The organism is Tessaracoccus sp. MC1627 (assembly GCF_014164725.1).
Lineage (GTDB): Bacteria > Actinomycetota > Actinomycetes > Propionibacteriales > Propionibacteriaceae > Arachnia.
Genome location: NZ_JACJGA010000006.1, coordinates 57,228 through 114,898 on the forward strand (window position 1 = coordinate 57,228; position 57,671 = coordinate 114,898).

Here is a 57,671-nt window from a genome sequence, read left to right on the forward strand (position 1 = left end):
ACCGGGTCGGCGGTGGCGACTCCTTCGCCTCCGGTCTGATCTATGGTCTCCTCACCGGGGAGCCGCTCTCCACCTGCGTCGAGTTCGGCGCCGCCCACGGGGCGCTAGCCATGACCACTCCCGGCGACACCTCCATGGTGACCGCCGCCGAGGTCCTCAAGCTCGCCGGCGGCGGCAACGCCCGGGTTGACCGATAGCGGGATCGTTGGCTGAGGTGGCGCGGAGCGGGGCCCCCACCGTTGGCTGAGGCGCCGCGGAGCGGGCCCCCACCGTTGGCTGAGGTGCCGCGGAGCAGCCCACACCGCTGGCTGAGGCGCCGCGGAGCAGCCCACACCGCTGGCTGAGGCGCCGCGGAGCAGCCCACACCGCTGGCTGAGGCGCCGCGAAGCGGCCTCGAAGCCTAAGAGAGTGTCCTTGTCAGCTCGCCTTTCCCAGGCTTCGAGGCTCGTCGCTCCTCAGCCAGCGGGTGCGGTTCGTCACCCAAACTCTGATAACGATGGTCTACGGGACCCAGCGGGTGGGTGCGGTGGTCGCCCAGGGCGCGTCGACGCGCGAGAACGGGCGGCCCTGGCGCACGGCCCGGCCCAGATCGTCGGCGATCCCGTGGATCACGGGGACACGCGCGTCGCCGTCGCCGGACCAGGTCACGAACGCGGGGTCGACGGGCTGCGGCTCCGGAGCGGTCTGGCTGGCCTCCAGGACGCACATGAACGCGCCCGTCTCCACGAGCGGCACCAGGAGCGCGGCACCATGCTCGCGGTGGTCCAGCAGGTTGGCCAGCAGACCCTGCCGCGACACCTGCTCCGTGCGCTCCGGCTCGCCCTCCAGGCGCCACTCCACCTCGTCGTCGGTGTAGCGGAGGACCACGGAACCGCGATCCCCCACCACCGCGACACTCGGCGACGGATCACCCTTGGACTCCGCGCACAGCGTCAGCGCGGCCTGGACCGGGACGCCCACCGTGGTGCCGACCTCAACCCAGGCAGTGTCGTCGGTGTCGATGTCGTGCGCGCGGTACAGCTCGGAGTCCACCCATCGCACCTGGTCAGCGCGTTGTGCTCCAGCGACGGCAAGGGCCGCGGCCACGGCGTGAGCCAGCGGGTTGGTCACCACGCCGTCGGCCACCCGGGCGCCGTTGAAGACGCGATGCCCTGCCCATGGGCTTCGGCTGTAGTAACCGTCGTCGCGGCTCCACTCCCCCCAGGCCACGACGCGCGCATTGCCCCCGACCTTGCCGTCGGCGAGCACCACCTGCAGGATGTCGATCCCGTCCGAGCCGAGCGCCTGGAAGCCCACCTGCACGGCGCGGCCCGTCCGTTCGGCCGCGTCGAGCAGCGTGCGGAACTCGGCAAGCGAAGCGGTGGGCGGCTTCTCGAGCAGCACGTCGGCGCCGTGCTCCAGCGCCAGGACGGCCAGCGCGGCGTGGGCACCGATGGGCGCGGCGATACTCACCAGGTCGGCGGGATGCTCGGACAGCGCTTGCTGGAGGGTGTCGTAGACGGGCGCGGTGTCGAAGGCGCCGGGCTGCGGATCGACGGCGGCCACCAGCTGCGCCCTGCCAAGGGCCTCCATCTCGGCGATGGCCTCGAGGTGATGCCGGCCATATCCATTGACGCCGACCTGGATGATTCGCGCGGGGGTGCTCACGATTCAATCCTGTCACTACTGCCCTTCCGGCGGCCCCGTTCGCCACGCGGCGGCGCCAGCCCGCACGTGGGGCACCCGCCTAGACTTCCGGCGTGATCCTCCCTCAGCCCGCCCCGCTCGTCCTACGCGGCCTCCGCTTCGACGCCTCCCGGCCCGCCGTGATGGGCATCATCAACCGCACGCCCGACTCCTTCTACGCCTCCGCCCGCTACCTCGACGACGATGCAGCCCTCGCCCGCGCCGTCGAGATGGTGGACGAGGGCGTCGACCTCGTCGACGTCGGAGGCGTCCGCGCAGGCCAGGAGGGTGAGTGGATCGACGAGGCCACGGAGATCGCGCGCGTCCGCCCGTTCGTCCTCGCCCTCCGGGAGCGCTTCCCGCGACTCCCGATCAGCCTCGACACCTGGCGCGCCGAGGTCGCACAGGCCTGCGAGGGCGCCGTCGACCTCGTCAACGACACCTGGCAGGGCGCGGACCCGGATCTCGTCCACGTGGCCGCGACACTCGGCGCCGGCTACGTCGTCTCCCACACCGGCGGGCTCCCCCCGCGGACCGATCCCAGCGGAATCGACTACGGCCCCGGTGAGGCTGTCGTTGAAGATGTCCTCCGCGTCCTCCGCGCCGGCGCCCAGAGGGCACTCGACGCCGGGATCCGCCCCGACGGCGTCCTCGTCGACCCCACCCTGGACTTCGGCAAGACCACGCCCAACTCCCTCGCCTTGGTCGGGGCCACGGACCGCGTCGTCGCGCTGGGGTTCCCGGTGCTTCAGGCCATCAGCCGTAAGGACTTCGTCGGCGAGACCCTCGACCTGCCCGCCGACCAGCGGCTCGAGGGCAGCCTGGCCGCCACCGCCGTCGCTGCCTGGCTCGGGGCAACCGTTTTCCGCGCCCACGACGTGCGCGCTACCCGTCGCACCCTCGACATGGTGGCTTCCATCCGCGGCGACCGACCCCCGGCCATGGCCGAACGCGGGCGCTGAGAATACCAGGAGAGGTCGGTCTGACCTATCACCGCCCCAGCCTCGGAGGGGTACCCCGCTGGTTTAGTGTGGTGGCGTGGGTGTAAACCCCCCGAGACAAGACGGAGAGCGATGAGCGATCAAGCCACCAGTGCGGCCGACATCAGCCTGGCCGCAGACTTTGACACTCCCTCCCAGGCGGACTGGGAGAAAGAGGTCCTGAAGGTCCTGAACCGAAAGCGGCCCGAGGGCAAGGAGCTCACAGTCGAGCAGGCGTACAAGCGCCTGTCGAGCTCCACCGTCGACGGCCTCACCATCAAGCCCCTGTACGTGAAGAGCGACGGCGTGGAGGAGCTCGGCTACCCAGGCGTGGCCCCCTTCGTCCGCGGCACCACGGTGCGTGACGGCGAGATGGACGCGTGGCACATCGCCCAGTTGCATGAGGATCCCGACGCGGCCGAGACCCGGCGCGCCATCCTCACCGATCTCGAGCGTGGCGGCACCGCCGTCTACGTGCGCGTTGATCCCGATGCTGTCGCGGTGGCGGACCTGCCGACCGTCCTGGCCGACGTCCTGCTGGACCTCGCCCCGGTCTACCTGACCTCCAAGACGCAGCAGCTCGAGGCAGCCACGGCGCTGGTCGAGTTCCTCGCCGCCTCGGACAAGGACGCGGCCACGCTCACCGGCAACCTCGGCGTTGATCCCATCGGAGCGGCCGCCCTGGCCGGCACCGACGCGGACCTCAGCGTCCTGGCCCAGGCCGTCGAGCTGGCCAAGCCCTACCCGGGCGTGCGGCCGGTCGTCGTGGACGCCACCGTCTACCACAACGCCGGAGCCGGCGACGTGCACGAACTGGCCTACGCCGTGGCCGTGGGCGTCGAATACGTCCGCGCGCTCACCGAGGCGGGCCTCACCGTCGACGAGGCCTTCGACTCACTCATGTTCCGCGTCTCCTCCACCACCGACCAGTTCGCCACCATCGCCCGCCTGCGCGCGCTGCGCGGCCTGTGGTCGCGGGTGGGCGAAGTGCTGGGCGTCACCGAGTCCAAGCGGGGCGCCATCCAGCACGCCGTCACCTCCGAGCGCCAGATCGCGCGCGACGATGCCTACGTCAACATGCTGCGCGGCACCATCTCCTGCTTCGCGGCCTCCGCGGGTGGGGCCGAGATTCAGACCGTCCTTCCCTTCGACACCGCGGCGGGCCTCCCCACGGACTTCTCCCGCCGCACCGCACGCAACACGCAGGTGGTGCTGGCTGAGGAGTCCAACGTCGGGCGCGTCAACGACCCGGCCGGCGGCTCGTGGTTCGTCGAGTCGCTCACCAGGCAGCTCTCCGACAAGGCGTGGGCCGTGTTCCAAGGCCTCGACGGCGAAGGCTTCGCCGCGGCGCTGGCCGACGGCACCGTCAAGGCCCAGCTGGATGAGGTCAACGCCGCCCGCGCGGCCCAGCTGGCCACCCGCAAGATTCAGCTGACCGGCGTGTCGATGTTCCCCAACCACGAGGAGGCCGCGCTCGAGCGCAAGGCCCGCCCCGCGGCACCGGAGCTCGGCGGCCTGAAGGTGGTCCGCGACACCCAGGTGTTCGAGGACCTCCGCGACCGTTCGGCTGCCGCCCGCGAGGCCGGCAACGCGCCGTCGGTGCTGCTGGCCTGCCTCGGCGCCCGCCGCGACTTCGGCGGCCGCGAGGGCTTCACCTCGAACCTGCTCCATGTGGGCGGGCTCGACACCATCGTCGCCGAGGGCGAGACGCCGGAGGACTTCGCGCGGCAGCTCACCGAGTCGGGCGCGAAGGTCGCGGTGCTGTGCTCCAGCGCCAAGGTCTACGCCGCCCAGGGCGTGGCAGTGGCCGAGGCCCTGCGCGCCGCCGGGGCCGAGACCGTCCTGGTCGCCGGCCAGATCAAGGAGCTGGGCGAGGGCGCCGAGGGCGCCGTCGACGGCAACGTGTTCGACGGCATGAACGTGGTCGAACTGCTGACCACCACCCTGAACAAGATGGGAGCCTGAGCATGACCGTCCCCCGTTTCACAGACATCGAGCTGACCGAGGCGGTCTCGGCTGACGCCGCGGCCAAGTTCGAGGCCATCATCGAGTCCACCGGGCACTCCGCCGGGTGGCAGACCCCCGAGCGCATCCTGGTGCCGCCGCTGTACGGCGATACGGACCTCGCCGGGCTCGACTTCCTCGAGACCGCGCCCGGCATCCCGCCGTTCCTCCGCGGCCCCTACGCCACGATGTACGTCAACCAGCCGTGGACGGTCCGCCAGTACGCGGGCTTCTCCACCGCCGAGGAGTCCAACGCGTTCTACCGCCGCAACCTGGCCGCCGGCCAGAAGGGCCTGTCGATCGCGTTCGACCTCGCCACCCACCGCGGCTACGACTCGGACCACCCGCGCGTGGCCGGTGACGTGGGCATGGCCGGCGTCGCCGTCGATTCCATCCTGGACATGCGCCAGTTGTTCGACAAGATCCCGTTGGATCAGATGTCTGTGTCCATGACGATGAACGGCGCGGTGCTGCCGGTGCTGGCGCTGTATGTTGTCGCGGCCGAGGAGCAGGGCGTCAAGCCCGCGCAGCTCGCCGGAACCATTCAGAACGACATTCTGAAGGAGTTCATGGTCCGCAACACCTACATCTATCCGCCGGCTCCGTCGATGAAGATCATCGCCGACATCTTCGCCTACACCTCGGCGAACATGCCCCGGTTCAACTCGATCTCCATCTCCGGCTACCACATGCAGGAGGCCGGGGCGACGGCGGACATCGAGATGGCCTACACCTTGGCCGACGGCGTGGAGTACATCCGCGCCGGCGAGTCGGTGGGCCTCAACGTGGACCAGTTCGCGCCTCGCCTGTCCTTCTTCTGGGCCATCGGCATGAACTTCTACATGGAGGTCGCCAAGATGCGCGCCGCGCGCATCCTGTGGGCAAAGCTGGTGCGTCAGTTCGGGCCGAAGAACCCGAAGTCGATGTCGCTCCGCACCCACTCGCAGACCTCCGGCTGGTCGCTGACCGCGCAGGACGTGTACAACAACGTCGTGCGCACCTGCGTGGAGGCCATGGGCGCCACGCAGGGGCACACGCAGTCGCTGCACACCAACGCCCTCGACGAGGCCATCGCGCTGCCGACGGACTTCTCCGCCCGCATCGCCCGCAACACCCAGCTGTTCCTGCAGCAGGAGTCGGGCACCACCCGCACGGTGGACCCGTGGGCCGGTTCCGCGTATGTGGAGAAGCTCACCGAGCAGCTCGCCCGCAAGGCATGGGAGCGGATCCAGGAAGTGGAGCAGGCCGGCGGTATGGCCAAGGCCATCGAGCAGGGCATCCCGAAGATGCGCATCGAGGAGGCCGCGGCCCGCACTCAGGCCCGCATCGACTCCGGCCGCCAGCCGGTGATCGGCGTCAACAAGTACAACCTCGACAGCGAGGACCCGCTCGAGGTGCTGAAGGTGGACAACAAGTCCGTCCGTGCATCCCAGATCGCCAAGCTGGAGCAGCTCCGCGCCGAGCGCAACGAGGCCGAGACCCAGCAGATGCTGGAGCGCCTCACCTGGGTGGCAGCGAACCCCGACGCGACAGATCCTGACCGCAACCTGCTCAAGGTGGCCATCGACGCAGCCCGCGCGAAGGCCTCCCTCGGCGAAATCTCCGACGCGTTGGAGAAGGTTTACGGCCGCTACACCGCTCAGATCCGTACGATCTCAGGTGTGTACAACACCGAAGCCGGCTCCAACGAGGACATCGAGACAGCCCGCAAGCTCGTCGAGGAGTTCGAGAAGAAGGAGGGGCGCCGCCCGCGCATCCTCGTCGCGAAGATGGGCCAGGACGGTCACGACCGTGGGCAGAAGGTCATCTCCACCGCCTATGCCGATCTCGGCATGGACGTCGACGTCGGCCCGCTGTTCCAGACGCCGGAAGAGGTGGCCCGCCAGGCCGTCGAGTCCGACGTCCACGTGGTAGGTGTCTCCTCCCTGGCCGCCGGTCACCTCACGTTGGTGCCCGCGCTGCGTCAGGAGCTGGACAAGCTGGGCCGCGAAGATCTGATGATCGTCGTGGGTGGCGTGATTCCGGCCCAGGACTTCGACGAGCTCCGCGAGCACGGCGCAGACGCCATCTACCCGCCCGGCACCATCATTCCGGCGGCTGCGATCGATCTGCTGACCAAGCTGAACGAGCGCCTGGCCGACTGATACCCGGCGAACGACGAGTGGCCCGCCCCCTGAGGGGCGGGCCACTTGCCATTTCCGCTGATCGAGCCAACCGGCCCTACTCCGCTGATCGGGCCGGGCCTACACCGCTGGTTGAGTCAGGGTCGCCCCTCGCGGGGCGCCCGTTCAGCGCGGAAAATGCCGTATTCAGCTAATCGAGCTGACTAGGTGCGACGGGGCATTTTCGGATTAGCCAACCGGCGCGAAGCGCCAGCTGCGTCGAAACCGACCCGCGCTTGTTCATGGGGCTTGGACTGGAGCTTGGAAGGCAGCCCCCGCGGTAGGTGTTCCACCAGATCGGGTCTCGAGCTCCTCAGCGACCCGAGGCCCACTCTGGAGGAACACCCACCGCAGGCTGGCGGGGTGCCGCGGTCGTCAGCCGCCCGACTTCCTCCTGAATTCGCGCTTGCCGCCCACCTTGCCGTGGGTGTGGCCCTGGCCGCGGTCCGCCTCGACGCCCTGCGCGGCCGACAGGTGCTCTGCCGCCTTCTTGCGCTCGAGGGCCTGACGCATGGCCTCCTTGGGATCCAACTTCTCTGTGGGTTGTTCTGACTCTGACATGCGGCCCAGCCTACGCGGACGGCGATGGGGCCGCGGCCCAACCGTCGCTCGCTCCCCCGCCCCCTCGGAGGCCTGGCCTCCCCCCTCGTGCACGACACGCCGTCCGACCCGCTCTCCATGCGCACATGCGACGGCGAGAGGCAGGTGCGACGGCGTGTCGTGCACCCAGGTGCGGGCCGCATCAGGGCGGCACCCTGCTGGATGTATGGTTCACCACCTGCTGGATGTATGGATCGCCACCTGCTCGACTATGGTTCGCGACCGCGGATCGCCCCTCACCCCTCTCCCGAGACTCCTTCCGAGTGAGATTCCGGGGAGATAGGGCACATACGGGGCCATCTCCCCGGATTCTCACTCTCTTCGTCGCCGCCAGGACCGTGGGCCCCCGGCGGGGGCCTCGTGCCCGCCAAGTAGTCTCAGTCTCGTGACGCAGCTCTCCGATTCCCTCGATTTCTCGCACGGCCCCGCCTGGCGCAACCGCCTCGCACTGGCGCCGCTCACCAACAAGCAGTCCAACCCCGACGGCACGCTCTCGGACACCGAGATCAACTGGTTGCTCGCCCGCGCCCGCCACGGCTTCGGCATGGTGATGACCGCCGCCGCGTACGTGGCGCAGCCCGGCAAGGCCTGGAACGGGCAGCTCGGAATCAGCGACGAGTCACACCTGGCTGGTCTCGAGCGGCTGGCCGCGGGCATCCGCGAAGCTGGGGCCGCGTCGCTGGTCCAGATCCACCACGGCGGCGCGAAGGCAGACCCGGACGCATCCGGCGAGCCCGCCGTCGGTCCCTTCGACGACGCCAGCACGGGCGCGAGGGCGCTCAGCACGGCCGAGATCGAGGACGTGGTGGCCCGATTCGCGGCAGCCGCCGCCCTTGCCGAGCAGGCCGGATTCGACGGCGTCCAGCTGCATGGGGCCCACGGCTACCTGCTGTGCCAGTTCCTGGACGCGCACAACACCCGCGAGGACGGCTACGGTGGCGACCTCCACGGCAGGTCGCGGATCATCCGCGAGACCATCGCCGCCGTGCGCGCGGCCACCTCGTCGGACTTCCACCTCGGACTCCGGCTCTCGACGGAACGATTCGGCCTGAGTACCCCCGAGATCGCACAGCTCAGTGGCGAGCTGATGGCCGAGGGCGGCCTCGACCACCTCGACCTGTCCCTGTGGGACGTCACCAAGCTCCCCGAGGGGGCGGCCGACGGCGACGCCCCGCTGGTCAGCCACTTCGTCGACCTTCCCCGCGGAGGCACCAGGCTCGGGATCGCGGGCAAGGTGGGCAGCGGCCCCACCGCGACCGCCGCGCTGGTCACCGGCGTCGACTTCGTCGTGGTCGGGCGCGCCGCCATCGCAGACCAGCGGATCGCCGAACGGATCCTGGCCGACGCCCACTACCCCGGGCCGTCGTTCCCCGTCTCCAAGCAGGAGCTCCGCGACAACTGCGTGGGCGAGCCCTTCGTCGAGTACTTCTCGACCGGGTGGCCACAGCTCGTGGCCAGCTGACGGCCGTGCGCGCGCTGATCGCCAGCGGCACCGGCCGCTACGCGGACCCGTGGCACCCCTTCGACCGGACCACGCCCAGTATCGCCGGGGCGCTCGTCGAGGCCGGCTTCATCGTCGAGGTCGACCACGACGTCGACCACGCCATGACCAGCCTCGACGGTGTGGACCTAGTGGTGGTCAATGCCGGCGACCCGTGGGCGGACACCGACCACCGTCTCTCTCCCGATGCCCCGGGACCCGCCGGGCTGGCGGCCGCACTCGACCGGGGCATCGGTGTGCTGGCGGTTCACATCGCGGTGGCGAGCCTCCGCGACTACCCGGACTGGGCGGCCGCCGTCGGCGCGATCTGGGTGCCCGGGCAGTCCTGGCACCCACCGCTCGACACCGCGACAACCCGGCGCGTCCCGATCGAGGAGAGCGGCCGGCCCAGCGAGTTCCGGGTGGAGGACGAGCGCTACCTCAGCCTTCAGTTCGTGGGCTGGAGCCACGTGGTGGCCACTCACGCCGGCCCCGACGGCCCAGAGCCCACCGCCTGGATCCGCCGGCACGGCGCGGCGCGGATCGCCGTCGACCTCCTCGGGCACGACGAGCGCTCCTACGATTCGGCGGGCCACCGCGACCTCCTCCGGGACCTCGCCGTCTGGTCGGCCAGCGGCTCGGGTCCGCTGCACCACCCCTGACGCCTGCCCCTGCTCCTGGGCCCTGAAGGGTCGCGAACGACCTGACAAGGGTCTCGACATGCGTTGAGTCAGATGGCAGGCTGAACCATGGACTCTACCCAGGTGCTGGTCAGAGCGGCGGCGGACGTCCTGGAGGCGCCGGCAGCGGGTATCGCACGCACACGGCTGGCTGCGGCTCTCCGCGACGCGACCGGCACCGACATCGTGTCGCGGGTGAGTTTCACCCGCCGTTCGGTGAGCTTCTTCGTCGACGGCGCCCCGCCAGCGCCGCCGCCACACCTCCTGCCCACCCCAGCAGACCTCGCTCTGCATCCGCTCACGCGCTTCCACGCCGCCGTCGGCTCAGCCACCCCGGCTCTGATGGTGGACGCGCTGCGGTCCGGCCTCGGTCTTCTCCCCTCCACACGAGGCGTCATCGAACGCCTCGGGCTGAGCATCCACCAGCTGAGCGTGCCACTCGACCCGATGTCGACAGCGGCCCCATACACGGGGTGGGTCCTTGTCTCCGACGACCGGATCTCCGAGCGCGCCGTCGAGACGATGTCGGTGTTCCAGCCGCTGCTGCGAGCGCTTGACCGCCACATCGGCGCCCTCGCCACCGTCGGCGAGACCCCTGATGAGGTCAGCCTCACGCCCCGCGAGAAGGTGGTGCTTGAGCTCCTGGCCGATGGGCTCACCGCCCAGGCGATGGCCAGCCGTCTGGCGGTGTCGCGGCGGACGGTCCACAAACACCTCGAACATCTCTACAAGAAGCTCGGGGCCACAGACCGGCTCACCGCGGTGCTTTGGGCGCAGGGGCGGGGATGGCTCCCCGCCCCCATGCCGTCAGGTCAGTCCGGCAGCTCCGACGCGCACTCGGCCACGTAGCCAAGGAGCGATTCCGTCAGAGACCCGAATTGCGCCTCAGTGAGGTAGCTGAACGGCTTGGGCGCCTTGCCCTTGGCGTATGCGCCGCCGCCGGTGATCGCCTTGGAGTGGATGAGGGGCTCCTGCTCGAGGCCCTCTGCCTCCATGAACTCCTGAACCGCGGTGTCGGCGGCCCAGCCGCAGGCCTCCTTGAGGTGGTCGGGGATGAGGAACTCAGCGCCCATGTCGCTCAGCGACACCCACGCGGTCCCTCCCGCCAGGTGGTGCTGGTAGGCGGCGTCTGCCCATTGGTCCTTGTAGCAGTGGTGTGCGGAGGCCACCGTGGTGGTCCCCAGCAGGATGACGGCGCTGGCCGCCGCCGTCTTCAGCAAGATCCTCTTCGCGCTCATGGTGAGCTCCCCTCTCGTGTCGGGCCCGCTGTCCGGGCGTGGCACCACACTCCCCCAGCGGGGGCGCACGGGAAATACGCACAGGTGCGTATCCCGCTCAGGGCAGCACAGGCAGCTGGTCGTCGAGGCCGGGGTAGGAGTCCTGGGCTCCGGGCCGCGTGCAGGCGAAGGCGCCCACACGCGAGGCGAAGCGGGCCGCGTCGACCAGCGTCTCGCCCGCGGCGAGGCGGGAGACGAGTGCGCCCACGAACGCATCACCTGCTCCGGTGGAGTCGACGGCGGTGACCGGGGCCGACGGGACGGCGGTGAGTTCGGTGTCGCGGCCGACGACGAGCGAGCCCTGTGCGCCCAGCGTCATCACCACGGAGGCCACCCCTGCGCCGACCAGGGCACGCGCCGCCTCAGAGTGGGCGTCCTGCTGAGAGGCCTCGCGTTCAGGGCCCAGCATCGCGAGGACCAGCCCCGCCTCGTGCTCGTTGACCACGAGGGGATCGGCGCGACGGATGACCTCCAGCGGGAGGGCGGTCACGGGAGCCAGGTTCAGGACGAAGCGGCCGGCGGTCAGCTCCGCGGCCCGGACTGTGCCGGAGGCCGGGATCTCGCCCTGCGCGACGACGACGTCCGCGGCCCGGATCGTGTCGGCCGCCTCATCGACGAATGCCGTGTCGACGTGCCCGTTCGCACCCGGCACCACGATGATGGAGTTCTCGCCCACCGCGTCGACCACGACGATGGCCAGCCCCGTCGGTCCAGGAACGATCCCCAGGTGCGTCCGGTCGAGCCCGGCCGCGATGATCCCGGACAGCGCCACCTCGGCGTTCGCGTCGTCACCCACGGCGCCCACCATCGCGACGGTAGCCCCGAGCCGGGCGGCAGCGACCGCCTGATTGGCGCCCTTCCCGCCGGGGCGCATCGACGCGTCCCGGCCCGGCAGCGTCTCCCCCGGGGTGGGGTGCCTGGCCACCTCGACGGAGAGGTCCGCGTTGATCGACCCCACCACCACGACGGTGCCCGGCATGGTCTCGGCCAGGGGCTCCGAAGGCGAGGTCATGGGGGCGTCGGCCGGCCCAGCAGGGCCTGCGCCGTCGGCTCGTCGGTGACCAGCACGTCAAGGTAGCGGCCGGCGATGGCGCCGCGGATGGCCTCCACCTTCTCGGCCCCGGCGGCCACACCCACCACGTTCGGCAGGGCCCGCAGCTCGGCGAGGCTGAGCGAGACCGAGCGGTCCGAGGCGGACCCGGAGATCTCCTCGCCGCGCCGCCCGAACCAGTGCCCAAGCATGTCGCCCACCGCCCCGGCGGCGGCGTAGGCCGCGACGTCGTCGTCGGTCACCATCCCCGTCCGCACCGCGGATCCGCCCGGCCGCACCGCGCCGACGCCGGTGAGGGTGAGCGTGGCGCTCCGGGCGAGGTCGAACACCTGCGCGACGGCGTCCTCCGTCCTCAGCGACTCCGCCAGCTCCGCGCTGGAGACGAACATCGGCGACGGCACGGCGCGGAGGCGACGAACCGCCGCGGGGTTCTCGGAGACGAGTTCGGCGACGTTGTCGATGGTGCCGGCGGCCGAGGCCAGCGTCACGCCGTCGAGCGACTCTGCCGAGAGCATGGTGAGCGCGCGTGCGACGGTGTCGCTCCACCCGACCCCCACGACGACGCCGGGATGCAGGTAGCGCCTGGCGTAGGCCGCGAGCGCGGCCGCGACCCTCTCGTTGGTGCGCTCCCGGCTCATCGGCCCGCTGAGCATGGGCACGACGACCGCATCGGTCAGCGGCGTCCGCTCGCGCAGCTGGGTGGCCAGGCCGAGGGCGGCCAGGTAGTTGGCGTCCATCTCGATCCGCACGATGCCCTGCTGGCGCGCCGTCTCGAGCAGCCGTCCCACCGTCTGCCGCGACACATAGAGCCGCGCAGCCACCTGCGCCTGCGTCAGGCCGTCCTCGTAGTAGAGCCAGGCCGCGCGGACGGCGAGGTCGAGATCGCCTGCTTCCGGGGTCAGCATCGCGCCCGGCCTCCTTCGTCGACCACCCCGGCGGCAGCGCCGTGGGCGGATGCCCAATTGCCTGCCGATAGCTTCTCACGGGGGCGACGCTGGCATAGATTCGAGGGCAATACAGCACACAGTCATGCTCGACGAAGGAGTAGCAGTGACGGAGTTCCCGGCCACGCAGCACGCCATCCAGATCACCGGGGTGGATGAGTTCATCCACAATCCGGCCAAGCCGGTCGACCCCGTCGGCCCCACCCAGCTGCTGCTCAAGGTCGAGTCCTGCGGCATCTGCTTCAGCGACACCAAGCTCCTCCACGCCTTCGATTCCCACCCTCGCAAGGCCGAGGTGGTCTCCGGCATCGACCTCGACGCCCTTGCCGAGATCCCCAGCTACCACCCCGGCTCCGCGCCCGTCGTGCCCGGGCACGAGCCGGTGGCCCGCATCGTCGCCGTCGGCGACCAGGTGACCCACTTCGCCGTCGGCGATCGTGTGCTCGTCCAGGCCGACTGGAAGCACCTCAAGACCCCCGCCTCCAACGGCGCCTTCGGGTACAACTTCGACGGCGCCCTGCAGGAGTACGTCGTCGTCGACGAGCGCTGCGTGGTTGCGCCCGACGGCGAGAAGTTCCTCATCCACGTCACCGACGGCCCGTCCGCCGCGGCCGTGGGCCTCATCGAGCCTTGGGCCACCGTCGAGGGTTCGTACGCGTGGGCTGAGCGCAACCATCCAAAGGCCGGCGGCCGGATGCTCGTGGTGGCCGACGGTGAGGTCGAGGGTGTCGCGGCCCTGACCGCCCTGTACGCGCCCGAGGTGATCGTGCAGCAGGACCCTGCCGACGTGGAGACCCTTGCCGGGGAGGGCTTCGACGACATCATCTACCGCGGCCACGACGTCCGGGTCATCGAGCGTCTCGGCGGGCTGCTCGGCATGCGCGGGGTGCTGTGCGTGGTGCTCGACGGGGGCCGCATCGACGGCCCGGTCCAGCTCGACATCGGCCGCGTGCACTACGACTTCATCCGCTTCTGCGGCACCACCGGCTCCGACCCGGCCGACGGGTACGCCTGGATCCCCGCCAACGGCGAGATCCGCGAGGGCGACAAGGTGGCCATCATCGGCGCCGCCGGACCCATGGGGCAGATGCACACCATCCGCGCGCTGACGTCGGGGATCGCGGGGATCTCGGTGGCCGGCACCGACCTGAGCGACGACCGCCTGGCGCACCTCGAGTCGCTGACCCGGCCGGTCGCGGAGAAGGCGGGCATCGAGCTCACCATCATCAACACCGGCACCACCAAGCTCGAGCCCGGCTACACCCACCTCTCCTGCATGGTCCCCGTGCCGGCGCTGGTGGCCCAGGCCGTGGATCTGGCAGCCGAAGGCGCAATCATCAACGCATTCGCCGGCATCCCGGCCGGCACCACAGGTGAGTTCGACCTGCAGGGCATCATCGAGCGACGCATCTTCATGCTCGGCACCAGCGGATCGGACGTGTCCGACATGCGCACGGTGCTGCGGAAGATCGAGGAGGGGATCATCGACACCCACATCTCCCTCGACGCGGTCACCGGCATGGCCGGTTTCCGTGACGCCATCGAGTCGGTGATGAACCGCACCTCGGGCGGCAAGATCATGGTCTACCCGTCGCTGCACGACCTCCCTCTGACCCGCCTCGTGGACATGGCGGAGAAGCTGCCGCACGTCGCGGCGAAGCTGAACAACGGCGTGTGGACGAAGGAAGCGGAGGAGGAGCTGCTGAACTCCGCCGGCTGAGCCAGCCAGGGCGCGCAGCGCCCAGCTGCGTCGAAGCCCCTCGCACCTGGTTCACGCAACTGACATGATGACCCCGCCAGGGAGAGGAGACCGATGACCAACGTGTGCGTCATCCCCGTCCGCGGGGGTTCCAAGGGAATACCGCGCAAGAACCTGCTGCCGATCGCGGGCAAGCCCCTCGTGGTGTGGACTATCGAACAGGCCCTCGCCGTGCCAGGACTGAGGGTGATCGTCTCGACCGAGGACGCCGAGATCGCCGCCGTGTCCCGCGACGCCGGCGCCGAAGTGATCGATCGCCCCACCGAGCTCGCCCAGGACACGACGGCCTCCGAACCCGTGATCGGGCACGCCATCGCGACGCTGACCGAACGCGGCGAGCGGCCCGACGTGGTGATGTTCCTACAGGCCACCTCGCCGGTCAGGCTGCCCGGCACCCTGGCCCGGGCGCTGGCCGAGTTCGAGGCGTCCGGGGCCGACTCGCTCTTGTCTGTCGTGCCCGAGACGCCGTTCCTGTGGAATCCCGGCCACCCGGCGACGGCGGACTATGACTTCACCCGTCGCCCCCGCCGGCAGGACATCGCCCCTGCGGGCATGAAGTACCGCGAGAACGGCTCGCTCTACGTGACACGCACCGAGATTTACGAGACCCTGCACAACCGCTTGGGCGGTCACATCGAACTGTTCGTCCTCGACGAGGTCGAGGCAATCGACATCGACACCCCAGCGGATTTCGCCCGCGCCGAGCAGGTCCTCAGAAGCATCGATGCAGATGCAGCGAGACCAGTCACCGGCCACACATCAGGCATCTGATCCAAAGGTCGGGCCGATTATGGCCGAACGTCTATGCCCTCTAGGATCTGAACAAGATTGGAGCCTGCGAAGCCGGGGCCGCGAAGCGCAAGCGATTCATGTGCGAGACGAGCGAAACCGGGGGGAGTTCACCCTCACATCGCACCGTTCCATGTCGACTCCTATGGGGGGAGCGAAGTCCACATGACCATCCGCGAAGTCTCGGCAGCCCAAGCGCATGCCATTCCTTACCGCTTCGGCGCGACCAAGCTTGGGTCGCTCAGACTGCCCGGCAACATCGCCGTCCCAACCCAGGTCCTCGGCCTCCTGGTTCTCGACGCACTCCTCCTCGCATGTGCCACCGGCGTCGCGCTGTGGGGCAGGTCCCAACTGGGGTTCCTCCCCGACGCCGCCGATGTGGAAGCCAACGTCCGGCCGTGGGCCGTGGTTCTCACCCTGGGATGGCTGACTGCACTGGGCATCAGCGGGGCTTATCAGACCCGGTTCCTGGGTGCCGGAATGCTCGAGTACCGCCGCGTCCTGAACGCCTCCGTGGTGGTGGCCGCCGTCGTCGGCATCGGTGCCTACCTCCTGCAGTACCCCCTGTCGCGGGGCTTCTTCGTGCTGCTCTTCCTCGTGGGCATCCCACTGCTGCTGGTCGGCCGGCTGGGCATGCGTCGCGGCCTCCACACCGCCCGCATGAAGGGCCATCTGATGACGCCCACTCTGATCGCCGGGGATGAGGCCCACATCGACGACCTCGCCCGCGTCCTGCGGCGCGAAAGCTGGCTGGGATTCGAGATCGTCGGCGCACTCTCCAGCACCCCGCAGGGCGCTTACACCGCGGGTGGGATTCCTGTGGTGGGAAGTCCCGAGGAAGCCCCCGTCGTCCTGCGCACCATGGGCGCCGCGGCCGTCATCTTCGCCACTGGCTCCTTCCCGCGGGCTCACATGTTCAACCGCATGGCCCGTGAGCTGGAAGACCACGACGCCCAGATGATCGTGGTCCCGGCCCTGACTGACATTTCGGCCGAACGCCTGCAGGTGCGCCCAGTGGCCGGGATGCCTCTCGTTCACGTCGAGCAGCCGCGGGCTCAGCACGCATCTCGCTGGCTCAAGCGGATCTTCGACGTCGCCGGCTCGGGAGCGTTGCTGTTCCTCTCCCTTCCCCTCACCGTCGCAGTGGCCACCGCGGTCAAACTTGAGGACTCCGGCCCGGTGTTCTTCAAACAGACCCGGGTGGGCCTCAAGGGCGAGCCCTTCAGCTTCTACAAGTTCCGTTCCATGGCCACCGACGCCGAGGAGCGTCTCCAAGCGCTCTTGGCAGAGAACGGTTCGGACGGCGAGGTCCTGTTCAAGATGACCCACGACCCGCGGATCACCCGTGTGGGCAGATTCATCAGGCGCTACTCGATTGATGAGATCCCGCAGTTCTGGAACGTCCTGCGCGGCGAAATGAGTCTGGTCGGCCCCCGCCCCGCCCTCCCCCACGAGGTTGAGCGGTACGACGATCACGTCCTGCGCCGTCTGGACGTCCGCCCCGGCCTGACGGGCCTGTGGCAGGTGTCCGGCCGCTCAGACCTCCCGTGGGAGGATACGGTGCGCCTCGACCTGTACTACGTGGACAACTGGTCGATGCTGCAGGACCTGACGATCCTGGGCCGGACGGTGACCGCAGTGCTGGCCTCGCGCGGCGCCTACTGAGGGCTCAGGTCCGTCACTTTCCACGTGTCCCGTTTCGGATGTGCAGGTGGCCGGACGAAGTAGCTCAACCGCCCCTGCCATGGCTTAGGCTCTCGAGGACGGAGGCGGCAGGCGGCCGCGGGGGGCTTTGAGGGTGAGGCTTTGACAGGATCGGATGACTCAACCGGCACCGTAGTTCGGCGCGAGCCGGGCCCACGGGCGACGCGGGATCGCTCCCTCGACGTGGCGCGCGGGCTCGCGATCATCGGGGTGGTCGTCGGGCACGCGTTACGAGGGCTATTCGCCGCTGGGCTCGCTGACCCGGCGCAGCCGGTCTGGGCTTTCATGGATCGGGCGCTCTACCTTCTGCACCTCCCGGTCTTTGCCTTCGCGACGGGGCTCCTCATGCCGCGCCCCGTCGAGCGCGACGGGCAGGCGCGCTACCTCCGCGAACGACTCTCCTTGCTCCTATACCTGTTCCTGCTCTGGACCCTCATCGAGGGCACGGCAGAGGTCTTGACATCGTCGGTCAAGAACGTCCCCGTGACCTGGGTGGAGGTGCTGAGCATCTGGACACCCCTGGGCCCACTGTGGTTCCTGCCGCTCCTCATGTTGGCGACCGTTGTGGTCGTGGTCCTCGCGCCGTGGCGCGGCCCTGTCTGTCAGGGTTGGGTGAGGCCAGCGGTTCATAGCAAGTCCGCTCGACAGGGCTAGATCAAGGATCGTCCAACCATGAGCATTTCGACACTGTCTTCCCGACCGGCTGTCACCACCGATGATGGGGTGATGACCGATTCTGTACCCGGCCCTCGTGCGGGTGGCCCGACCCGGCGGCGGGTGTTCACCCCGGCCGAGAAGTTGTCCCATCTGGCCGCCTACGACGCCGCATCGCAGCAAGGCCAGGGTGGCGCCTACCTGCGTGCCGAGGGCCTGTACTCCTCACACATGACCGAGTGGCGACGGCTCCGTGACGCCGGGATCTTGGAAGGCAAAGCACCCGGCCAGAAGGTTGGACGGCCCAGCAAGGACCAGACCGAGATCGCCCGGCTCCGCCGCGAGCTCGACCTGGCGCAACGACGCCTGGCCCGCACCAAGACGGCCCTGGACATCATGGGAAAAGCACACGCGCTCTTGGAGGACATCTCCGAGAGCGCGGAGACCGAGAAGCCGCGCAGCACGTCCTGATGGGCGCCTACGACGACCTGATCGCTGCGGGGACCACGACCCGCGACGCAGCCACCCTCACCGGCGTCCCTCGTTCCACCGCCACCCGCCGCCACGACCATCCGACCCTGCTGATCCGGGAGCCGACAGCTCCGGTGAACGCGTTGAGCAAGGCAGAGCGGGAACATGTCCTGGAGGTCCTCAACACGGCAGAGTTCGTCGACCAATCCCCGACCGCGGTCTACGCCACCCTCCTGGCACGCGGCCAATACCTGTGTTCACCAGCCACGATGTACCGGATCCTGGCCGCGAACGCCCAGGTCAAGGAACGCCGCCGCCAAGCCCGCCACCCCGCCCGGGCCCGACCGGAGCTGACCGCAACCGGCCCAGCGCAGGTGTACTCGTGGGACATCACCAAGCTCCACGGGCCGGTCAAGGGCTCCTACTTCGACGCCTACGTGATGATCGACATCTACTCCCGCTACATCGTTGGCGCCCACGTCCACACCCACGAGTCCGGACCCCTGGCCGAGGAAATGATCAAAGAAGTCTTCGGCGTCCACGGCGTCCACGCCGACCGCGGCACCTCCAAGACCGTCGCGACCCTGCTCGCCGACCTGCACGTCACCCGCTCCCACTCCCGCCCCCACGTGTCCAACGACAACCCCTACTCCGAAGCCTGGTTCAAGACCCTCAAGTACGCCCCCGCGTTCCCCGACCGGTTCGGCACCCTCGGAGACGCCCGCGCCTTCCTCACCGAATTCGTCGACTGGTACAACCACGCCCACCAGCACGCCGGCATCGGCCTGCACACCCCCGCCGACGTCCACTACGGCCTCGCCAGCGCCACCCAAGCCCGACGATCCGCGACCCTGGCCGAGGCCCGCACCAGCCACCCCGAACGCTTCACCACCACCACCGACCCGAAGATCCTCAACCTCCCCCAGACCGTCTGGATCAACCAGCCCGAAGCCCCGCCCCCAGCAGCCGCCTAACTCCCACTGGCCCCACCCACCTTGACAAGTTCCGCGGTGGACGGCTTCGTCTAGTCGCCGTGACCCTCACAGTGCTTGCAAGTGTGGCGTTCTGGGGATGGGAAGGCCAGTACGCCTTCACGAGGGTGTTGCCGCTCGTTGCTTGGTTCGTTCTCGGAGCCTTGGTGACGTTCGAACGGTTCACCCAATGGGCGGCAACGTCCCGATCCTCGGCCTTGGTGGTGATCTTTGCGGCCGGCGGAGTGGTGTGGTTATCGGCGGCATCCGTGCCGTGGGTGACAGTCCCAACCATCATCGACCCCGACCGGGGACTCGTGTCGGTGTTGGCCGGCGTGGCCGGTGTGCTGGGCGCGTTAGCGGCCACGCTAGCCGCGTCTATCCTCCTGGCTCGGCTTCAGACGTCGGGGGGCGTCCTTGGCTATCCCGGGCGCCTTTCCCATCAGATCTACCTGTCCCACGTCATCTTCACGGCCGGCACCCGCGTCGCGCTGGTCCGCATCGGCATCGTCGACCCGGCAACCCATCTGGCCCTCGGCACTGCGGCAGGAATCGCCGGGCCTTTGGTGCTCGAACAGGTGACGCGCGGCTTGCCCTGGCTCTTCGCTCCCCCGTGTGCCACCAGGAGAGCGGCCACCACAGTCGCGGGCCCCCGCCATGGGTAGCACCCTGGCACAGCACTCCGAGCCCGTCCCGTTAGGATCAGGGACCATGTCGAGCCCACCCAACAGCCAGCCGACGCGTGCCCGCCTTCGGGACCTCCAAGGCCTGCGCGCAATCGCCGTGCTTGCGGTCATGGCCGGACACGCGGGGCTCGGGTTGAGCGGTGGCTTCATCGGCGTCGATGTCTTCTTCGTCCTCTCCGGTTTCATCATCACGCTGATGCTGCTGCGGGAGCATGCCACCACTGGAACCATCTCCTTCCGCCGCTTCTACATCCGCCGGATCAAACGGCTCGCACCGGCCTTGGCGGTCACCAGCATCGCCACGGTGCTCCTGGCCCTGCTGTTCCTGTCTCCACTGGGGCCGCAGGAGACAACGTTCAAGACCGCGCTGGGCGCCACGTTCGGAGTCGCGAACTGGGTGATCGCGGCCGGCACCGGTGACTACTTCGGGACCGCGGCAGAGCGAAACGCGATGCTGCATACCTGGTCGCTGGCGGTGGAGGAGCAGTTCTACCTGGTCCTACCAGCGCTCATGCTCTTCACGCTCGCCCTGGGCTCCAAGATCGGCAAGCGGTGTGGCTGGCTCGTCCCCTTCTCGATTCTGGGGCTTCTCGCAATAGGCTCCCTCGCCTCGATCCGCGTGGGCACCGTGTTTCCCCTCGGCTACTACGGCCCGGTGACCCGAGCCTGGGAGTTCCTCGCAGGCTGCCTTCTGGCTCTCGTCATCGCCCACGTTCGACAGCTGCCCCGGATTCTCTACCCGCTGTTAGGCCTTGTCGGTCTCGGGCTGATGCTGTGGGGCCTGATCGCGATCACCCCTGAAACGCCGTTCCCAGGCAAGTGGACTCTGGTTCCTGTCGTGGCGACCCTTCTGCTGATCGTTGCAGGCCAGGGAGGCCCGAACATCGTCTCCGGGGTCCTGTCCACGAAACCCATGGTTGCCATCGGCGACTGGTCGTACTCCCTCTACCTGTGGCATTGGCCGTTCATCGTGGTGGCGAAGGCCATCTGGCCCTTCTCCAGCATGGCGCCCATCGCGGCGGCCGCGGTGTCCGTCATTCCGGCGCACCTCAGTTACCGGTACGTGGAGGAACCGTTCCGGCACCTCCAGGTCAGGGGCGTCCGTCAGGTCAGCAGGGTGGTGGCAGCCATCCTGCTCCCACCCACGGCCGCCGCCATGGCGGCGTGGCTCGTTTTCGCGCAGATCCTGACGCCCGCTTTCGGTCTGGATGAGGCCAGCGCGAAGGACCCACTGACTCCAGCAGAGGCGACGGCGGATGCCGGGCTCATTCCGTGCCGCGACCCGCTCATGCTGCAGCTCGCGAACGGCCTCTGCGGGACCACGCGGACGGGTGCACCAACCGTCCTACTTGCCGGGGACAGCCATGCGGAGCACCTGCTACCCGCGTTGACCGACGCCTTTCCCGACCTCAACCTCGAGATCATCAGCGTGCGGTCCCCCAAGCCGTTCGGCTCCAGCGCTGGAGCGCAAGCCGTCGTCGACTACGTGGCGCGTCAGCCGAATATCCGGGCCGTCGTCTACAGCCGTAATCTGGGGCGAGACGGCCGGGGCCTCTCAGAGGACGAGGAGGCCGGGATGCGGTTGACCGTCGAAGGCATGTCGAAGCTTGGCCGCCCAGTGTTTGTTCTGGACGACAACCCATTGTGGCCCCTCGACATGTTCAGCTGCACCCACCGCTTCTCGCTGGCTGTCCCCGGGATTGTGTGTGAGTGGGACCGCGATTACTTCGCGCCGCGAGAGTCCGCGATCAGGGAGGACCTGAACGGCGTCCTCCGGGACATTGAGGGTGCGAAGGTGGTGGAGGTGCACGGGGCGCTCTGCGACGCAAACGTGTGTCGCCGTGCCCAAGACGGCGAGCCCCTCTACTCCGATGCGAACCACGTGACCGCGGTGGGTGCCGCCTTGATGGTGTCGTACGCCCTCGAGCGCCACCCCGACTTCCAGGCCGCATTGAGTCATCCCTCCTGACGCCGAGGGCAGTCGCCGTCCGGAAAGATCCTGACTAGGCAATATTCGTCGCGCCTGACTCCACCACCGGCATAGGTCCCCCGCTGGACGATCAGAGCCGAATAGGATCCACATGGAGATCAGAGCTGGCATGCGCACGCCATGACCTACGACAGCGCTGACAGAATAGGAGGAAGGGATGAGACGGAACTCGGGTACCTCCGGCCTTCGTGCGCTGTTCGTGGTCCCCCACCAAGACGACGAGATGCTCACACTCGGTGCCGCTATTAAGGCCGACGTCGCCGATGGCTTCACCGTCGACGTGATCCTCGTCACCGATGGCAAGGAGGACCCTGCACGCACTGGACTGACGGCCGAGTCCCTGGGACGGATCCCTGATCAGCAGGAGTTCTCGGCCGCACGGGACCGTGAGTTCGAGGCTGGCGTACGGCAACTCGGAGGGAACCCCATCCTTCCTCCCCTCCCTGAACGCCAGCCGGACGGGGGAAGCACCGTCTCAGGAGTCATGGAGCTGGTGGTGCGGTTCGCGATGCCTGATGCCACCACCCATCTCAGAGCGACTTCGACACACGACTACCACTCCGACCACCGGAACTGTGGTGCGGCTGTCTCGTTGCTCGTCGCCAGGGGCCAGGGAACCGATCCCCGCCTCTTCATCTCCCGCTACAAGAGCCATCTGTGGCCGCGAGGCATGACGAAGATGGGAAACCACGGCGGCGTCACCTTTGAGGACCAGTGGCCATACCGCCTCAAGGCCCCGGATGACGGTTGGTGGGGCATCGGCTACGACTCCGCACCTGACTGGTTCGACTACCTCACCACCATCGACGGCGCTTCCTACTGGCACAGGCCGAAATGGCGGTCCCGCATCAGGCAGTTCGTGGGTCCTTGGGCACGAAAGTCGGGGCTGACGACGGTCATCTGGCGCCTGCAGCGCCGAGGGCGGCTGGGCTGATGGCGACGTACTTCATGGCCCCCGATCGAGCATCCGCCACGGGCGGCATCAGGATCATGTACGGCATCGCACGGGCTCTCAGAGAGAGCGGCCTAGAGGCCCGTGTCTGGCACAGCGCAAGTGCGTCCCACCCGGAAGCGATATGTGCCAACCGACTGACGTTACAGCCGGGAGACAGGATCGTCGTAGCCGAAGTGGCGCCTCCCGAGACCCGAAAAGCGCTCGAAGGCCTGCCCGTCATCGTGATCAACCAGGGCCACTACTTCACGATCGGAATCCATGCCGATTACCCGGACATTCAGGCGCCCTACCCGGGATGGCCGGACGCGGTGGCGGTCATGGCTACTTCTGAAGCCATCCACGAATACCTTAAGATGATCAAAGTCCGCACCCCTCTGCTCCCCCTTCGCCTTTACGTGGATGAAGTCTTCCTGGAACAGGACATTCCTTTCACCGAACGTGATCGGATCATCGCGTACATGCCGAGGCGGCGGGGAACAGAGCTCAACGCTCTGATCAATGCGGCAAAGCGAGCTCCGGAGTTTGAGGGCTGGTCCTACCTCCCCATCGACGGCGTGTCTACCGAGGGGGTCGCGGCGGCCTTGGGCGCGTCCAAGGTCTTCTTGCATGGCGGCATGGCTGAGGGTCTTGGGCTCCCCGGCATCGAAGCGATGGCCGCCGGTACCTTGGTGATCGGGTTCCCGGGGGATGGCGGGCGCGAGTTCTTGACCGACGATTGGGGTGTGCCTCTGCCGGACGGTCACCTAACGGAAGCGACGCTCAAGTTCCTCGACACCCTGCGGGCGATCGAACGAGATGAGGCTTCGATCGCGTCCAAGGTGCAGGCGGCCACCAACTTCGTTGGCGAACGCTACGGATGGGATGGCTTCGTTGAGAGGGTGTCGCACACACATGAGCAACTTGGGAGCGAGACTGCCATTGATAAACGAGTCGTGATCGAGCACACGACCCACGTCGCCCGCAAAGCCCAGAGCCTCCCATTACGGAAGCGGCTGGGGATGATCCGCCGCGCAATCACGCCGTGAGAGGGATCCGATGACCACTGGTCACCCGATCAACTCCCCAACGCGCCGGCTGCTGATGATCACGCAGGCCGTACCGCGCACTCACACAGGCAACGCCGGCCAAAACTACCTGTCGGCGAGAGCGCAGCACTGGCAAGGCGAGTTCGAGGTGAAGTGCCTGCTGCTGCCGGGGAGGTCGGCGAGAGAGGATCTCCCTGCTGCTCTGTGCGAGACTCACGTGCTCCAGCCATCTCATCGGAGCAAGCTCGTCCAGATTGTGAGCAACCGTATCCGCCGTACTTTTCCTGGGCTCGCGGATCCCGCAATTGCCGCGGATCTCAAACGTGATCGGCGGGCCGTCGCTTGGCTCTCCGAAGCGGACGTGGTGGTCCTCGAATGGCAAGAGATGGCTGGCCAGGCGAGGACAATCAGGAGACTGGCACCTGATGCCAGGATCGTCAGCGTCTTCCATGATGTCGTCTCCCAGAGTGTCGAACGAAAGCTCTCGCAGGCCAAAGGGCTCCGTGAGAAACTCAAACTCCGTGCGGTCCGGTCGGTCGCGCGGCTGAGCGAGCGCTGGGCCGTCGCCACGAGTGACGTCGCCGTGGTGCTCAGCACGAAGGATGCCGCCCTGCTGCCCAGGGGCAAGGCTCGCATCGCTGTGGTTCCGCCCGCGATTACCGCCCCCACGCAGCCAGCACGAGACTGCGATGCCCTAAGGGTCCTCATGGTCGCCGGGTGGAGGCAAGAGGACATAAACGGGCTGGACTGGTTTCTGGACCGTGTGCTCCCCCTTGTGAACAGGGCTGGCTTCTACCCCACTGTCCACCTCGTGGGGCGCATGCCGGAAGAGCTTCGCACCCAGTGGGCGGGCCGGTCCGTCACCATTGATGGCTTCGTCCCCGACCTCACACCTTCCTACGCGCGAGCATCCGCCGCCATAGTCCCGCTTCTGCTAGGAGCAGGGGTGAAGTTCAAGACTGTGGAAGCGATCCTGCACCGAGTTCCCCTCGTGACCACGCCAGTAGGTGCCGAGGGTGTACAGGGACTCGAGCACACGAAGCTCGTGAGCCACGACTCAGCCGAGTTCGCCGATCGCTTGGTCAGAATCTTCAAAGATCCTGTCGCTGCTCAAGAAGAAGCCGACGCCTTGGCGCAGGAGGTGGCCCAGCACCACGGCATGGATGCGTTCCGCAGAGCGATGAATGAGTTGCTCTAGGAAAGGCTCACCTCGGCGGCCCCCACCAACCCACTGCACGTGAATTGGCTGACCGCACCCGAGTCAAGCGGCTCCATCCACTGCTCTCCTTCTCAGGGCTTCGCGATATGCAGCAATCCACTGCTCCACGACAACGGCGCCCGAGGTCGCGGCAGCGTTGCGAAGCGCAGCCACCGACAGCTCGGCCCTCAGGCTCCCATCATCCATCACCCTTCGCAGCGCTTCCGCCAACTGGTCCACGTCGCCCAACTCCACGAGGAGACCGCCCTCGCCCACTGCTTCCCGAATCCCTCCTGGGCAGTCATAGGAAACGGTCGGCACGCCGCAGGAGGCCGCCTCGAGAACCACCATTGGGTAGCCCTCGAACTTCGACGCCAGCGCAAGTATCCCCGCGGATTGCAGCACCGCTGTCGGATTGTCTGTTAGTCCCTCCAAGAAGATGTTGGGCTCATTGGTCACCAGGGCTTGCAGTTTCCGTCGCTCCGGGCCCGACCCATGGATGTGCAGTGACCAGTCTCGGCGCCCAGCGCGACGAAACGCCTCGACAATGTGCGGGATCTGCTTCTCCTCCGAGAGCCTGCCCAGATAGACGACGCGCTTCTCCGGACTTCCAACCTGAATCGGGGGTGAGGCATTCGGAATGAGGATGGGTTCAGCTCCTCTGGCAAGCTGGTCACGGCTCTCAGCGTCCAATACATGCACAAAATCGACATTCGGAAGCTGCGACAAGACCTCGGCCTGTAAGCCCGCGGCGCACGAGGTGAACGACGAGTGCATCTGAAGCACCCTCACCGCAGTCCTGGGCGCGGCCACGCTTGCGAACTCAAGAGCTCGTGGGCTCGCCGCGATGAGCAGCCCTCCGTCGCCCATTCGCGCCATGAAGCGTTTCATCGCGACCTTGACACCCGCTCGCCACAAAGGCGTGATCGCGTGCCTGGGAGCACGCAGATACCACTTCGAGAGTTCGTATCCATCCATCTCCGTGGTGAAACGCCGCAACCTCCTCGGTTGGAACACGTTGAAGCGTCTTTCGAACTCGTCATCCACATGATCCAGGACCACGTAGGACACGGGAATGTTGAGACGCTCGAACTCTGAACCCACTGCGGTGACCGCAGTCGGTACCCCGCCGGGTCGAGTGAGGTTTTCGACGACGAAGATGATGCTTCTTGGCAACGCTTCCTGCATGGCTACTGATAGTCCTGGAAATCGAGAAGCAGGTCGTCGTCCTGTCTCACGTGTGACAGGTATTTCAACTGGAGCGGGTGAAGCACGCCTCCCAGCAGTCGGGTCCAGGAAACCGGATAGCCCTGAGGCTCACCACGGATACCGCCCGGGTACTCGGCTGCTTGAGGGCCGTAGTAGTCCATCCGGCGCTCCACCTCACGGAGCCACTCGGCCGTCAGCGGCGTGTAGGAACGGACGAACATCGCGCCCAGACCAACGAGGCGCGGATGATGCATCGCAACATCGAAGCCAAGAGGGCCTGCTAATCGGACGACTGACGCTGCGGTCAACTCCGTGTAGCCGGTGAGCCACGCGTCGGGATCGGCGGCGGCCCGCCGGTAGGCCTCTCCCCATGAGTGCAGCGGGGCCTTGATACCTGAGTAGCCACCGCCGTGATGATGCATGAGGTAGGCCTGAAGGTAGTCCGACCGATGGACGAGGGACAGATGCTCGTAGGCGGGATGAATTGGGTGTCCGTCCACCACCCAGTCGCGGAGGTTGTCGGGGGTGACCAGCTCGACCGGGAGGCCAACAGTCTCCCTCATCCGTGCGAGGTTCCGTGCCCGGTTAGGTGTCAATTGATTCGCGCCAGTCCAGGCCACCAGGATGCGCCGGGGCAGTTCGCTGGGGTGATTTAACTGAGGTGGCTCACGGAAGAGGAAGGTCCGCCGATAGCGCTCCCGCTTGAACGCATAGGGGCGGGTCTTGGAGTAAGGCCCAGCCGCCACCGTCGCGGCTCCGAACTTGACGGAGCGAGCAGCGATCTTGCCTCGCTTGGCTGCGACGAAACCGACATGCTTCATTTGTCGCGCGACGTCCAACAGCCTTGAGCGAATCGACATGCTGAGATAGTACGGGACTGCTGCACGTCTTGGTGACAGGTTGGGTTAGGCGGCCTGGAGGGCCGTTGTGGTCATGATGGTCTCGTATTCGATGGGGGTCAACCGGGCGAGTCGGGTTTGTCTGCGGCGGCGGTGGTAGGTCCGTTCGATCCAGGTGATGATCTCCAGCCTGAGGTCTTGCCGGGTGGCCCACCTTCGTCGGTTCAGCACGTTCTTCTGCAGCAGAGCGAAGAACGATTCCATTGCGGCGTTGTCACCGGCGGACCCGACCTGTCCCATCGACCCTGCCAAGCCATGGTGTCGGATCGTGGCGAGGAACCTGCGGGACCGAGATTGAGACCCGCGGTCGGAATGGACGATGCAGCCGGCGACGTCACCGCGCCGTGCGACTGCCATGTTCAGGGCGTCGACCGCGAGCCGGGCCTGCATCCGGTCACTGATGGAGTAGCCGACGATGCGGTTGGAGAACACGTCCTTGATGGCGCACAGGTAGATCTTCCCTTCACCGGTGTGGTGTTCGGTGATGTCGGTCAGCCACAGCTGGTTCGGCTTGGCAGCGGTGAACTTGCGTTCGATCAGGTCGTCGTGGGCGGGAGGGCCGGGTTTCTTGCCGCTTGCGCCGCGCTTCTTCCCGAACGCAGACCACCACCGGTTCGCCGCGCAGATCCGCCACACCGTCCGGTCACAGCGCTGGTGGCCCAGGCTGCGGACCTCGTCTGCCAGGAGGCGATACCCGAACTCCGGGTCGTCGCGGTGAGCGTCGAACAGGGCGTTGGCTAGATAGGCGTCGTCGAGTTCACGGTAGCTGACCGGTGCGCTCAGCCAGCGGTAGTAGGGCTGGCGGGCGAGCTTGAGGACCCGACACGTGACCGTGACGGGGATCCCGTCGGCGGCCAGCTCACGCACGAGCGGGTACATCATTTTCCCGGCAGGTTCGCCTGCGACAGATACGCAGCCGCCCTGCGCAGGACCTCGTTCTCCTGCTCCAGCAGCCGGTTGCGGCGCTTCAACTCCCGCAACTCCGCTGCCTCAGCGCCGGTGACTCCCGGCCGGTGACCGTCTGCGACGTCGGCCTTGGCGAGCCAGTTGCGCAGACAGGACTCGCTGATGCCGAAGTCCTTGGCGATCTGGGAGAGCGGGGACTCGCCGCGACGGGCCACCGCAACCACGTCGTCTCGGAACTCCTTGGGATGGGCTTTGGGCATGGTCTACATCCTTCCAGCAGGACCTCACGGCCCCACACATTGGATGTCACCTATTCATGCAGCAGTCCCTACGCATCCGTTCTGGAGGGCGGGCGCGCGACTCGGTCGCCCCACGGTCAGGTGGGCGGTCGGCTAGCATGCATGAAATGGTCCATCGAGCTCGATCGTGTCTTCGACGGCAACCCAGGATGGGGGCTTCATAGTGACCCGGTCTGGACGACGACCCAACCACGATGTCAAGGTGCTCATCCTCGGCGGCGATCATCGCCAAGGGCCTTACGGGGTCGACCGCCTACCTCGCTTTGGCTTCGCGCCTTCCGGCGTGCCGCCGCTCCGGAATCGTTACGCGAAGAAGGCGCGGGACGTCGTTGAACACCGAAGCGGAATCCTGCTTGATCTACCGTTGAGGAGCGCGCCACTCGCGTTTGGTACAGACCTCACACTCGGGCTCCTTGAACCATCCAGTCGCTTCGCCGCCTCAATGCGTCGACGCCGTGTTCCACCCTACGGCGATCACCCCATGGTCATGATCACTTGCTGGCTGAGCGAATGGATCCGTCAAGCTCCCCCGGAGGGTCGACAACGCCTTGTGCGCCAGTATGGCGGGGCGGATCTCTTGCTGCCGTTGAGCCGCAATCAAGTGGATATCTTGGTCGATGCGGGCTTTCGGGAGGACCAGGTAGCCCCCATCCCCTTCGGCTGCGCGCCCGGACTGTTCGCGGGGCCGGAGTTGGAACGAGACATTGATGTTCTCGCGGCCGGGTTCGACGCGGGGCGAGACTACGAGACCTTCTTCGCGGGCATTAGCAGGCTCCCCGTCACCGTGGACCTTCTGTGCAGCCCCAGGAATCTCGAGGGCCTCCAAGTCCCGTCGAACGTGAGAGTTCATGGGGTGGTTCCCTACGATCGCTATCGCCACATGATGCGCCGGTCAAAGATCGTGGCCGTCCCAACCCGAGAACTTGCCTATCCCACTGGTCAATCTGTGGCTCTGGACGCCGCAGCGGCGGGCGCTGCTCTCGCTGTTACTGGGACGACCCCACTCAAGGAGTACTTCTCAGAAGACAATGCCGTCCTAATCTCTCCCGGGGACTCCAACGGCTGGGGTGAGGCACTAGCCTCCCTCCTTGCGAACCGAACCCGCCGAGAGGCCCTCGCGGCGGCCGCGGGCATCCACGTCCGCACGAACCACGACTACGACAACATGTGGATCGCTTTCACCAGACAACTGCGGGCCCATGGGCTACCCGCGCCGCAGTCAGACTCGCCGGCGTGAGGGGTTGCCATAGGTCGTACTACCATCGGCTACCAGGACGGCTAGGCGACGGAGGGGTGGCGCCAGTGATCACCGCATGCTCGACCGAAGCTCCGATCAGACCTCAAGGACTTCCGATGACGCGACGACATACCCCGCAGTGCTGTTGTGACGACCCCGCCCGACACGGGGGGAGGGCCAGTGCGCGAGATTCGTGAAGTCCTAGCAGACCTGCGCCTCGCGTTCACTCTCGTACCTTGGAGGATGCGCCCCAAGCTACTTGGCATCCTGATTGGATCCCTGGCGATCGCAGCCTTCGACCTCGTAGCGGTCGTCATCACACTGCCACTCATGCAGGTCATCAGTGGCATGACTCCCGAAGACTCAGCGGTTCTGCGTTGGATCGGTAACGTCACCGGCCTTCGGGACCAGCAAGGATTGCTCATCACTATCCTCGTCGCCGTAGTCGTCACGATCCTGCTGAAGAATCTGGGAGCTATGGCCTTCAGATGGTGGAACCTAGGGGTCGTCGCGAGGGCGACGTCAGATGCCAGCTATTCAATGCTAACGCTGTACACAACGTCACCATGGGTGTCGCACCGTCAACGCAAACGGGACGACATCTACCAGACAATGACGGGCTACGTGCCAGGGGCTTTCGCCACTGCAGGCGATGTGATTCTCCTCGCCGTCGACATCTTCTCAGCGTTCGCGGTCATGGCCGCCTTGCTCATGGTCTCCCCAAACGCAACCTTGGTGGCCCTGGTGTTCTTCGGCGGAGCAGCATGGGTTCTTCAAGCTGTCTTGAAGAGGGCTCAACTCAGGCTCGGTGAGACAGCCCGTGTCGCGAACGTCAAGAGTTGGTTCTTCCTGCAGCCTGCGATCGACGGATTCAAAGAGGCGCGCATCGCCAACGCGAGCGCTCGTTTCTCACGGGACTACGCCTCCACAAGATACGACGCCAGTGTGGCCAACCGCAGCGTGGGCGTGCTGGGCGAGGTGCCGCGATTGGTTCTTGAACTCCTCATGATCCTTGGCATCATGGTTGTTGCCGGGTTCCTCTTCCTCACGTCAAGCCAGGAGGAAGCATTCGCGTTTCTGGGAGTCTTCGCAGTCGGTTCGTTGCGGATTGTTCCTTCTCTCAACCGAGCTGTAGCTACCCTGGGGCGCATCCGCACCGCGCTTCCTAGTCTGCGCGCTCTCACACACGAGATCCGAACCCTGCGGCTGGAACCGCGGCCGACTCAAGCGGGCAGTGATACTCACTCATTTCCCATGGCCGATATCGTGTTCGACCAGGTCACATTCACGTTCCCCGATGCGGATGAACCCGTTCTGGACCGAGTCTCCGGCGTGATTCCGAAAGGCCACACCGTGGCCTTGGTCGGCTCCAGCGGCGCAGGCAAGACCACATTCGTGGACATGCTGCTGGCCCTCTTCACTCCGGATCAAGGATCGATGACCGTCGACGGAGTAAGCATCCACGATCACCCCATTGCGTGGTGGCAGCAGCTCGGAATGGTGGCTCAGGACGTCTTCGCCATGCCGAGATCCATCCGCGAAAACGTCGCCTTCGGTTTCGAGGAGGGTGAGATAGATGATGGGCGCGTTCGAGAGGCTCTCCACCTAGCCCAGCTCGACGACTTCGTCGCGGACATGCCTGAGGGGATCCACAGCCTCCTCGGCCAGCAGGGGCTTCGCCTCTCGGGCGGACAGAGGCAACGCATCGGCATTGCGCGTGCGCTCTATCGTCAGCCACAAGTGCTGATCCTCGACGAGGCAACGTCGGCGCTCGATAACGAAACAGAGTCCCGGATCACGCAGACCCTCAAGGGCCTCCATGGGAAGGTCACGATCGTGGTCGTCGCCCATCGGCTGTCCACCGTCAAGCATGCCGACCAGATCCTCTTCTTCTCGCAGGGAAGGATCGCGGCACGCGGCACCATGGCCGAACTGGTGGAATCGAACGAGGAGTTCGCCAACCTCGTCCGGCTCGGCCAGTTGAACTAGGCTCAAGAGACAACATCTCGCCTCGCGTCCCTCAGGCGCCCGACCGAACCGGTGATGCCAGTGACCGTCGACATCGTCGTCATCATCCCGTGCAAGAACGAGGCCAGCCGTCTCCCGCGGCAGTTGACCGCACTGAACAACCAGACCGATCTGAATTTCAAGGTTGTGGTCAGCGACAACGGCTCGACGGACGCGACTGTCCTGCTGGCTTCGGGCTGGGGAGCCCGATTCAGAGGCGGGATCAGCGTGGTGGACTCCTCGGAGAAACCGGGGGTGGCGCACGCACGAAACGTGGCCGCGCGGGCTACCGATGAACCGATGATCCTCATCTGTGACGGCGACGATGTGGTCCACCCAGAGTGGGTGGGCGCGATGCGCACGGGCCTGGCAACCCATGACATCGTCACCGGGCCACTCCACTTGAGGCACCCGGGCGCTCCCAACCGCGACACCATCTGGAACGGGAACAACGTCCCCACTTCCATGAATTACCGCTCCTACGCCCCCGGTGGCAACATCGGCATACGGAGGGGGGCGTTCGAAGCCGTCGGCGGCTTCGACGAATCCCTCTCTCTTGGCCAAGAGGACGTGGATCTTGGCTGGCGAGCAATTGAGCTGGGCCTTCGCATCGGTCATGCCCAGGGGGCTGCGGTGGACTACTACCAACGCGACGATCTCAGGTCAGCGATTCGCCAACAGCTTCGATACGGCAAGGCGCACGTAATGCTGTACAACAAGCACCGGCAGAATCCAGACATCCCACCCCCCGCATCGGACAAAACATCCGTTCGCTGGTTCTGGGAATGGGCCAAGCAGCTACCTAGAGCCGTCGCCGCGGGTCAGGTCAGGCCGGCCATTGCGGCCGCCGCGTTCCAGGCGTCACGCTTCTATCACTCCATCAGCTTGGGGAGGAGCCCCCTATGAATCTGCTCAGCGTGGTGATTCCACACTATGGGGCGCCCGAACCAACGCTCGCCTTGGTCAACCAGCTAACTGACCAAGCCGGCCCTCTCCGACTGGAGATCATCGTCAGCGACGACTGCTCACCCGTACCGTTCCCTCCCTCGGGCGCATACAAACTGGTGAGGCGGACTGAGAACGGCGGCTTCGGTTCGGCGGTCAACAGCGGCGCTGCGGTGGCCACCGGCGACTACCTTCTGATTCTCAACAGCGACCTGGAGATCGATCCGACATTCATCTCCTCGCTGATCGACGCGAGCGCACCATGGCAGCCGGCGGTGACCGCTCCCCGAGTGGTGACGCCCGCCGGGCGCGTCGACCACACCGCACGCTCCTGGCCGAGTATCGCCAACCAGACTCTGGAGTGGCTCACGCCGCTGGCGCGCTGGCACCAACGCGTGTGGTTCCAGCGACTCTTGGGCCATAATCCTCGGACCCTCACCACCACCCAGCCCGTCGAGGTCGATTGGCTCGTCGGGGCGGCTTTTTTGGTTCCCACTGCGGACTTTCGTGCGGTGGGTGGGATGGACGAAAGCTTCCACATGAATTCGGAAGAGATCGACCTGCAGCGCAGGTTGGCCGCTCGCGGCCTGAAGCGGGTCTACCTGCCCGCTGTCTCCGTCGTCCACGAGGGCGGCGGATCGTCGGACCCCGCCAAGCGCCGGTGCTGGCTCGTCACCTCCCAGCTGCGGTACGCAGAGAAGTGGGGAGGGTTGAGGCGTCTCCGCGTCGCACTGACCGTGGCTACGTTCATCAACTTCGCATGGAACAGCATTCGGCGGCTACGAGGAATCGACGTCCAGCCGCTGACCGTTGCACGCGAAGAGTTGTCGCTCGTCTGGACCCGGATATGAGGACCAGCCCTCGACTCCTCTTGGTGAGCCCCGTCTTCCACGGCTACTGGCGGTCGATCGAGGATGGCTTCCGCAGCTGCGGGTTCGAGATCAACTCCCACCTCTACGACCGAAAGGACCGCCTCCTCGACAAGGTGGCGTACAAGGCGCTGCACGAGCTTCCGGCCAAGGCTGGCGTCAGGAAAGACCGCGTGAACGCGACCGTCACGGCGGGCACCGCACAGGCCATCCGGGCTCATCGGCCGGACGTCACGCTGGTGATTCGAGGGGATCAGTTCGGTGAGTCTGTCTTCGCGGCGTTGGACGAGGTGGGCTCGAAGAAGATCGTCTGGCTCTGGGACGAGGTGCGACGCACGTCTCATACGGACGACTCGCTCGACCGGTACGACCACCTGATGTCCTACTCCCCGCTGGACACCGCCGCCTTCATCGCTTCGGGCCGTGACTGCCTCCACCTACCCAATGCGTTCGACCCGGCCATGTCACCCGCGCCGCGCCACGCCAACGAGGTCGTCTTCATTGGCGCGCGCTATCCACGTCGAGAGGAGCTTCTCACCCATCTCTCGGCCCGTGGTGTGCCGCTTCGCGCGTTCGGACGCGACTGGTCGCGCCACCTCCTCGACCGCGCCCGCACCTGGCAGATCAGCCGACCCGACGTCCCGTCCTCCCGTGACATCAGCCGGCTGGATGGGTATGCGCTGACCGCAGGCGCGCCGGCCGCGATCAACATTCACGGGGATCAGGACGGCTTCACGATGAAGACATTCGAGGTGCCGGGCGTCGGCGGCGTGCAGCTCATCGACCGGGACGACGTCTCCGACTTCTACGAGCCGGGCAAGGAGGTCGCCGTCTTCCACGATGAGGCCGAGTTGCTGGAGCTGTGCGAGCGCGCCATTCGGGACGACAGGTGGGGCGACGCCCTACGCCTGGCTGGGCGCAAGCGCACCCTCGCAGAGCACACATGGGCGCACCGCGCGGCGAAGGTGGCGCAGCTGTGGGCCTGAAGTACTCGGACCTGGACTCCTGGCGCCGCTGGCAGCAATCCCGGCGACGCCTGCACGTGTTGAAGGACCGCGCCCGCTCCCTCCGCCGCTCGCCAGCCCCACAGCCCGCACGCCGTTTCTGGGTTCGAGGAGCGGACCCGACGATTCTTGTGGCGTGCGACTCTGACTCCCCAACGAACGACCACGCCCTGATCAAGCCGCTCGAGACCGCCACGGACCTGGGGGCGGTCGTCGCTCATCCTGAGGGCGTCCACCTCAAGCTGGGCGGCGAGTGGACCGAGCTCGGATCGATCGACGAGGTCTGGCCGTCCGTCAGGGCGGTCGCCTCCATCGGCGACCACCTCGGGACCGGGGCATGGGCGCACGGCCTCGCCCAACGTGAACAGCGGGGGCAGCTCGTGGTCCAGCACGGCCTCCTGACCCCCTTCTCACCTCCCCCTCCACGGAACTCCCGTGTGGCGGTCTGGTCCGAGGAGGACGCCTCTTTCCTCGGACAGGGGCGGCCCGACCTCAGCTTCGTGGTGACGGGATCACCGTTGCTCGAAGCTGCGGCCAGCGCGCCCGCTCGTCACGTGAGCCGCTTCGAGACCCCCGTCTTCCTCGGCCAGCTCCACGGCGCCGAGCTGTCCCGCAGGTCAATGGCGCGATCCGTCACCGCCTTCTGGCGCGAGACGGGCTGCTGGTACCGGCCTCATCCCCGCGAGGAAGACAAGCTGTCGCGTCTTCAGCACGCGGCCTGGAGACGCGCCGGCATGCAGTTCGACGACGCGGCCCGGTTGAGCGACGTCGACCGCCCCGTGGTCAGCGCTTTCTCCACCGGGGTGCTGGAGGCGGCCGCGCGCGGAATCCCCGCGTGGGTCTTTCACCTCGATCCCCCACAATGGCTGGAGGAGTTCTGGGAGCGGTACGCGATGTCGAGGTGGGGGATGACGCCGACACCCCAGTCGCCATTGACTTCTATCGGTGGCGTCTCGGCGAGCACGCGGATCGCCCACCTGTTCGAAGGAGAGCGCCCATGACCCGGGTCGAGGTGTCCGTAGTGATCTGCGTGCTCAACGGGGCGGCGACGATTCGACGACAACTCGACGCCCTGGACGCTCAGCGGGGCCACCCGCCGTTCGACGTCCTTGTCGTCGACAACGGGTCCACCGACGCCACCCCCACACTCATCGCGGAGTGGCAATCCCGACCCGGCGCACCGACTCGGAAGCTCGCAATCGAGGCCCACGAACGCCGCAACATCCCGTACGCCCGCAACGTCGGCGCCATGACGACGACAGGCCGGATCATCGCCTACTGTGACGCGGACGACCGGGTAGATCCGGCGTGGGTCAAGGCCATCGCCGACTGCCTCTCTGGCGACGGGATCCTGGGGGGTCGAATCGAGGGGGTGAGCCCTCGAGGGGAGCCGAAGCCTGACACCTTCCCCCACGGGCTCACGCGAACTCCCTATCTCCCCCATGGCGGCAACTGCAACCTGGCGATCACCAGGAGCTGCTTCGACGCGATCGGCGGATACGACGAGACTCTCCCGCGCTACGGGTTCGAGGATGTCGACATCTGTTGGCGTGCCCAGGAGGCAGGCTTCCCCATGACGTACTGCCCCGAAGCCGTCGTCTACTTCTCCATCTCCCCAAAGACCAAAGCCATCAAGAAGGAGTTCCTCATCGCCCAGGCACGGGTGGCCATGGCCCATCGTCATCCTGGGGCGTACCAGGGATTCACGCTCCCCGGCACGGTTGCGCACCTGGCGCGCACCACAGCACTGTTGCCAGTGCGCCTGGCCCGACCCGGCGCATCAACTCGCAGCCGCCACGTGAGGCACTTCATCGACGCCTGTGGATTCATGGTTGGGTACCTCAAGTACGGGCCTCCCCCGCGGTCGGCGAAGACCCAGCGGAAGTAACGCTGAAGCCGCACGCAACCAACTTGTGCCACCATGGGAGTGATCCCCTCAACGAGGGGCATGAACGACCAGCTCGCGGGGGGGCCGCTAGATGATCATCGAGCGCCGTGTGGGCCAGTACTTGGTCCGCGATGACGAGCCGCTGCTCAGCGCCCTCAGACGGATCGACGCCAACAAGTCACGCATCGTCTTCGTCGTCGACAACCACGGACATCTAGTGGGTTCGCTCACCGACGGCGACGTGCGCCGTTGGCTGATCGCAACCCCAGACGCCCTCCTCGACTCCCCGAGTCGGCAGCCCGCGAACGCCTCCTGCGTCCGCGCCCGGATCGACGACCCGCACCAGCAGATCTCGGCGCTCATCACAGGTGCCATCAGCCACGTGCCACTGCTCGACGACCAAGGCCGCCTGGTCGCCGTCGCCAGCAACGACCGCCGCGCCCTCCAGATCGGCCGCCACCGCGTCTCCGCCGAGGACCCGACGCTGATCATCGCCGAGATCGGCAACAACCATCAGGGTGACGTCGACTTCGCCAAGGAGCTGGTCGACCTCGCCGTCGACTCCGGCGCCGATGTCGTGAAGTTCCAGCTCCGTGACATGGACGCCCTGTACCGGCAGACCGGCGCCGCCAGCGGCGGCGAGGATCTGGGCGCGCAGTACACGCTCAACCTGCTCGCGAAGTACTCGCTGAGCGCCGAGCAGATGGTCGAGGTGTTCGACCACTGCCGAGCCGTCGACGTCGACGTCCTGTGCACCCCGTGGGACTCGCCCAGCGTGAAGGTGCTGGCCGACTACGGCGTCCCCGGCCTCAAGGTGGCCTCCGCCGACATGACCAACCACACGCTCCTCGACGAGATGTTCGCGACCGGGCTCCCGCTCATCGTCTCGACGGGGATGAGCACCGAGGCCGAGATCATCGAGGCCGCCGACCTCCTGCGCTCGTCCGGCTCGCCCTTCGCCATGCTCCACTGCCAGAGCACCTATCCGGCCCCGTTCAAGGACATCAACCTGCGGTACCTGTCCCGCCTCGCGGAGATCGCGGGCGGGCCCGTCGGTTACTCCGGCCACGAGCGCGGCTACCACGTGCCGCTGGCCGCCGTCGCGATGGGCGCCCGGATCATCGAGAAGCACTTCACCACCGACCAGAGCCTCGAGGGCAACGACCACAGGGTCTCCCTCCTCCCCGGCGAGTTCCGGGCCATGGTGGCGCGCATCCGTGAGCTCGAGGAGTCGCTCGGCAACGGAAGCGCCCGCGTGGTCTCCACCGGCGAGTCGATGAACCGTGTCAACCTCGCCAAGTCGCTCGTCGCCACCCGCCGCATCAACGTGGGCGAGCGGATCGGGCGCGACGACGTCACGGTCAAGTCCCCCGGCCGCGGCCTGCAGCCCAACAAGCTCCACGAGCTCCTGGGGCGCACGGCGGGCCGGGCGATCGAGGAGGGCGACTTCTTCTACGCGGGCGACCTCAGCGACGCCCCCGTCGGCAAGCGGAACTACTCCTTCCGGCGGCCCTGGGGTCTGCCCGTGAGGTACCACGACTTCGCGAAGCTCGCCGAGGGCACCAACCCCGACTTCGTCGAGTTCCACCTGTCCTACAAGGACGTGGAGCTCGACGTCGACGAGATCTTCGCCGGACGCCTGCCGTACGGCTTCACCGTCCACCTGCCGGACTTGTACGCCGGCGACTTCATCGTCAACCTCGCCAGCCCCGACGACGTCGTCTGGGAACGCTCGATCGCCGAGACGCAGCGGGTCATCGACCTCACCCGGCACCTGACGCCCTACTTCACCCAGGACGAGCCCCCGGTCGTCATCGCCACGATGGGCGGCTTCACCGCCGACGGCTTCGTCGACCCCGGCGAGCGCCCAGCCATGTACGCGCGGATCGCCCAGGCGATCGAACGCCTCGACACCGCCGACGTCCGGCTCACCGCCCAGACCCTGCCGCCCTACCCGTGGCTGATGGGCGGCCAGCAGTACCACAACCTGTTCATGGGGCTCGACGACACGGTCGACTTCTGCGAGCAGTACGGCCAGCGGATCACGCTCGACATCTCGCACTCGAAGCTCGCGGCCACCTTCCACAAGCTGCCGTTCAGCACCTACGTCGAGAAGCTCGCCCCGCTCACCGAGCACCTGCACATCGTCGACGCCGAGGGCGTCGACGGCGAGGGCCCGCAGATCGGCGACGGCGAGGTCGACTGGCCGCTGCTCGCGAGGCAACTCGACGACCTCTCTCCCGGCGTTGGTTTCATCCCCGAGATCTGGATGGGCCACACCGACGGCGGCGCCGGGTTCTGGACCGCCCTCGAACGGTTGGAACAGTGGTTCTGACGTGACCAGGCGAGCACTGTGGGTCACCCCGGTCAGCAACCTGGCGGGCGTCTCACGCAAGATCCTCGACGCGGCCCGCGTGGGCATTCCCGGATACGCCCTCACCGTCGCCGCTCCGGCCGGCCCCGTGCTCGACAGGCTGGCGCAGCTGGGCGTCCCCACCCACGTCCTACCCCTCGACAGCTCGCCCGTCCAGGCGGTCCGCCAGCTGAGGACGATCATCCTCGACCTGAAGCCCGCCGTCGTCCACACCCACCTCGCGCGGGCCGACTTCCTCGTCCCCGCCGCGGCTTTCGGCCTGCCCACGCACCTGGTGTCGTCCGAACACGGCATCGCGGCCGACGACCGGCTCTACCACAGCGGCCGGGCCAAGGCGCTCGTCCGCCGAGCACTTCACCACGCCCGATCCCGTCGCTACGACGCGCTCATCGCCGTCAGCGAGTCGACCAAGCGTGAGATGATCCGCGCCTGGCGACCCACCCCGCCGATCCACGTCGTCCTCAACGGCGTCGACCGCCCGCAGTGCCAGCCCCGCGAGCCCGGCACGAGGTTCCTCAGCCTCGCGCGGCTGGCCCCCGAGAAGCGCATCCCGGACACTCTCCGGGCCTTCGCGCGCCTCGCCGGCGACCTCCCCGCCGCGACCCTCACCGTCGCGGGCGACGGGCCCGCTCGAGCAGAGGCCGTCTCGCTGGCCCACGACCTCGGCCTCGCCGACCGGGTCACCTTCCCGGGCTACCTGGAGCCGGAGGACGCACTCGCCGACCACGACGTTCTGGTGCAGCTGTCGGCGTGGGAGAACGCCTCGTACTCGGTCCTAGACGCCGTGGTCCACGGCCTGGGCGTCGTCGCCACCCCCGTCGGCGGCAACCCGGAGATTCTGCCTGGCCACTGCATGGCCGACGGCGACGACGTCGAGCGCGTAGCGGCGCTCCTCCGCGAGCAGGCGCTTCAGGTGGACCGGCGCCCGACGCTCCCCGGCGGCTGGCCCTCGGTCGCCGACATGACCGCCCAGATCGCGGCGGTGTACGAAGAGGTCATCGGATGAGGATCAGCTTCGCGGCCAACCACGGCGACATAGGCGGCGGCGAGGTGATGCTGCTGGCGATGGCGAGGGCGGCGCGCGCACTGGGGCGCGACGTCGAGGTGGTCACCCCCGGGGGGGCCCTCGCGGAGGCGGCCATGGCCGACGACTTCCGAACCGTCACGATTCACGCCGGCTCCACGCCCAGCTACCTGGCCAACCTCCGACGGTGGGCGCGCCAGTCCCGGCCGGAGCTGCTCTGGTGCAACGGGCTGAAGCCGGCCTTCGCCACGTCGTTGCTGCCCAACCGGGTCGTGCACCTCCACTCGCTGCCGGTCGGGCCGATGGGCGCCCTCGCTGCCATCGCAGTGCGGCGCGCGACCGCCGTCGTGGTGCCGTCGCAGTGGATGAACTCGCAGCTGGGCGGGCACCTCCGCGTCCTGCCCAACTGGACGGAGTCCCTCGCCCTGGAGCCCCTTCCGCCGCCGGCCACTCCCGCCGACCGGCCGATCCGGCTCGGCTTCCTGGGGCGGCTCACCAGCGAGAAGGGCGCGCGCGTGCTGGCTCGAGTCGTCGCCTCGCTCAACGCGTCCGACCCGGGGCGCTACCAGGTGATCGTGGGGGGCGCCTCCCGGTTCACGAGCGAGTCGGACGCCGACGACACCGCGGCCGCACTCGCCGCGCTGGACCCGCCCACCGAGTTCCTCGGCTGGGTCGACCGCGGTGAGTTCTTCTCCAAGGTGGACCTGGCCGTGTTCCCCTCGGTGTTCCCGGAGTCGTTCGGCCTCGTCGCGGCCGAGGCCATGGCGGCGGGAATCCCGTTCGTGATCTCCGACGCCGGGGCCCTGGCGGAGGTCACCGACCACGACCCCCGGTTCATCGCCAAGGCGGGCGACGCCAACTCCCTCGCCGCGGCCATCCGGGCGGCGGCCACCGCCTATCCCGCCGAGCAGATCTCACGCTCCCGGGCACGTTGGGAGGAGGAGTTCTCACCTCGCGCCGGGACGGAGCGCTTCGGGGCCCTGCTGGACTCGCTGGAGGCCCGCTGATGACACTCGCGTCGATCGTGATCCCCAGTCGTGGTGGCGCCTCGCGCCTGCCCCGGCTGCTGAACGCCCTCGCCGCTCAGGACGATCCGAAGTGGGAGGCGATCGTGGTGGTGGACGGCGACGTCGACGGGTCCGAGCAAGTCCTCGCCCGCTACCAGCACCTCCCGGTTCGGGCCATCGTGTTCCCGGAGAACCGCGGCCGGGTCGCGGCGCTCAACGCCGGCTTCGAGGCCGCCGACGGCGACGTCTTGATTCGGTGCGACGACGACCTGGAGCCCGGAACCGGCTACGTGCGGCTGCACAAGGCCGCCCACTCCGACTCGCCCGGCGGAGCAATCGGGCTCCCCCTCAACGTGTCGGCCGTGACCCCCTACTGGCGCGTCTACGGGCAGCCAACCGACCAGAGATTCCGGTCGCAGGCGTACGCCACGGACCCAGCCAAGCAGTGGCGCTACTGGGGGGGAAACGTCTCCGTCACCCGCCCCGTCCACGAGGCTGTCGGGGCCTACAGCGCCGACTACCGGGCCTACGGCTTTGAGGACGTTGACTACGGGTACCGCATCCATCAGGCGGGCTACCCGGTCCGACTGGTGGAGAATCTGGAGACCCCACACCACATGGCGGCGGTGACGACGAGGATCCGCAGCAACCGCGCCTTCCACTCGGGAGCCGCGAGGCGCATCTTCGAGGCTCGGCACGGCGTCGGGGTCCTCGGGGATCCCACCGATCTCGACCCGAGCGCGTGGAACCGTCTGGTCCTGGGGCTCGGCGGCGCGCTGAACGCCCCGCTCGTGCAGATGCTCGCGGCTCTGGCTGATGCGGCGGCCCGACTCCTTCCGTCGCCCGTGGCCCGTAAGCTCGTGGCCCTCACGGTGGAGTCGGCGGCGCTCGCGGGGTACCGCAACGCCCACCAAGTGTCGTTGGAGGTGTAATGGCAGCCCGTCCCCGCGTGGCCATCGCGCACGACTACTTCACCCAGCGCGGCGGCGCTGAGCGCGTCGCGCTGGCGATGCTGCGCGCCTTCCCCGACGCGACCCTCTACACCACCGTGTACAACCCCGAGACCACGTTCCCCGAATTGCGCGACGCCCGGGTCATGACGCTGCCCCTCAACAACCTGGCGGCCCTCCAACGTGACCACCGCTTCGGCCTCCCGCTATACCAGGGCGCGATCGACCGGGCTCCGGTCATCGACGCCGACGTGCTGCTGGTCTCCACCACCGGCTTCGCCCATGGCTTCCGCACCACCGGCAGGAAGCTCGTGTACTGCCACTCCCCCGCTCGCTTCCTGTACCTGGCCGAGGACTACCTCGGCGGGGCGCCGGCGAAGTCGCCCGTCGGATGGCTGCTCTCCGCCCTCCGTCCGAAGCTGGTGCACTGGGATCAGCGGGCCGCCCGCTCCGCGGACCGCTACCTGGCGAACTCCACCGTCGTGAGGCAGCGGATCAGCGACGTCTACGGCATCGACGCGACCGTGGTGCCGGCTCCGCCGGCTGTGAACTCCGCCGTCGCCCCCCACCCCATCGCCGCGCTCGCCGACTGGGACGAGGGTTTCTACCTGGTGGTGTCCCGCCTGCTGCCCTACAAGAACGTGGACAAGGTGATCGCCGCCTTCCGCGAGTTGCCAATGGAACGACTGGCCATCGTCGGCCGCGGGCCGCTGTCCGAGGAGCTTCGCCGCGACCTCCCGGTCAACGTGAGGATGCTCGAGGGCCTCACCGACGGGGAGCTGGCCTGGGCATACGGCCAAGCCGCGGCGCTCATCGCGCCCAGCTTCGAGGACTACGGCCTGACCCCCCTCGAGGCCGCGGCCCTCGGGACGCCGACGCTCGCCCTCCGCGCTGGCGGCTACCTCGACACCGTCGTCGCTGGGGTCACCGGCGCGTTCTTCGATGCCCCCACGGCCGGGGCGATCGGCGACGCCGTCCGGGGCAACACCGGCCGGGCGTGGGACGCATCCCAGATCCGCGCACATGCCACCGCATTCGACGAGTCGCACTTCGCCGCGGCCTTGAGGCGGCACGTCGCCGAGCTTGTGCCACACTCGTGGGCTAGCACGGAAGACGGGAGGCCACGGTGAGTACCACGGACACCACCCTGGCTGTTCCTGACGCGGACTCACCAAGGGAGAACCGCTGGCTGGAGGAGTGGGGCGACATCGTCATCCCAGTGTTCCTCCTAGGCATGCTCATCCCCGTGCGAGGGGTTGAGTTCCTCATCCCTGCCCTGACTCTTCCGGTCAACACCCTCGCCTGCGCCGCATTGGTAGGCATAGGCGTCTGGGCGGGCGCACGCTGGAAGGCGGGCAGCGTCCTGGTCTCGCTGGCCGGGACGGGGCTCGTGCTCTGGCTGGTGGGCTGGACGCTCTGGATGCACGGCCTCGACGAGCTCCGGCGCTCCCTCAACATCATCACCCTCTTCGCCGTCGCCGCCGTCCTCGGCGCCGGCCGCCTGCACGTCCGCTCGGTCACCAGGGGGGTGGTGATAGGCATGATCATCGCCCTGGCTTTCAGCGCCGCGCTCATTCCAGGCAGCAGCTACGAGGGCAGGCTCACCGGCGTGCTGGGGGACCCGAACGCGGCGGGCTACGTGCTCACGACGCTTGGATTCGCGGTCATCCAGTCACTGCGCACCCGCCGTGCCCGCCTGGCGTTCTGGGCCGTGGTGGGCATCGGGGTGCTCCTGACCGTCTCTCGGACGACGCTGTTCGCCTACGCAGTCGCCACCCTCTGGGTGTGGTTCGCGCCGCGGATTAATCGCCTGCTCAGTGTCGCGACTCTCGGAGTGTCCGCGGCTCTCTACGCCTGGATGGATGCCTTGGCGGAAGAACGGGGCTGGTTCACCGAACGCTCAGGCTCGGACGACCTCCGCGCGGCCCTCGCTCTTGCCGAACAGCAGATGGTTCGGGATGCGGGATGGCTCGGCCAGGGGCTTGGCACGGCGGAGGTACAGATCAGGGGCACCACCCTGTTCTTCCACAACAGCTACCGGGCGATGCAGACCGAGGGCGGCCTCATCGCCATGGGCCTTCTGATCGCCCTGATCGTCGGCGTCTTCCTCATGTTTCACCAGCTACCCGCGAAGGACCGACCTGTCTGGGCCGAGGGCGCGCTCATCTGCGGCCTTATCTGTTCCTTCAACATTGGCTTTTCCCTGACCAGCCCGCCGATTGCCGTGGCTCTGGGTCTCTACCTCGCCTATCACGGAGCGGCGCGTGAGCGGATTGCAGCGGAGGCGGACGGAGGTCAGTGACCTGCGCTGCGCTTCGCGGAGCGTGGAACAGTCACCGGCGGAGTGACGTCACCGGGAATGCGAGCGAGGGGCTCTGACGGGGCTGCGGCGCGTCGGACCGTGATGGGCGCGGTGTCCTCCTCGGTGAGCAGGGTGTCTCCGGTGCCGTAGTAGGCCTGATAAGCGCCGCCGTGTCCGGCGCCGTACACCACATCACCCATGCTCTTGCGATGCGCTCGATGCAGAACCGTGCCCAGTACCGAGCCACCCACCTGCTTCAGCAGCTTCGTCGCCATCCGTAACTGCTCCTTGTGCGTCTTCCCCACCCGAGCAACCAGAACCGCCCCGTCGGTGGACGCCGTCAGGAGGCCAGCGTCGGTGACCGCCAGGATCGGCGGCGCATCGGTGATCACGAAGTAGTGCTTTGAGAGGCCCGCCAGAAGCGTCTTCATGCGCCGCGAGCCCACCATCTCCGAAGGGTTGGCCGGTACCTTGCCCGAGGTGAGGACCATGAGATTCGGCTCGCTCGTGCGCTGCAACGCGTCGTCCACGGACACGTCACCCACGAGCACCTGCGAAAGCCCGATCGCGTTGTCCGCGCCGAAGATCGTGTGCTGCACCGGCTTGCGCAGATCGGCATCGATGAGCACCACGGGCTGCCCCGACCGCGCGATCAACACTGCGAGGGTGGATGAGATGGTGGACTTACCCTCGCCCGGGTTCGCCGACGTGACCACGATCGATCTGGGCGGCGAGTCGATGTTGACGTAGCGCAGGTTGGTGCGGAGCTGGCGCAGCGCCTCTCCGGCCGGACCGAGCTTGGACAGGCTGATCCGAGCCCCGGTGCGCGCCTCGGACAGTTCCTTGGTGTCCGGGATCACACCGAGGACTCCGTGCCCGGTTTCAGCCTCGACGTCCGCCATAGTGCGCACCCTCACGTCCAGCTTCGAGCGGGCGAAGGCAACGGCCAACCCAAGCCCGAGCCCGGCGCCGGTCCCGATGAGGAGGAGTCGAAGCCAGTTCGGCGAGACCGGCTCGGAGGATGCGGAGGCGGGGCTGTATGTCGCGATCCGAACCGCGACATCGTCCGGATTCGCCGGCGTCCCCTCCTCAGTGGGGGTGCGCATCTCCAGGGCGAGCGCCTCGGCGGCGAGCGCCTCGAGTCCGGCGTCGGCCAGCAGCCGCGCCTCCTCACCCGAACCGCCGGTGGCGCTGACTGTGAGCAGCGGCGTGCCCGTCACAGTACTGGCGCTGATCGATCCGTTGGCGGCCGAAGGGTTCTCCTGGATGGAGGGTGCCTCCGCGGCGCGGTCCCGCACGGCCGCCGTCCCGGCCAAGGCCACGTAGACCGCCGCGCGCTGTTGCGCGAGCGCGCTGCCGCTCATGGCGCCGCCGACGCTCGTGTTGTCCCCGGCGACGACGATGCCCGTTGCGCTCGACTGGTACACCACCGGCTGCAGGTAGGCGTAGCCCGCCGCCGCCACGAGGCCCAGGAGGGTCATGATGGCGATCAGGCGCGCGTCGTGGCGCAGAAAGCGGACGAACTCGATGAGCGTCACGTACGGAACCCCCGGACATAATCGCGGGTGCCGCCCCGCGGTCCTCCCGAGTATAGGCACCGCCCGCAGGGCACGCACCGTCGAGGATTCGGCGTCCGCCACACCCACTGGCTAGAGTGCTCGGAAGGGGGTGTTGGGGAGCACTATGCGTAATCTGTATCGCTGGGCACTCGTCGCCCTGGATACTGCCCTGATTTCTGCTGCTGCGGTTGCCGCGGTGGCGCTGCGCAGGTGGGTCCCCTTCCTCCGGAGCATCAACGACGCGGAGCAACTCGTCATCCCCGTTGCCCCACTCATCGTGGTGGGATGGCTGCTCGCACTGGCCTTCGGCGGGGCATACCGCCCGCGCCACTGGGGCTTCGGAGTGGCCGAGTACCGCCAGGTGTTCAACTCATCGCTGCTGTTCCTGCTCGCTCTGGGCTTCTTCGCCTTCATCTTCAACTACCCGCTGTCCAGGGGATTCGTCGCCATCCTGGTGGCCATCGGCATCCCCGCCCTGCTTCTGGGGCGCCGCACCGCGAGGCGGATCCTGCAACAGCTGCGGGTGTCCGGTCGCTTCTGTCTGCCCACCCTGGTGGTCGGGGACAGAGGCGCCGTCGACGATGTCGTGGCCGTGCTGCGGAGGGAGACGTGGCTCGGCTACACCCCGGTGGGCGTGGTGGCTCCGCCCGACGACGAGTCGATCGACGTCGACGCGAGGTCAGACAGCGACATCGACGAGGTGGGCACCCTCGACGACCTCCTGAGCGTGATCGATCGCACCGGTGCCCGGGCCGTGATCTTCACCACGGGCTCCGTCCGACGCGGGCGCGAGTTCAACGAGATGGCCCGCAAGTTGGAGGGCCACCGCGCCGAGATGGTGGTGGTCCCCGCCATGACCGACATCTCCAGCCAGCGCATCCACGTGACGCCCGTGGCCGGACTCCCGCTCATGCACGTGGGAAAGCCGCAGGCGGAGCGGTCCCTCAGGTTCACCAAGCGAGCCTTCGACCTGGTCGCCTCAGTACTGCTGTTGGTGCTGCTGTCCCCCCTCATGCTGGTGACAGCCCTCGTCATCAAGCTGAGCGACGGCGGGTCCGTGCTCTTCAGGCAGCAACGCGTGGGCATGGGAGGAGAGCCGTTCCAACTGCTGAAGTTCCGCTCCATGGTGCAGAACGCCGAGCAGATCCGGGCCGAAGGCCTCGAGGACGCCAACGAGGCGGAGGGTGCCCTGTTCAAGATCAGAAACGACCCCCGCATCACCCCCTTTGGGCGCTTCATCCGCCGCTTCTCCATCGACGAACTCCCCCAACTGTTCAACGTGCTGCGAGGGGAGATGAGTCTCGTCGGGCCGCGCCCGGCCATGGAGCAGGAGGTGGCGCTCTACCTGACTCATGTGCGGCGTCGATTGGACGTGCGGCCAGGCATCACGGGCCTGTGGCAGGTGTCGGGCAGATCCGACCTCGGGTGGGACGACACCGTCCGTCTCGACCTCTACTACGTGGACAACTGGTCCATGCTTCAGGACATCGTCATCCTCCTGCGCACCTTCCGCGCGGTCGTGAGCTCGCGCGGCGCCTACTGACGAGGATGGAGCGAGCGCCAAGGCATCCACCGGCTAGGCTGGCCGCGTGACCAACGCTGTGCGCCCAGGGGAGGGGATCGCAGGGCTCAGCCTCTCCTCAACCTCGATCCCCGGCCTCCTGATCCTCACCCTGCCCCTCCACGGCGACGCCCGCGGATGGTTCAAGGAGAACTGGCAGCGCGCCAAGATGATGACCCTCGGGCTGCCCGATTTCGCGCCCGTGCAGCAGAACATGAGCTTCAACGCCGAGGCCGGCGTCACCCGCGGCATCCACGCCGAGCCGTGGGACAAGCTGGTCTCAGTCGCCACCGGGCGCGTGTTCGGGGCCTGGGTGGACCTGCGCGAGGGCGACACCTTCGGCGCCGTGGTCACTCACGAGATCGGCCCAGACACCGCCGTCTTCACCCCCAGCGGCGTGGGCAACGCCTACCAGGCCCTCGAAGCAGGCACCTGCTACTCGTACCTGGTCAACGAGCACTGGTCAGCCGAGACCAAGTCCCAGTACACCTTCGCCAACCTCAACCACCCGGGCATCGACTGGCCAATGCCCCTCGAATCGGCCATCGTCTCCGAGGCCGACCGCACCCACTCGGCTCTCGCCGACGTCATCCCGATGCCCCGGCCCCGCCCCGTCGTCACCGGGGCCGGCGGCCAACTCGGCCAGGCACTGCGCCGGCTCCTTCCGGACGCCCAATTCCTCGATCGAGACGAACTCGACATCACTGATGCCGACGCCGTCGCCGCCTTCCCGTGGGGACGGGCCTCCGCGATCATCAACGCCGCCGCCTGGACCGCCGTCGACGCCGCCGAAGCCGACGGACGGGCTGCCTGCTGGGCGGTCAACGTGACCGGCACTGCCAACCTCGTCGCAGCCGCCAACCGCCACCGGCTCCCCCTCGTGCACGTCTCCTCCGACTACGTCTTCGACGGCACCCGCGACACCCACGCCGAGGACGAGCCCTTCTCACCCCTCAGCGCCTACGGCGCCTCCAAGGCCGCCGCCGACGCGCTCGTCGCCACCCTGCCCCGGCACTACATCCTGCGCACCAGCTGGGTGATCGGAGACGGCCCCAACTTCGTGCGCACCATGGCCCGCCTCGCCGACTCCGGGATCAGCCCCGCCGTCGTCGACGACCAGTTCGGCAGGCTCACCTTCGCCGACGACCTCGCCCGGGCAACGCTCCACCTCGTCGAGACGGGCGCCCCCGCCGGCATCTACAACGTCACCTCCGACGGCAACCCGATGTCGTGGTTCGACGTGGCCACCGCCGTCTTCGACGCCCGCGGCGCTCAGGGCCGCGTGACCCGCACAGACACCGCGACATTCTCAGCCGGCAAGATCACCGCACCACGCCCGCGACACAGCACCCTCGACCTGGCCAAAATCAAGGCCACCGGATTCCAGCCCAGCGACGGCACCGAAGCCCTCCGCCGTTACCTCGACGCCCTGCGATGACGAAAGAGCCCTCCCTCCACGTCCGGCTACGCCTCACCCACGGCGTGCTGCAGCGCATCGCCGACAAGGCCGGGGCGGACGTCCTGCACGTCAAGGGGCCGGCCGTCGCGCGGGAACTGCTCGACACCCGCGACATCCACGACGCCGAGGGCAGCTTCGAACGCACCGAGATCATTCACCGCAACAGCAGCGACGCAGATCTCCTCATCCGCCCCGAGCACGTCCACCGCTTCCTCGACGGGGCCTCCCGGCACGGCTGGATCCGCAAGACCAGCTTCTCCACCAGCTCAGCCTTCGGCCACGCGATGAACATCTTCCATCCCACCCTAGGCAACGCCGACGTGCACCGCCGCTTCCCCGGCCTCGCGCCGGAGGCGTTCGACGAGCTGTGGCGGGCCCGCACAAGCACGGACCTGGGTCACGTGCCGTGCCCCACGCCGTCGGTCACGGCGCAGCGGCTGCTCCTCCTCCTGCACTCCGCGCGCAGCGGCCCCCACCACCCCGATACGGGTCGTGCTTGGGACCGCGCCACCGCCGACGAGCGCACGGGGGTGCTCGCCCTGGCGCGACATCTCGGCGCCGAGATCGGGGTGGCGGCCGCCGTCGGGGACCTGGAGGCCTTCAGGGACCATCCCGAGTACCTGTTGTGGAAGCACTTCCGCGACGGCAACCCGAGCCGCCTCGACGAATGGCGTGCTCGCTGGCGGGCAGCGACCACCGTCGGCAAGAAGGCCGCCGTCGTCCAGGGGCTGCTGTTCTTCGACCCGTCCCTACTCGAGGCCGAGCTGGGGCACGCGCCCAGCCACCGCGAGGTGGCTCAGCGTACGCTGCTGCGATGGAGACGACTGCTCGGCGAGCTGGCCGCCCGTCGCACCTCGACGGGGGGCAGAGCATGACGCACCGCCACCATCCCGAGGTGGTCTGGGAGGACGACGAGGATCGCGTGGTGGCCACGGCCCCCACCGTCGGGGAGGTGGTGATCCTCGACGGCACCGCCGCCCTCATCTGGCACTGCCTCGACGGCGCCACCACAGACGAGATCGTCGCCACGGTGAGCGAGGCAACAGGCACAGAGGCGGCGGAGATCCACGCCCACGTTGCCGCATATCTGGCCGATCTCACGGCGAGAAAGCTCGCGGTCTCCGATGAGTGAGGCACCCCACACGCTCACCCTCGCGGGCCTCGGCACAGGGATCGCAGTGGACCTCGGCGACTCCGGCCTCGACCTCGACGCCGTCCGGCACCTCTGGGCCCGCTGCCTCTCCCGCGACACCACCGCCCAGGCCGACGTCACCGTGAGGAAGAACTCCTCACAGGAGTCAGCCACCCAGCAGATCACCCAGGCGTTCATCGCCGCCCGCGCCGGGCAGCTCCTCATGTTCCACGCCGGGGCGGTGGCACACCCGGAGACGGGGCGCGCCCTGGTGTTCGTCGCCCCCGGCGGCACGGGCAAGTCCACGCTCACCCGCCGCCTCGGGAGGAGCTACGGCTACCTCTCCGACGAGACGGTGGGCATCGACCCGGTCACGCTGCGGATCCACCCCTACCCCAAGCCCATCACGCTGGCCCCGGACCACGGGCACCCGAAGCGGGAGAACTCCCCCGACGACCTCGGGCTGCTCCAGGCCCCCCCGTCTCCGACGCTGACTGACCTGGTGTTGCTGCGCCGCACCCCCGGCCGCGACAACGCCGCCTTCACCCCCCTGCCCGTCCTCGACGCCCTGGCCATGATCGCCCCGGAGACCTCCTCGCTCTCGAAGCTGCCCCGCCCGCTGCACCTCATGGCCGACGTGCATCGTCGCGCCGGCTGCACCCTCGTCGAATACGGCGAGGTGGAGCAGATCCTCCCGTGGTGCACCGACCACCTGGAGGGACAACAGTGATCAGGTGCGCAGACCTCACGGACTTCCTGCCTGTCGACGGCGAGTCCCTGGTCCTCCTCGACGACAAGGTCCTCCGCCTGGGCCCCGTCGCCACCCTCATCCTTGAGCTGTTGGGCAACGGGCCGGTCACCCTCGACCAGCTCACCGACGAACTGGCGGCGGCCTTCGGTACCCCGCCCGACGGCTCCCTCACGGAGGCGGTCGCGGCCCAGTTGGCCGCTCTGAACGACAACGGGCTCCTCATCATCGATGAGGAGCCCGCGGGACAGGACCCAAGCGTCAAACGGTGACCCAGGTGGGCCTCTCCGGAAGCAGCGCCTCGAACTCGGCCACCAGGGAGTCCATGTACTCCCCCCGGTAGGTGCCGCCCAGGAACCTGGGCAGCGCCTCCTCGCGGAACCGCCGCCAGGACTCGGCCTCGCTACCGGGCATGATCGGGTAGAACAGCACGCCCTCGGAGAAGGCGCTGTCGCGGTCGCCGGGCGCGTCGCCGATCAGCATGATGTGGTCATCCGGGTACTTGCCCTTGGCGGCCCAGTGCACGTGCTGGGCCTTCGAGCCCATCTCCTGCCCGGCGACCACCTTCATGTACCTCGCCAGGTCGTGCTCGTGCCACTCGCGCTCGAGCGCCTCCATCGGCGTCGCGGAGACGGTCATGCAGTCCACGTCCGGCTGCATCGCCTCGATGGCCTCGCGCACACCCGGGAAGGGTGCGCAGCCGTGCACCATCCAGGCGATGAGCTCGTTGACGCCCTTGCCCCAGGCGATGCAGCGCTCGATCTCCTCTGACGGATGGGCCTCGGCGAACTCGGCGATCCCGCGATCGGAGCGCGGGTAGCCGGAGTCCAGGAACCTCCGCAGCTCGACGCCCTCGGGCACCTTCACGCCGCGCTCCACCACCTCGGGCCGCTGCCTCAGCAGCTCGAACAGCCTGGCCAGCGCCACCCAGCGGTTCTGGCCGCGGGTGGTCGAGTACAGGTTGACGAACAGGGCCGTCTCGCGGACCAGGGTGGAGGCGGCCTGCAGGTCGAAGTACTTGATGTAGGCGGGCGTGAAGCACTCCTGGTGCTTGATGTCCATGGCGTCCATGGCGCAGCCGTCGGAGTCGATCCCGACGAAGAACTGCTTCGTGGGCTGGAAGTCGAGGAGCACCTGGGCGCGCTCGGGCATCTTGTCAGTCATCGTCGGTCCTCAGATCCGGGTGTCGGGGAAGGGGAACATCTCGGTGTTGGGCGTGCCCTTGAACTCCGACTTGCCTTCGAGCTTGTCGAGCACGATGCCGAGGTTGAAGTCGTGGTCGTCGTTCGGGCGACCTTCACCGAGATCGAAGCTGATGGCGGTGCCATGCTCCTTGGCCCGTCCAGCCCTCGCTGGTGCACTGGATGGACCGGAACGTGGCCTGGGCCACCAGCATGGTGGACCGGATCACACCGGCCACCACCGACGGGGACCTCGTGGAGGTGGCCCGCACGCAGGGCTACGTCGACGCCTCCCCGGTGCCCACCGAGCCGTTCAGCGAATGGGTGATCAGTGGGGAGTTCCCCGCCGGCCGTCCGGATTGGGAGTCCGCGGGCGTCCAGATCGTCGACGAGGTGGAGCCCTACGAGCAGCGCAAGCTGTGGATGCTCAACGGGTCGCACTCGCTGCTGGCCTACGCCGGGCCCATCCTCGGCGTCGAGACAGTGTCCGAGGCCATCGCCCACCCGACGCTGCGCGCCTGGGTTGAGCAGTGGTGGACCGAGGCCGGGGTCGGGCTACAGGTGCCGTGGGAGGACTACGCCCGGGCGCTGCTCGATCGCTACGAGAACCCCAACATCCGGCACCTCCTGGCCCAGATCGCCAGCGACGGGTCACTGAAACTGCCCGTGCGGATCATGCCGACGGTGAGTGCGTTCCGGGCGCGCGGTGAGGTGCCCGCGGCCGCCGTGCGGGCGGTCGCGGCGTGGCTGCTGCACCTCCGCGGGCACGGCGCCCCTGTGCGCGACGCCGGTGGTGAGGGCCTTGTCGGGCTCGTCGGCGAGGACCTGCAGGCCGACGCGGCCCGCGTCGTCGCGTTCCTCGACCCGTCGCTCGCCGACGACGTGCAGCTGCGGGACGCTGTGGCGGCGGCCGCCGAGGAGATCCTGGAACTCGAAGGCAACGCCAGGCGGGGCTGACGTCGCCGCGGGCGGCTGCGGCGGTAGGGTCGGGCCATGCGGAAGGTGACACCCGAGGAGTTGGCGGACCGGATCGTCGCGGGATCGCGGGGGCACATCGCCCGCGCCATCACGCTGGTCGAGTCATCGAAGCCGGAGCACCGTGAGCAGGCGCATCAGCTGCTGCGGCTGATCGCCCCGCTCACCGGCAAGGCCTTCCGCGTCGGCATCTCCGGTGTCCCCGGCGCCGGCAAGTCCACCTTCATCGACGCCATGGGGATCAAGCTGATCGATGAGCGGCACCACCGCGTGGCGGTCCTCGCGGTGGACCCGTCGTCGTCGCGGACAGGCGGTTCCATCCTCGGCGATCGCACCCGGATGGCCGAGCTCGCGGCGCGGGAGGACACGTTCATCCGGCCCTCGCCGTCGGGCGGCCACCTGGGCGGCGTGGCGCGCGCCACCCGCGAGTCCATGCTCGTCCTGGAGGCGGCCGGCTACAACGTGATCCTGGTGGAGACCGTCGGCGTGGGGCAGTCAGAGGTCGCGGTGGCGGGGATGGTGGACACGTTCCTCATGCTCCAGGTGGCCCGCACCGGTGACCAGCTGCAGGGCATCAAGCGCGGCATCCTCGAGCTCGCGGACGTGATCGCCATCACGAAGGCCGACGGCGACAACGAGCAGGCGGCTAGGGTCGCGGCACGCGAGCTGAGCATCGCGATGAAGCTGATCACCAGCGACACGAAGAAGCGCCGGGCTCCGGTGCTGACCTGCTCGTCGTACACGGGGGTGGGCCTGGACGAGCTGTGGAACACCGTCGAGAAGCATCGTGCCGAGCTGGAGGCGGAGGGGTCGCTGGCCGCCCGCCGGCTGGACCAGCAGCGCGACTGGCTGTGGAACATGGTGCGCGACGAGCTGCTGGAGTCGCTGCGGACCTCGCCTCAGGTGCGTTCTGTCGCGAAGGATGTGGAGGCGCAGTTGGCGGAGGAGGCGCTGTCGGCGCTGGAGGGGTCTCAGTTGATCCTGCGCGCGTTCGCCGACGCCCTGCCCACCTTCCCGTGGGCCCACCACGCCCACCACGGCCACCAGGCCTGACCCCAAACCCCTGGGGGCCGCCTGGGCGCCGCCCTGGGTGTCCTGACCCGTTGACGGTGCCGGGACACGTGAGCCGACGCCCGGGCGGCCGCTGTCTACGGTCTCTGCGAGTTGCGGCGAGTCACGCGTGGGTCGGGTGATCGAGGCCGCCCGGGCCTCGCCTCCCGCCTCCCCGCACTCGATTCCCCGTGGCGTGGCCCTGGGTCAGGGCGTGTGCCGGCCGGGCGGCCCTGGTGAAAGTGGGTTGAGGCGGGAGGCCAGCCTGGTGATCCTCGGGTTGGGCATCCCGACGCGCAGCCGCCCCGCCGACCCCCACCCTCGCATTTGGCTCGCGACGCAGAGCCGACCTGCCGACCCCTACACTCGCACACACCTCGCGTCGGCTCGTCTCAGGGCGGCGGGCCCTGTGGCGCCTGCGATAAGTCTGGCCGCCCGCGCTACAGCGCTGGCTGCCGAACATAGGACAGGCGGCTCCGGGGCGCCTGCGATCTAGAGCAGGCGCCGAGACGCAAGCCAGGCGTCGAGACACAAGCCAGGCGTCGAGACACAAGCCAGGCGTCGAGACACAAGCCAGTCGACGCGACGGGGACAGCCAGGCGGCACACACCCGAACCCGGACACGCCACCAGCAGACGAGTGTGAGGAGACCAGGGACGAGGCCCGGGCGGCCTCACCACCCGACCACCAACGCACCGGCACCAACGCGCAGACCGTAGACAACGGCCGCCCGGGCGACGGGGCTGGGCTCCCCGCACCGGCAGCCAGGGCCAAGACAGCGGGAGCCGAGGGGAACAGAGACGGCACCGGCGGATCACGCGGCCTTCCTCCTTGTCGCAGCCCGATATCGCACCCGCGCAGGCTCGACGGTTAGACTGGCGGCGAACGTGTGCCTGGGGGGAGGCGCTGTCCAAGCACCGAGAGGAGGCACATGGGAGTCTTTGACAAAGCCGAGAAGCGGATCGAGTCCGCCGTGGGCAAGGTCTTCGCGAAGGCCTTCAAGGGTTTCGTGCATCCCGTGGAGATCGTCGCGGGCATCCAGCGCGAGCTCGACGCGGAGGCCAAGCTGCTCTCGCGCGACAAGCGCCTCGTGCCCAATGCCTTCACCATCGGCCTCTCACAGGCGGATTTCGACAGGCTCGTCCCCTACTCGAAGACCCTCAACGCCGAGATCCTGCCCGGCATCCGGGACCACGCCGCGGACCGCCACTACGTGTTCAACGGGCCCGTCACCATCGATTACTCCCTCGACGAATCGCTGCCCACCGGGCAGTTCACCGTAACCAGCCACGCCCTCCCCTCCGAGGGCGCGGGCCATTCCTCCGTTCCTGCGGCTGTCCCTGGACGGCTGGTCGTCGAGGTCAACGGCGTGCGGCATCCGCTGGTGGCGCCAGGCCTGCTGATCGGCCGCGGCGCCGAGGCGGACCTGCGGCTCAACGATCCCGGCGTCTCCCGGCGCCACGCGATGATCAGCGTCTCCGGTGACCCGGATCACCCGGTGATCACCGTCGAGGACCTCGGCTCCACCAACGGCGTGCACGTCAACGGGAGCCGGGTCACCAAGACCCGTGTCGGCGAGGGGGCCAGGATCGAGGTCGGCAACACCAGGATGCTGATCCACTCACCGACGGGATCCTGAGCGTGTCTGACCTTCTCGTCGGGACGATCAAGATCGTCTTCATGGCCATGATCTGGCTGTTCATCCTCTTCGTCGCCAACGTGGTGCGCACGGACATGTTCGGTCGCCGGGTGCCCGTCTCATCGCTCGCGGCCATCCCCGCGGACCGGGGGCGGGGCCGCAACCGTTCGAAGCTGCCCACCCGGTTCGCCATCACGGCCGGGGGGCAGCAGGGTACCGCGGTCCCCGTCGAGCCCACCATCAACCTCGGCCGCGCCGCGGACTCCACCCTGCTCCTCGACGACGACTACGCCTCCGCCCGGCATGCCCAACTGGTGCAGAAGGACCCCACCACCTGGGTGATCACGGACCTGCAGTCCACCAACGGCACCTACGTCAACGGCAAACTCGTGACAGAACCCACGAAGGTCACCGTCGGGGACGTGGTCCGCATCGGCAAGACCCTCATGCGGTTCGAGATCTGATCCATGACCTTCTCCCTCCGCTTCGCCGCCCACTCGGAAGTGGGCAGGATCCGCAAGAACAACCAGGACTCCGGCTACGCCTCCCCCACCATGCTGCTGGTCACCGACGGCATGGGCGGCGCCGCAGCGGGTGACCTGGCCTCCGCCGTCGCGGCGCAGGAGGCGGCACGCTCGGATCAGCGCGCGGCTGACGGCGAGGAGATGCTGGAGCGGATGGCCGGGATGATCGCCCGCGCCAACACGAAACTCACGGAGCTGATCGAGGAGGACCTGGAGCTCGACGGCATGGGCACCACCTTCTGCGGCGCAATGTTCAACGGCACCCAGTTCGGGCTGGCGCACATCGGCGATTCCCGCGGCTATCTGCTCCGCGACGGCGAACTCACCCAGCTCACCCACGACCACTCGTGGGTCCAGTCGCTCCTCGACGACGGCAAGATCACCCCGGAGCAGGCCGCCACCCATCCGCACCGCTCGCTCATCCTCAAGGTCCTCAACGGACAGGTCGAGTTCGAGCCGGACCTCGAAGTCCTCGACGCGCAGGTGGGCGACCGCCTCATGTTTTGCTCCGACGGGCTCAGCGGCCTGGTGGACAATGCGACCCTCCGCGAGTTCCTCACCATCGACGACGCGTCGTCTGCGATCTCCCGGCTGTCCGAGACGGCCAACGCCAACGGTGGCCACGACAACATCACCATCGTGATCGGCGACGTCGTGCCTCAGGACGACGCCCTTGACGCGCTCGAGGGCCAGCTCGTCGGCGCCGCCGTCGACCTCAAGGTCCCCCGGACGGGGCAGTTGGCCATGACGAAGGGCGGCACTGGACGCGGGCCGCAGTGGCCGCAGTCCGCACCCGCCGTCGACGTGGAGCACGACGCGGCGGAGGTGGCGCGCTACGCGCCGCACGAGGCGAAGCACCGCTGGCCCGGCATCACGGCCCTGGTCCTCGCCGTCGCTCTGGTACTCGGTGGCAGCGCGTGGGGGGTCATCTCGTACTCGCGCACCCGCTACTTCGTGGCCGCCGACGACGGGTACGTGGCGATCTACAACGGCATCCCCGGCTCACTGCTGGGGCTGGACCTCAACACCCTCACCCAGCGCACCGACATCCCCGTGACCGACCTGCCCCGTTTCTATCAGCGCGTGGTGGACGGCGCTATCCAGGTGGACAGCCTGCCCGCCGCCCGGGGCACCACCCAGCAGCTGCGCACCCTGGCCGAGCGCTGCGTCGAGGTGCGGGAGGAGAGGCAGCAGCCCACGCCGCAGCTGTCGCCGTCACCCAGCCCGACGGCCACCCCGTCGTCGACGATCCCCGGGCTGCCCACCACCACGCTGTCGGCGGTGCCCGGCGCCACCGCGCAGTCCGCTCCCCCGAGCTTCCTGCTTCCCTCCACCCTCGTCACCGCGACCCCCACGGCCAGCGCCGAGGCTGACCCCGAGGCCTGCTGATGACGGCAGCGGTCCAGCCGGCGGTCTCGGATGAGGTGATCGTCTACAAGAAGCGACGGACGGTCGAGCTGTTCCTGGTGCTGTTCGCTCAGTCGTTCGGTCTGGCCGGTTGGGTCATCACGAGCCTCAACCTCTACGGCGAACTGCCCCAGAACCTGATTCCGGTGACCGCTCTCTGGTACGGGATGGGGGTTGCCGCGCACCTCGTCGTGCGCTTCCGACTGCCCTATGCGGACCCGGTGATCCTGCCGTCGGTGTTCCTCCTCAACGGCCTGGGCCTGGCGATGATCTCGCGGATCGACCAGATCCCTGAGCCCGTCAACGACGACGCGGCCACCCAGCTGCTGTGGACGGCGCTCGGGCTGATCCTGTTCGCCGCCGTCGCGATCGGCCTCCGCGACCACCGCCGCCTCCAGCGCTACCCCTACCTCCTGTTCATCTCCGGCCTTGTGCTGCTGCTGCTGCCGCTGCTCCCGGTGATCGGCGTCT

The 57,671-nt window shown here is 68.1% G+C and carries 52 protein-coding genes (2 of these 52 cut by a window edge); 42 read left to right on the forward strand and 10 right to left on the reverse strand.

All coding sequences use genetic code 11. From position 1 onward, the window contains the following. A protein-coding gene (locus H5399_RS12675; RefSeq protein WP_182783196.1) for a sugar kinase crosses the window boundary here: on the forward strand, positions 1 to 197 show its end. 907 nt of this gene lie to the left of the window's left edge; the window shows 197 of its 1,104 coding nt (coding positions 908-1,104); its start codon lies beyond the left edge, outside the window; it ends in the stop codon at positions 195 to 197. Between the two features lie 304 nt (positions 198 to 501). Here the strand turns inward: H5399_RS12675 and H5399_RS12680 are convergent, their stop codons facing one another. Beyond that, positions 502 to 1,647, reverse strand: coding sequence for a Gfo/Idh/MocA family oxidoreductase (locus H5399_RS12680; protein WP_182783195.1), 1,146 nt, complete (start codon positions 1,645 to 1,647; stop codon positions 502 to 504). A gap of 92 nt (positions 1,648 to 1,739) precedes the next feature. Here H5399_RS12680 and folP point away from each other — a divergent pair, with 92 nt between their 5' ends. The 3 genes from folP to scpA all read left to right on the forward strand — a co-directional run bounded on the left by folP (position 1,740) and on the right by scpA (position 6,793). Then, positions 1,740 to 2,627, forward strand: a complete 888-nt coding sequence (folP, locus tag H5399_RS12685) for a dihydropteroate synthase (RefSeq protein ID WP_370585758.1) — start codon at positions 1,740 to 1,742, stop codon at positions 2,625 to 2,627. A 111-nt stretch (positions 2,628 to 2,738) separates the two neighbouring features. Beyond that, positions 2,739 to 4,610: a methylmalonyl-CoA mutase small subunit gene (gene mutA, locus H5399_RS12690; protein ID WP_182783194.1), complete on the forward strand. Its 1,872-nt coding sequence runs from the start codon at positions 2,739 to 2,741 to the stop codon at positions 4,608 to 4,610. A 2-nt stretch (positions 4,611 to 4,612) separates the two neighbouring features. Beyond that, a complete protein-coding gene (scpA, locus tag H5399_RS12695; protein ID WP_182783193.1) occupies positions 4,613 to 6,793 on the forward strand; it encodes a methylmalonyl-CoA mutase in 2,181 nt (726 codons plus the stop codon). 393 nt (positions 6,794 to 7,186) lie between these two features. Here the strand turns inward: scpA and H5399_RS12700 are convergent, their stop codons facing one another. Continuing rightward, entirely contained in the window at positions 7,187 to 7,372 is a 186-nt protein-coding gene (locus tag H5399_RS12700) for a DUF5302 domain-containing protein (RefSeq protein WP_182783192.1), read from the reverse strand. Between the two features lie 424 nt (positions 7,373 to 7,796). Here H5399_RS12700 and H5399_RS12705 point away from each other — a divergent pair, with 424 nt between their 5' ends. The 3 genes from H5399_RS12705 to H5399_RS12715 all read left to right on the forward strand — a co-directional run bounded on the left by H5399_RS12705 (position 7,797) and on the right by H5399_RS12715 (position 10,420). After that, entirely contained in the window at positions 7,797 to 8,873 is a 1,077-nt protein-coding gene (locus H5399_RS12705) for an NADH:flavin oxidoreductase (protein WP_182783191.1), read from the forward strand. Further along, entirely contained in the window at positions 8,849 to 9,553 is a 705-nt protein-coding gene (locus H5399_RS12710) for a ThuA domain-containing protein (RefSeq protein ID WP_182783190.1), read from the forward strand. The genes H5399_RS12705 and H5399_RS12710 overlap by 25 nt, the downstream gene beginning before the upstream one ends. Positions 9,554 to 9,640: 87 nt before the next feature. Then, on the forward strand, positions 9,641 to 10,420 hold the full coding sequence (locus H5399_RS12715) for a helix-turn-helix transcriptional regulator (RefSeq protein WP_182783189.1): 780 nt from the start codon (positions 9,641 to 9,643) through the stop codon (positions 10,418 to 10,420). On the opposite strand, the gene H5399_RS12720 is transcribed toward H5399_RS12715, so the two are convergent. The 3 genes from H5399_RS12720 to H5399_RS12730 all read right to left on the reverse strand — a co-directional run bounded on the left by H5399_RS12720 (position 10,384) and on the right by H5399_RS12730 (position 12,804). Then, the gene (locus H5399_RS12720; RefSeq protein WP_182783188.1) at positions 10,384 to 10,809 is read right to left on the reverse strand and encodes a hypothetical protein; all 426 of its coding nucleotides are present in this window, start codon (positions 10,807 to 10,809) and stop codon (positions 10,384 to 10,386) included. The genes H5399_RS12715 and H5399_RS12720 overlap by 37 nt on opposite strands. Before the next feature lie 97 nt (positions 10,810 to 10,906). Then, a complete protein-coding gene (locus tag H5399_RS12725; protein WP_255422276.1) occupies positions 10,907 to 11,860 on the reverse strand; it encodes a ribokinase in 954 nt (317 codons plus the stop codon). Next, complete coding sequence (locus H5399_RS12730) at positions 11,857 to 12,804, reverse strand: sugar-binding transcriptional regulator (RefSeq protein ID WP_182783187.1); 948 nt, start codon at positions 12,802 to 12,804, stop codon at positions 11,857 to 11,859. Before H5399_RS12730 ends, H5399_RS12725 begins: the two co-directional genes overlap by 4 nt. A 145-nt stretch (positions 12,805 to 12,949) precedes the next feature. Here H5399_RS12730 and H5399_RS12735 point away from each other — a divergent pair, with 145 nt between their 5' ends. The 10 genes from H5399_RS12735 to H5399_RS12780 all read left to right on the forward strand — a co-directional run bounded on the left by H5399_RS12735 (position 12,950) and on the right by H5399_RS12780 (position 25,045). Next, positions 12,950 to 14,563: an alcohol dehydrogenase catalytic domain-containing protein gene (locus tag H5399_RS12735; protein ID WP_182783186.1), complete on the forward strand. Its 1,614-nt coding sequence runs from the start codon at positions 12,950 to 12,952 to the stop codon at positions 14,561 to 14,563. A gap of 93 nt (positions 14,564 to 14,656) precedes the next feature. Continuing rightward, complete coding sequence (locus tag H5399_RS12740; RefSeq protein ID WP_182783185.1) at positions 14,657 to 15,373, forward strand: cytidylyltransferase domain-containing protein; 717 nt, start codon at positions 14,657 to 14,659, stop codon at positions 15,371 to 15,373. Between the two features lie 183 nt (positions 15,374 to 15,556). Continuing rightward, positions 15,557 to 17,056 (forward strand): sugar transferase, encoded by a 1,500-nt coding sequence (locus H5399_RS12745; protein ID WP_182783184.1) that lies wholly within the window; start codon positions 15,557 to 15,559, stop codon positions 17,054 to 17,056. Between the two features lie 141 nt (positions 17,057 to 17,197). Further along, positions 17,198 to 17,749 carry an acyltransferase gene (locus H5399_RS12750; protein WP_182783183.1) on the forward strand — a complete coding sequence of 184 codons (552 nt, stop codon included), beginning with the start codon at positions 17,198 to 17,200 and terminating at the stop codon, positions 17,747 to 17,749. A gap of 72 nt (positions 17,750 to 17,821) precedes the next feature. Next, positions 17,822 to 19,194, forward strand: a protein-coding gene (locus H5399_RS12755; protein ID WP_370585757.1) for an integrase core domain-containing protein whose coding sequence is annotated in 2 segments — positions 17,822 to 18,188 and positions 18,188 to 19,194 — 1,374 coding nt in all. The coding sequence is not laid out codon by codon here. A gap of 164 nt (positions 19,195 to 19,358) precedes the next feature. Further along, the gene (locus tag H5399_RS12760) at positions 19,359 to 19,856 is read left to right on the forward strand and encodes a hypothetical protein (protein WP_182783182.1); all 498 of its coding nucleotides are present in this window, start codon (positions 19,359 to 19,361) and stop codon (positions 19,854 to 19,856) included. 46 nt (positions 19,857 to 19,902) lie between these two features. Beyond that, a complete protein-coding gene (locus tag H5399_RS12765) occupies positions 19,903 to 21,846 on the forward strand; it encodes an acyltransferase family protein (RefSeq protein WP_182783181.1) in 1,944 nt (647 codons plus the stop codon). A gap of 178 nt (positions 21,847 to 22,024) precedes the next feature. Further along, positions 22,025 to 22,801 (forward strand): PIG-L family deacetylase, encoded by a 777-nt coding sequence (locus tag H5399_RS12770; RefSeq protein WP_182783180.1) that lies wholly within the window; start codon positions 22,025 to 22,027, stop codon positions 22,799 to 22,801. Beyond that, complete coding sequence (locus H5399_RS12775) at positions 22,801 to 23,847, forward strand: glycosyltransferase (RefSeq protein WP_182783179.1); 1,047 nt, start codon at positions 22,801 to 22,803, stop codon at positions 23,845 to 23,847. Before H5399_RS12770 ends, H5399_RS12775 begins: the two co-directional genes overlap by 1 nt. A gap of 10 nt (positions 23,848 to 23,857) precedes the next feature. Next, positions 23,858 to 25,045, forward strand: a complete 1,188-nt coding sequence (locus tag H5399_RS12780) for a glycosyltransferase (protein WP_182783178.1) — start codon at positions 23,858 to 23,860, stop codon at positions 25,043 to 25,045. A gap of 63 nt (positions 25,046 to 25,108) precedes the next feature. On the opposite strand, the gene H5399_RS12785 is transcribed toward H5399_RS12780, so the two are convergent. From H5399_RS12785 to H5399_RS12795, 3 genes are all read right to left on the reverse strand, one after another. Continuing rightward, positions 25,109 to 26,233, reverse strand: coding sequence for a glycosyltransferase (locus H5399_RS12785; RefSeq protein WP_182783177.1), 1,125 nt, complete (start codon positions 26,231 to 26,233; stop codon positions 25,109 to 25,111). A gap of 2 nt (positions 26,234 to 26,235) precedes the next feature. Further along, positions 26,236 to 27,114: a hypothetical protein gene (locus tag H5399_RS12790; protein ID WP_182783176.1), complete on the reverse strand. Its 879-nt coding sequence runs from the start codon at positions 27,112 to 27,114 to the stop codon at positions 26,236 to 26,238. 45 nt (positions 27,115 to 27,159) lie between these two features. After that, positions 27,160 to 28,319 (reverse strand): IS3 family transposase gene (locus H5399_RS12795; RefSeq protein WP_182783175.1). Its coding sequence is split into 2 segments (ribosomal slippage): positions 27,160 to 28,038 and positions 28,041 to 28,319, totalling 1,158 coding nucleotides; the frame shifts between segments, so codons are not numbered across the junction. A gap of 640 nt (positions 28,320 to 28,959) precedes the next feature. On the opposite strand from H5399_RS12795, the gene H5399_RS12800 reads away from it, so the two are divergent. From H5399_RS12800 to H5399_RS12860, 13 genes are all read left to right on the forward strand, one after another. Continuing rightward, positions 28,960 to 29,595, forward strand: a complete 636-nt coding sequence (locus H5399_RS12800; protein ID WP_182783174.1) for a glycosyltransferase — start codon at positions 28,960 to 28,962, stop codon at positions 29,593 to 29,595. A 180-nt stretch (positions 29,596 to 29,775) separates the two neighbouring features. Next, entirely contained in the window at positions 29,776 to 31,584 is a 1,809-nt protein-coding gene (locus H5399_RS18590) for an ABC transporter ATP-binding protein (protein WP_182783173.1), read from the forward strand. A 60-nt stretch (positions 31,585 to 31,644) separates the two neighbouring features. Next, positions 31,645 to 32,508, forward strand: a complete 864-nt coding sequence (locus H5399_RS12810) for a glycosyltransferase family A protein (protein ID WP_182783172.1) — start codon at positions 31,645 to 31,647, stop codon at positions 32,506 to 32,508. Next, the gene (locus H5399_RS12815) at positions 32,505 to 33,398 is read left to right on the forward strand and encodes a glycosyltransferase family 2 protein (RefSeq protein WP_182783171.1); all 894 of its coding nucleotides are present in this window, start codon (positions 32,505 to 32,507) and stop codon (positions 33,396 to 33,398) included. Before H5399_RS12810 ends, H5399_RS12815 begins: the two co-directional genes overlap by 4 nt. A 23-nt stretch (positions 33,399 to 33,421) precedes the next feature. Further along, positions 33,422 to 34,402, forward strand: a complete 981-nt coding sequence (locus tag H5399_RS18595) for a glycosyltransferase (RefSeq protein WP_182783170.1) — start codon at positions 33,422 to 33,424, stop codon at positions 34,400 to 34,402. Next, on the forward strand, positions 34,393 to 35,421 hold the full coding sequence (locus H5399_RS12825) for an RNA-binding protein (RefSeq protein WP_182783169.1): 1,029 nt from the start codon (positions 34,393 to 34,395) through the stop codon (positions 35,419 to 35,421). The genes H5399_RS18595 and H5399_RS12825 overlap by 10 nt, the downstream gene beginning before the upstream one ends. Continuing rightward, complete coding sequence (locus H5399_RS12830) at positions 35,418 to 36,308, forward strand: glycosyltransferase family 2 protein (protein WP_182783168.1); 891 nt, start codon at positions 35,418 to 35,420, stop codon at positions 36,306 to 36,308. The genes H5399_RS12825 and H5399_RS12830 overlap by 4 nt, the downstream gene beginning before the upstream one ends. A gap of 91 nt (positions 36,309 to 36,399) precedes the next feature. Further along, on the forward strand, positions 36,400 to 38,643 hold the full coding sequence (locus tag H5399_RS12835; protein WP_182783167.1) for an N-acetylneuraminate synthase family protein: 2,244 nt from the start codon (positions 36,400 to 36,402) through the stop codon (positions 38,641 to 38,643). Between the two features lies 1 nt (position 38,644). Further along, positions 38,645 to 39,688, forward strand: a complete 1,044-nt coding sequence (locus tag H5399_RS12840) for a glycosyltransferase family 4 protein (protein ID WP_182783166.1) — start codon at positions 38,645 to 38,647, stop codon at positions 39,686 to 39,688. Beyond that, complete coding sequence (locus H5399_RS12845) at positions 39,685 to 40,713, forward strand: glycosyltransferase family 4 protein (RefSeq protein ID WP_182783165.1); 1,029 nt, start codon at positions 39,685 to 39,687, stop codon at positions 40,711 to 40,713. Before H5399_RS12840 ends, H5399_RS12845 begins: the two co-directional genes overlap by 4 nt. Further along, the gene (locus H5399_RS12850; RefSeq protein ID WP_182783164.1) at positions 40,713 to 41,645 is read left to right on the forward strand and encodes a glycosyltransferase family 2 protein; all 933 of its coding nucleotides are present in this window, start codon (positions 40,713 to 40,715) and stop codon (positions 41,643 to 41,645) included. The genes H5399_RS12845 and H5399_RS12850 overlap by 1 nt, the downstream gene beginning before the upstream one ends. After that, complete coding sequence (locus tag H5399_RS12855) at positions 41,645 to 42,793, forward strand: glycosyltransferase (RefSeq protein ID WP_182783163.1); 1,149 nt, start codon at positions 41,645 to 41,647, stop codon at positions 42,791 to 42,793. The genes H5399_RS12850 and H5399_RS12855 overlap by 1 nt, the downstream gene beginning before the upstream one ends. Then, entirely contained in the window at positions 42,790 to 43,965 is a 1,176-nt protein-coding gene (locus tag H5399_RS12860) for an O-antigen ligase (RefSeq protein ID WP_182783162.1), read from the forward strand. The genes H5399_RS12855 and H5399_RS12860 overlap by 4 nt, the downstream gene beginning before the upstream one ends. Here H5399_RS12860 and H5399_RS12865 read toward each other — a convergent pair. Then, on the reverse strand, positions 43,959 to 45,503 hold the full coding sequence (locus H5399_RS12865; RefSeq protein ID WP_182783161.1) for a polysaccharide biosynthesis tyrosine autokinase: 1,545 nt from the start codon (positions 45,501 to 45,503) through the stop codon (positions 43,959 to 43,961). The genes H5399_RS12860 and H5399_RS12865 overlap by 7 nt on opposite strands. Positions 45,504 to 45,648: 145 nt before the next feature. Between H5399_RS12865 and H5399_RS12870 the strand changes: the two genes are divergently transcribed. From H5399_RS12870 to H5399_RS12895, 6 genes are all read left to right on the forward strand, one after another. After that, a complete protein-coding gene (locus H5399_RS12870) occupies positions 45,649 to 47,067 on the forward strand; it encodes a sugar transferase (RefSeq protein ID WP_182783160.1) in 1,419 nt (472 codons plus the stop codon). A gap of 76 nt (positions 47,068 to 47,143) precedes the next feature. Beyond that, positions 47,144 to 48,523 (forward strand): sugar nucleotide-binding protein, encoded by a 1,380-nt coding sequence (locus H5399_RS12875; protein WP_182783362.1) that lies wholly within the window; start codon positions 47,144 to 47,146, stop codon positions 48,521 to 48,523. Beyond that, positions 48,520 to 49,419 (forward strand): 2-nitropropane dioxygenase, encoded by a 900-nt coding sequence (locus H5399_RS12880; RefSeq protein ID WP_182783159.1) that lies wholly within the window; start codon positions 48,520 to 48,522, stop codon positions 49,417 to 49,419. Before H5399_RS12875 ends, H5399_RS12880 begins: the two co-directional genes overlap by 4 nt. Beyond that, positions 49,416 to 49,676: a PqqD family protein gene (locus H5399_RS12885; protein ID WP_182783158.1), complete on the forward strand. Its 261-nt coding sequence runs from the start codon at positions 49,416 to 49,418 to the stop codon at positions 49,674 to 49,676. Before H5399_RS12880 ends, H5399_RS12885 begins: the two co-directional genes overlap by 4 nt. Then, positions 49,669 to 50,406, forward strand: a complete 738-nt coding sequence (locus H5399_RS12890) for a hypothetical protein (RefSeq protein WP_182783157.1) — start codon at positions 49,669 to 49,671, stop codon at positions 50,404 to 50,406. The genes H5399_RS12885 and H5399_RS12890 overlap by 8 nt, the downstream gene beginning before the upstream one ends. Further along, positions 50,403 to 50,696, forward strand: coding sequence for a PqqD family peptide modification chaperone (locus H5399_RS12895; RefSeq protein WP_182783156.1), 294 nt, complete (start codon positions 50,403 to 50,405; stop codon positions 50,694 to 50,696). The genes H5399_RS12890 and H5399_RS12895 overlap by 4 nt, the downstream gene beginning before the upstream one ends. On the opposite strand, the gene H5399_RS12900 is transcribed toward H5399_RS12895, so the two are convergent. Then, a complete protein-coding gene (locus H5399_RS12900; protein WP_182783155.1) occupies positions 50,686 to 51,588 on the reverse strand; it encodes an HAD family hydrolase in 903 nt (300 codons plus the stop codon). The genes H5399_RS12895 and H5399_RS12900 overlap by 11 nt on opposite strands. 200 nt (positions 51,589 to 51,788) lie before the next feature. Here H5399_RS12900 and H5399_RS12905 point away from each other — a divergent pair, with 200 nt between their 5' ends. The 6 genes from H5399_RS12905 to H5399_RS12930 form a co-directional block, all read left to right on the forward strand. Further along, positions 51,789 to 52,562: a hypothetical protein gene (locus H5399_RS12905; protein WP_182783154.1), complete on the forward strand. Its 774-nt coding sequence runs from the start codon at positions 51,789 to 51,791 to the stop codon at positions 52,560 to 52,562. A 36-nt stretch (positions 52,563 to 52,598) separates the two neighbouring features. Next, on the forward strand, positions 52,599 to 53,633 hold the full coding sequence (meaB, locus tag H5399_RS12910) for a methylmalonyl Co-A mutase-associated GTPase MeaB (protein WP_182783153.1): 1,035 nt from the start codon (positions 52,599 to 52,601) through the stop codon (positions 53,631 to 53,633). Between the two features lie 928 nt (positions 53,634 to 54,561). Continuing rightward, a complete protein-coding gene (locus tag H5399_RS12915) occupies positions 54,562 to 55,269 on the forward strand; it encodes a DUF3662 and FHA domain-containing protein (protein WP_182783152.1) in 708 nt (235 codons plus the stop codon). A 2-nt stretch (positions 55,270 to 55,271) separates the two neighbouring features. After that, positions 55,272 to 55,733 (forward strand): FHA domain-containing protein, encoded by a 462-nt coding sequence (locus H5399_RS12920; RefSeq protein ID WP_182783151.1) that lies wholly within the window; start codon positions 55,272 to 55,274, stop codon positions 55,731 to 55,733. Positions 55,734 to 55,736: 3 nt separating this feature from the next. Then, on the forward strand, positions 55,737 to 57,182 hold the full coding sequence (locus H5399_RS12925) for a PP2C family serine/threonine-protein phosphatase (protein ID WP_182783150.1): 1,446 nt from the start codon (positions 55,737 to 55,739) through the stop codon (positions 57,180 to 57,182). Next, positions 57,182 to 57,671, forward strand: the 5' portion of a protein-coding gene (locus tag H5399_RS12930; protein ID WP_182783149.1) for an FtsW/RodA/SpoVE family cell cycle protein. The gene runs 905 nt beyond the window's last position; the window shows 490 of its 1,395 coding nt (coding positions 1-490); it begins with the start codon at positions 57,182 to 57,184; the stop codon falls past the right edge of the window. The genes H5399_RS12925 and H5399_RS12930 overlap by 1 nt, the downstream gene beginning before the upstream one ends.

Coding starts and splice junctions, on each gene's coding strand:
- mutA (WP_182783194.1), top strand. CDS start 2,739: ATGAGCGATCAAGCCACCAGTGCGGCCGACATCAGCCTGGCCGCAGAC.
- scpA (WP_182783193.1), top strand. CDS start 4,613: ATGACCGTCCCCCGTTTCACAGACATCGAGCTGACCGAGGCGGTCTCG.
- H5399_RS12700 (WP_182783192.1), bottom strand. CDS start 7,372: ATGTCAGAGTCAGAACAACCCACAGAGAAGTTGGATCCCAAGGAGGCC.
- H5399_RS12715 (WP_182783189.1), top strand. CDS start 9,641: ATGGACTCTACCCAGGTGCTGGTCAGAGCGGCGGCGGACGTCCTGGAG.
- H5399_RS12720 (WP_182783188.1), bottom strand. CDS start 10,809: ATGAGCGCGAAGAGGATCTTGCTGAAGACGGCGGCGGCCAGCGCCGTC.
- H5399_RS12725 (WP_255422276.1), bottom strand. CDS start 11,860: ATGACCTCGCCTTCGGAGCCCCTGGCCGAGACCATGCCGGGCACCGTC.
- H5399_RS12730 (WP_182783187.1), bottom strand. CDS start 12,804: ATGCTGACCCCGGAAGCAGGCGATCTCGACCTCGCCGTCCGCGCGGCC.
- H5399_RS12740 (WP_182783185.1), top strand. CDS start 14,657: ATGACCAACGTGTGCGTCATCCCCGTCCGCGGGGGTTCCAAGGGAATA.
- H5399_RS12745 (WP_182783184.1), top strand. CDS start 15,557: ATGACCATCCGCGAAGTCTCGGCAGCCCAAGCGCATGCCATTCCTTAC.
- H5399_RS12765 (WP_182783181.1), top strand. CDS start 19,903: ATGTCGAGCCCACCCAACAGCCAGCCGACGCGTGCCCGCCTTCGGGAC.
- H5399_RS12770 (WP_182783180.1), top strand. CDS start 22,025: ATGAGACGGAACTCGGGTACCTCCGGCCTTCGTGCGCTGTTCGTGGTC.
- H5399_RS12775 (WP_182783179.1), top strand. CDS start 22,801: ATGGCGACGTACTTCATGGCCCCCGATCGAGCATCCGCCACGGGCGGC.
- H5399_RS12780 (WP_182783178.1), top strand. CDS start 23,858: ATGACCACTGGTCACCCGATCAACTCCCCAACGCGCCGGCTGCTGATG.
- H5399_RS12785 (WP_182783177.1), bottom strand. CDS start 26,233: ATGCAGGAAGCGTTGCCAAGAAGCATCATCTTCGTCGTCGAAAACCTC.
- H5399_RS12790 (WP_182783176.1), bottom strand. CDS start 27,114: ATGTCGATTCGCTCAAGGCTGTTGGACGTCGCGCGACAAATGAAGCAT.
- H5399_RS12815 (WP_182783171.1), top strand. CDS start 32,505: ATGAATCTGCTCAGCGTGGTGATTCCACACTATGGGGCGCCCGAACCA.
- H5399_RS12830 (WP_182783168.1), top strand. CDS start 35,418: ATGACCCGGGTCGAGGTGTCCGTAGTGATCTGCGTGCTCAACGGGGCG.
- H5399_RS12835 (WP_182783167.1), top strand. CDS start 36,400: ATGATCATCGAGCGCCGTGTGGGCCAGTACTTGGTCCGCGATGACGAG.
- H5399_RS12845 (WP_182783165.1), top strand. CDS start 39,685: ATGAGGATCAGCTTCGCGGCCAACCACGGCGACATAGGCGGCGGCGAG.
- H5399_RS12850 (WP_182783164.1), top strand. CDS start 40,713: ATGACACTCGCGTCGATCGTGATCCCCAGTCGTGGTGGCGCCTCGCGC.
- H5399_RS12855 (WP_182783163.1), top strand. CDS start 41,645: ATGGCAGCCCGTCCCCGCGTGGCCATCGCGCACGACTACTTCACCCAG.
- H5399_RS12870 (WP_182783160.1), top strand. CDS start 45,649: ATGCGTAATCTGTATCGCTGGGCACTCGTCGCCCTGGATACTGCCCTG.
- H5399_RS12880 (WP_182783159.1), top strand. CDS start 48,520: ATGACGAAAGAGCCCTCCCTCCACGTCCGGCTACGCCTCACCCACGGC.
- H5399_RS12885 (WP_182783158.1), top strand. CDS start 49,416: ATGACGCACCGCCACCATCCCGAGGTGGTCTGGGAGGACGACGAGGAT.
- H5399_RS12890 (WP_182783157.1), top strand. CDS start 49,669: ATGAGTGAGGCACCCCACACGCTCACCCTCGCGGGCCTCGGCACAGGG.
- H5399_RS12900 (WP_182783155.1), bottom strand. CDS start 51,588: ATGACTGACAAGATGCCCGAGCGCGCCCAGGTGCTCCTCGACTTCCAG.
- H5399_RS12905 (WP_182783154.1), top strand. CDS start 51,789: ATGGACCGGAACGTGGCCTGGGCCACCAGCATGGTGGACCGGATCACA.
- meaB (WP_182783153.1), top strand. CDS start 52,599: ATGCGGAAGGTGACACCCGAGGAGTTGGCGGACCGGATCGTCGCGGGA.
- H5399_RS12915 (WP_182783152.1), top strand. CDS start 54,562: ATGGGAGTCTTTGACAAAGCCGAGAAGCGGATCGAGTCCGCCGTGGGC.
- H5399_RS12925 (WP_182783150.1), top strand. CDS start 55,737: ATGACCTTCTCCCTCCGCTTCGCCGCCCACTCGGAAGTGGGCAGGATC.